Origin of the sequence: Pseudoxanthomonas sp. Root630 (assembly GCF_001427585.1) — a bacterium.
Lineage (GTDB): Bacteria > Pseudomonadota > Gammaproteobacteria > Xanthomonadales > Xanthomonadaceae > Pseudoxanthomonas_A.
The window spans coordinates 1-52,408 of record NZ_LMGY01000008.1; the positions used below are offsets into that span (position 1 = coordinate 1).

Sequence of the window (52,408 nt, forward strand, 5' to 3'; positions counted from 1 at the left end):
TGCGAGGCGACACCGGCGGCACCGATGGCCAGCTGGTTGGCCTGGCGGGCGGACTCGGCGTTCTGGCGCACGGTGGAGGTCAGTTCCTCCATCGAGGCGGCGGTTTCTTCCAGATTGGCGGCCTGCTGCTCGGTACGACGCGAGAGGTCGTTGTTGCCCGACGCGATCTCGCCCGCGGCGGTGTTGATGCTCAGGGCGGCCATCTGGATGCCGCCGACGATCTCCGTCAGCTGGGTGACCGTGGCATTGGCATCGTCGCGCATGGTGGCGAACACGCCGTGGAAGTCGCCTTCCATGCGGGCGGTCAGGTCGCCGCGGGCGATGGCCTGCAGCAGCGCGGAGACTTCAGCCAGGTTCCCGTCGGTGGTTTCCATCAGACGGTTCACGCCGGACACCATCTCGCGGAAGTCGTACTCGTACCTCTGTTCGTCGCCACGCTGCGAGAAATCGCCGATCGCCGCAGCGGACGCCAGTCGCTTGATGTCGCCGTTGATGGCGGACAGATTGGCCTTGCACATGTCCATGGCTTCGGTGATGACCACCTTCTCGCCGGGCAGGCGGTCCATGTCAATCGACAGGTCGCCGACGGCGTAGCGTCGCATGATCTCCACTGCGCGCATCTTCACGCCGATGTGCTGTGCGACCAGGGTGTTGGTGTCGCGCACCATGCGGCCATAATCGCCGGGAAACGTGCTGTCGTCGATGCGGAAGCTGATCTGGCCTTCGTCGTGGCGACGCGTCATCTCGGCGAGTGCGGCGATGACCGACTTGACCTGCGTCTGCATGCGTTGCATGGAGCCCAGCAGTTTGCCGGTCTCGCTGCGGTCATCGATGATGATCTCGCGATCAAGCTGACCACGCGCCACGGCGTCTGCGACGCTCGTGACCTCGGCCATCGGCCGCACGATCGAACGCGTGATGAGGACCGCGGCCGCGATGGCCAAGAGCATCGCCACCACCACCAGCACGCCGATGGCCTTGATGTTGGTGCTGTAGCCGGCCTCCTGGGCGGCGACCGCTTCGTCCAGCACCTTCATCTTCGTGTCCAGCATCCGCGCGACGGCATCGGCGGTGGCCTGGCGCAGGTCGCCGGCGGCACTGGCGGGCGTCAGATCGCCGACCTTGACCGACTCGATCAGCCGGCGGCTGTTATCGAAGTACAGCGCGGATTTCGCCATCATCTCCTGGTGCAGTGCCTGGTCCTGCTTGTCGGCAAGGCCGGCGCCATACGCCTTGGCAAGCTCGTCGAAGGCCTTGCCGCCCGCGATCAGTTCGCCCGTGTATTCGGCGACCTTCTCCGGGTCTTCGTAGCCGGCGACCAGGCCGCGCTCGCTGACGCGGTATTCAGCCAGCATCGTGGCCATGCGACCCAGGTCGCGGATGGCCGGGACTTCCTTCTTCGTGATGTCCAGCACCACGTCCTGCGCCGCGCCCATCCGCAGCGCGGAAAAAACGCCGGTGGCCACAATGAGCAGGACGAGGACGGCGAAGCCGATGGCCAAGCGTTTGCCGATGTTGAGGTGCTTGAACATGAAGATGGTCTCGATTGGGTTCAGCGGTTGGGGCGGGCGCATCAGGGCGAGGGCAAGTGCTGCCCGCAACTTCTTGGTGCGGCGTCTGCTTTGGAGTAACGGCGCTGGCGACCGCTTCTTTACAGCGGTCCGGACGAAAGGTAAGCGGACTTACGAAACTGTCGCCGGCGCCCCACGCGAACCGTGACCGGCGGCGCGGGGCAGGGCGGCGGAGCGGTCAGAACTGCAGCTGTGCGCGCAGTTCGAACACCGAAGGATCGGCAGAGAACGCACCGCGCGTGGCATCGGTCTTCACGTAGTTCGCCTGGAATTTGAAGTACTGCGTCAGGTACCAGTTCGCGCCCAGCGTCCAATCGGACTGGCGGCCGCCGGCGATGCCGTCGCTGTCCAGGTCGATGCGGCTGTAGCGTGCGAGCAGCTCGACCGCGCCGTACCTGCCCTTGGGCTTCGGATTGGCGACATTGCCGCCGCTGTAGCCGCGCGATTCGCCGGTGGCGAACCAACTGCCGAACACGTACGCACCGTCCGCCGAGTAGGACGGCAGGCCGAGGTCGCGCGTGGTTTCCTGATGCAGGTATTCGCCCTGCACGGACCAGGGGCCACGGATCCAGAGCGCTTCCAGGCCGGTGCGCTCGATGCGGTCCACGCGGGTCAGCGTGCCGGAATCCACCAGCCGCACCGCGGTCAGCGCGGCTTCCGGCTTGGCGCGCCAGCGCACGCTCGGGTAGACGGTCACACCGAGGCCGTTGACCTCGCTGTCGGGCCGTTCCTGTGAGGCGGCGAAGCCCAGGTGGAGCACGTCGCCGGCGGCCTTGCGCGGCGTCCACGCCAGGCGCACGGCGGCGGTCTCGCCCTTGTTGTTGCCCAGCAGGTCGGATTCGAAGAAGTAACCGGCGTTGACCAGGTAGCGATCACGCTCGAATGCCCAATCGATGCCGCTGCGACGGTTCTCGTAGAACGCCTGCGTGGGCAGCGAGGCTTCCAGGAAGCTGACCGCGCGCGTGGCGGTGTTGCCTTCGAAGCCCAGCGGCACCTTCATCTGGCCGATGCGTACCTTGCCGTAGTCGCGGCCGAACAGCGCCTTGGTTTCCACGCGCAGCGCCACGTCGTTCCAGCTCTTGGCCTGGAAATCGTAGGTCACGCCAAGGTCGTACACGCCCTTGCGGCGCAGGGTGAAACCCAACTCCTGCCGGCGCCAGGCATCGTCGTCTTCCAGCACGGCGCCGTTGTAGCCGTCGCCGGAGAATTGGTTGGCGTCGTACTGGAGATTGCCACCGAGGCTGAGTTCGGTGCCGTCCGCGAAGGTGACCTTCGGCGGCCAGGCAGCGGCTTTGGTGGTGCCGTCCGCGGCATGCGCGGGAGCGTGGGTGGCCGCGAGGGCCAGGGCGAGCAGGGAAAGTGCGTACTTCATGCGGATACCGGGAGTGTAAGGGCGTGCGCCGTCGTCGTCGCCAGAATTCGGCGACGGGGAAGGCCTCGCGGGAAAAGGGGGGTCAGGCGGCCTGCTGCATCCGGCGCGAGCGGACCAGGCCGCCCACGTCGACGATCAGGGCGACGCGGCCGTCACCGAGGATCGTCGCGCCGGAGATGCCGTCGATGCGGCGGTAGTTGTTCTCGAGGTTCTTGACCACCACCTGCTGCTGGCCGATCAGTTCATCGACTTCCAGTGCAAGTTTCTGGCCATCGGCCTCGACCACGACGACGAGCGGGTCTTCGGCGCGCGTGTCGCCGTAGCGGTAGTACTCGTTGAGCGCGACCATCGGCAGATACTCGCCGCGCACGCGCAGCACGCGGCCGTCGCCGGCGACGGTGCGCACGTCTTCGGCGACCGGCTGCAGTGCCTCGAGCACGTAGGTCAGCGGCAGGATCACGGTCTCGTCGCCGACCGACACGGCCATGCCGTCGAGGATGGCCAGCGTCAGCGGCAGGCGGATCACCACGCGGGTGCCCTGGCCGGCGGCGCTTTCGAGCTGCACTTCACCGCCGAGGGCCTGGATGTTGCGGCGGACCACGTCCATGCCCACGCCACGCCCGGACAGGTCGGTGACGGCGTCGGCGGTGGAGAAGCCCGGCTGGAAGATGAGGTCCCAGACCTGGGAATCGGTCGGGTTCTCCGGCACGGCGAGGCCACGTTCGGCCGCCTTGGCGAGGATGCGTTCGCGATTGAGGCCGCGGCCGTCGTCGCTGACTTCGATGACGATGTGGCCGCCCTGGTGCGAGGCCGCCAGGGTGATCGTGCCGGTCTCGTCCTTGCCGGCCTGTGCACGTGCGTCGGGCATTTCCAGCCCGTGGTCGATCGAGTTGCGGACCAGGTGCACCAGCGGGTCGGCGATGCGTTCGATCAGGCCCTTGTCGAGCTCGGTGCCTTCGCCGACGGTGCGCAGGCGCACCTGCTTGCCAAGGCGGGCGGACAGGTCGCGGACCAGGCGCGGGAAGCGACGGAACACCGCGTCCACGGGCAGCATGCGCACGCCGATGACGGCTTCCTGCAGGTCGCGCGTATTGCGTTCCAGCAGGTCCAGGCCGGCGAACAGGCGCTCGCACTGGGCGGGGTCGAGCACGCCCGAGACCTGCTTGAGCATGGCCTGGGTGATGACCAGTTCGCCGACCAGGTTGATCAGGCCGTCGATCTTGTCGACGCTGACGCGGATCGAGGTTTCGGCGGTGTCGTTGGCGGCGGCCTGTGCGGGCGCAGCGCCGGCCTGTGCGGGCGCGGCGGCGCCGACGACCAGCGCGGGCGCTGCCGCAGCGGCTTCGACGGCGGCCACCGGGATGGCATCGCGCTGCATCGGCTGGATGTCCAGCTCGCAGTCGTCGACGACCCACGCGAAGACGTCGTCCACCGCACTGCGCGGCACCTTGCCGATCAGGCCGAGGTCCCACGCCAGGTAGGCTTCGAGCGGATCGATCTGGTCGAAGCCGGGCAGGCGTTCCAGCCGGCAGGCGACGTCCAGCGGGCCGAGGTGTTCCAGTTCGCGGATGATCCGCAGCGGATCGTTGCCGCTCATGAACAGCGACGGTGCCGGGGTGAAGCCGATCTTCCAGCCTTCGGGCGTCTCGTCGGCCTTCGGCGCTGCGGTCGCGGCGACGGGAGCGTCATGACCGGTCAGCACGGCATTGAGGCGGTCCTTGATCGCCTGCACGGCGGCGGGATCGGCCGGCGTGCCGTGTTCGGCTTCGGCGAGCAGCGCGCGCAGCACATCCACCGAGGCGAGCATCGCGTCCACCGCCGGCGGGCTGACGGCGCGCTGGCCGGCGCGCAGCTCGTCGAGCAGCGTTTCCAGCACATGGGTCATGCCGGCGATCGCATCGAAACCGAAGGTGGCCGAGCCGCCCTTGATCGAATGCGCCGCGCGGAAGATGGAGTTGATCAGGTCGCCATCGCGGCTGCCCTGTTCCAGCGACAGCAGGCCTGCTTCCATGGCTTCCAGTCCTTCGCGGCTTTCCTCGAAGAACGTGGCGTGGAAGCGCTGCATGTCCATGTTCATTGCGATGGAGACCTGTGGCGGAAGACGGTGTAGGGGGAGGCGGGGCTATCAGCCCAGGACTTTCTGGACGGTGGCGACCAGTTGTTCCGGATTGAACGGCTTGACCAGCCAGCCGGTGGCACCGGCGGCCTTGCCTTCGGCCTTCTTGTCGGCGGCCGATTCGGTGGTCAGCATCAGCATCGGCGTGAACTTGTAGTCCGGCAGGCCGCGCAGCGCACGGATCAGCGAGATGCCGTCCATGTTCGGCATGTTGACGTCGGTGACGACGGCATTGAACCGCTGCCCCTGCGCACGTCCCAGTGCGACCTGGCCGTCTTCGGCTTCGTCCACGGAGAAACCCGCCGAGCTGAGGGCGAAGGCGACCATCTGTCGCATCGAGGCCGAATCGTCCACTACCAGAATGCGTGCGCTCATGCGGCGTTCTCCACTTGTTGCGTATTGATGTTGGTGTCGTCGGCGGCCGGCAGGCCCAGCTGGCGTCCCACGCCCAGCAGGCGTGCGGCGTCGCGGAAGCTCTGGCTGACCGCGCCGAAGTCGGTGGCCAGGCCCGCCTGCTGACGCTGCCGCACGAAGCTGCACAGCACTTGCAGGCTGGCCGTGTGGATGCGCTGCACGGTGCCGGCATCCAGCACCAGCGGCGCCGCGTCGGCGACGTGCAGGGCGAGATGCTGTTTGAGGTCGGTGGCGGCCTCGATACCGAGGTCGTCACCCAGGGGCACTGCGCTCATCGTGTCTCCGGAAGGGCGGCTCTAGAGGAGGTATCGGCGCGAGCCGATGGCTCTTTAGAGGTGCGCGTGAATGTGTGACGCGCGTCGGACTGTCGCGGGGTGCGGTGCATGGGTCAGGTCAGCAGCTGCGAGGCGTCCAGCAGGATCACCGCGCGTTCGTTGAGCCGCGCCACGCCGCGGAACAGCGGGTTGGCGATGCGGCCCACGCGGGCGTTGTCCGGGGATTCGATCTGGTGGTCGCTGAGGTTGGCCACGTCCTCCACCGCGCTGACGCGCAAGCCGAGGATCTCGCCATGTTCTTCGAGCACCACGATGCGGGTGGTCGCGTCGGATTCGATCGCACGGCGGCCGAGATACAGGCCTAGGTCGATCACCGGCACCACCTGGCCGCGCAGGTTCATCACGCCGAGCATGTGCGGCGCCGCACCGCGCAGCGGCAGCAGCGTGGCCGGCAGCACGACTTCCTGCACCTTGAGCAGTTCCAGCGCGTAGTGCTGCTGGTCGCAGCGCAGGCGCAGCCAGCGGGTCTTGCGTTCGGTCGCCCGGCGGCGTTGACCGCTGTCCACTGGCGTCTGCAGGTAGGGATGGGTGGGCAGGGGCGGCAGTGCCCGCGGCATGGCGGGCGGAGCAGGTACGACGGGCGCAGGCGCCTTTTCCGCAGCGGGCGCAGGTGGCGACGGGCGTGCCGTCGGCGCGGCGCCGCCATGCAACTCGTCGAGCAGCGCTTCGAACTCGTCGTCGGAGATCGCATCGCCGGCAGGCGCACGCGACGGCGCGATGGCCAGGGCGGGTGCCGGCGTCTGCACGGGCGCTGTTGCCGGTGCGGCGTGGGCCTGCGGCACGCCATCGCCATGCAACTGGTCGAGCAAGGCTTCGAATTCGTCGTCGGTGATCAGGTCGGCTTCTGCGCCGGCGCGGACGGGGGCCACGGCCAGGACGGGCGCAGGTGCGGGGGCATCAGGAACGATCACCGGCGCGTCGGGCACGGGTGCTTCAAGAATGCCCACTTCCGCCACGGGAGCGGGTGTGGGTTCGATGGCGGCGGCGACAACCGCAGGTGCTTCGACCGCGGGTGCCGGCGCGATGCCGACATCGCCGAGCAGATCCTGCAGGTAATCGTCGAGGACGGCCGGCGTGGTCATGCGGCCTGCTCCGTGGCGCGGGCTTCGGTCAGCAGCAGCCAGTCCAGCGCGCGGCGGTAGGCGGACAGGCCGCGGCCGGGATACTGCGCGGCCGGCGCGGAATGCGTCAGCGCTTCGACACTGCAGATGCGGGTGTCGTTGGGAATGGCATCGTTCCAGACCGCCTCGCCGTGGGTTTCCTGCATGGCCTTCAGCGTGTCGGCGCCGGTGCGCGTGCGCTTGTCGTGCAGCGTGGGCAGGATCGACACCGGCAGCGCGCGGCGGCGTGAGCGTTCGATCATCTCGGTGGTGCGGCACATGCCCTGCAGGCCGTGCAGCGCCAGCGGTTCTGTCTGGGTGGGGATGATCACGTGGTCGGCGGCCGCCAGCGCATTGACCATCAGCAGGCCGAGCGTGGGCGGACAGTCGAACAGCACGTAGTCGTACGCGGCGCCGGCGCGCGACAGCGCGTTCGACAGCGCCAGGCCCAGGCCGGCCTGGGTGGCGCTGCGGCGCTCCAGCGTGGCCAGCGGCGTCTGCGCGGCCACGAAGGCGAGGTTCTCGATCTCGGTGGCGCGCGCCAGGCGCGCCAGCTCCGGCGGATTCTCGTCGAACAGATCCAGCACGCCGGCCGGCTGCGGGTCGGCGGGCACGCCGAACGCCCGCGTCAGCGAGGCATGAGGATCCAGGTCCACCAGCAGCACGCGGTAACCGCGCATCGCCAGCCCGCGCCCGAGGGCGAGGGTGGTGGTCGTCTTGCCAACACCGCCTTTCTGGTTGGCGATCGCCCACACGCGCATCACTGGACTCCTTCATGGACCTGGGGCGCCGGCGGCGCTCCGGGCATGGGCGTCGCGGCGTGCGTCGGCAACGGCGGCAGCGAGATCACTGACGGCGGGGCGACGGCTTCCTGCTGGGCATGCAATTCCGGTGCCGGACCGCCGGGGCTGGCCAGGATGATCAGCAATACGCGGCGATTGGCGTTGCGGCCCTCGAGCGTGGCGTTGTCGGCGATGGGGCGGAACTCGCCGTAGCCGATCATCGCCAGGCGCTCCGGCGGGATTCCGTCGCGGACGAACAGATGCACCACGCTGGCCGCACGCGAGGACGAGAGTTCCCAATTGGAGGGGAACTGCGCGGTCCGGATCGGCCGGTCGTCGGTATAGCCCTCCACGCGGACCGAATTCGGCACGCCGGCCAGCACCGCGCCCAGCTTGCCGACCGTCTCCTGCGCCTGCGGGTCCAGGGTCGCCGACCCGGTCGCGAACAGGATGTCGCTGTTGATCTGCACTTCCAGCCAGAGCGTGGAGCGCTTGATGGTGACGAGCTTCTCGTCGATCAGCGGCGCCAGGGCGCGCTCGAGGTCGTCGGCGATGCGCTTGAGTTCACCCTGCGCGCTCTGCAGGCCCTTGGCGTCCAGCGGCAGGTTCATCTGCGAGGCCATCGCCGCCAGCAGGGTGACGTTGGGCGACGGCGAAGGCGCCGACGGTCCCTGCTTGGCGCCGGACTTGATCGGCGAAGGGCGGTCGAAGTCGGCGCCCTGCAACTGGTGGTTGCCCACCTGCACCGGATTGATCGTGCGCGGCGCACCGCCGAAGGCGGCGGTGAGCGCGTCGGCCATCACCCGGTACTTGCCTTCGTTGAGGGTGGAGATGGCGTACATCACCACGAAGAAGGCGAGCAGCAGGGTCATGAGGTCCGCGTACGGAATCGCCCAGGCCTCATGATTGGCGTGTTCCTCGTGCTTGTGCCGGCGTGCCATGGTCGCGCCGGCTCAGTGCAGGAAGCCGGCCAGCTTGGCCTCGATGTTGCGCGGGTTCTCGCCCTGCGCGATGGCGATCAGGCCTTCGATGATCATCTCCTGCTCGCGGCTGCGGCCACCGATGACGCTCTTGAGCTTGCTCGCGATGGGCAGGAAGAACAGGTTGGCCGACGCGATGCCGTAGATCGTCGCGGTGAACGCGGCGGCGATGCCATGGCCCAGCTTGCTGGGGTCGGCGAGGTTCTTCATCACCGCGATCAGGCCGAACACGGCGCCGATGATGCCCAGCGTGGGCGCATAGATGCCCATGGCCTCGAACACCTTCGCGGCGGCGAGGTCCTGGTGCTCCTGGCCGTTGAGGTCGATCTCCATCATGTGCCGGATCGATTCCGGCTCCACGCCGTCGACCAGCATCTGCAGGCCTTTCTTCAGGAAGGGGTCGTCCTGCTGGTTGACCAGCGGTTCCAGTCCCAGCAGGCCCTGCTTGCGGGCGATGTTGCTCCAGTCGACGATCTCGGCGATCAGCGCCTCGCCGTCGGTGCCCGGCGGGCGGATCACCCAGCGGACGATGGCGACGGCGCGCTTGAACACCGGCGGCGGCGTGTGCACCAGGATCGCGGCGAGGGTGCCCAGGATCACGATGACGAACGCGGCCGACGACCACAGCGACGACAGGCCCGCACCCTTGAGGATGCTGCCACCGACCAGCGCGACCAGCGCGAGCAGGAGTCCGATGAGGCTGAAGATGTCCATGTAGCGATCTATCGGCCCAATTCAGGTGGACTTGAGGTGTGCGTCCTGTAGGAGCGACGTAAGTCGCGACCGGGATCACACCCGGCTCTTTCTTGTGGGAGCGACGTAAGTCGCGAGCTCTTTCCTTCAGACAGCGAGATTCGCTCGCACCCCGCCTCGCGGTCATCGCGACTTACGTCGCTCCCACGGCAGCCCAGCTCCTACAGAGAGCTCAAGCCTCACGCCGTCGCGCGCAGGCCGTCCACGTCGAGGATCAGGGCCATGCGGCCGTCGCCGATCAGGGTGGCGCCGGCGTAGCCGGGCAGGCCGCGCACGGCGCGCGGCAGGGGTTTGATGACCACTTCTTCGCGGCCGCGCACCTGGTCGACGACCAGGCCGAAACGCTGGTCGCCCATCTGCAGCACCACGATGGTGAGCAGCGGTGCGGCGGTGGGTTCCACCTGCAGCCAGTCGCGCAGGTCGACCAGGGGCAGCGTGTGCGACTGGCGGTCGAGCACGGCGCGACCGTCGAACCAGCGCAGGCTGGCGGCGGGCGCGTGCAGCACTTCCATGACCCGTGCCAGCGGCAGCGCGTAGACCGGCTCGCCCGCCTGCACCAGCAGCGTGGGCAGGATGGCCAGCGTCAGCGGCACGCGGATGACGAAGCGGCTGCCGCGGCCCACGTCGGAATGGATGGTGATCTGGCCGCTGAGTTCGCGGATGCGCGACTGGACCACGTCCATGCCCACGCCACGGCCGGAGATGTCGGTGACCTCGGCCTTGGTCGAGAAGCCGGGCAGGAAGATCAGCTGCAGGCACTCGTCGTGCGACAGGCGCGCGGCGGCCTCGGGGTCGATCAGGCCCTTTTCCAACGCCTTGACGCGCAAGCGCTCGGGGTCGATGCCGGCACCATCGTCGCGGATCTCGATGGTGACGAAATCGCCTTCCTGCTGCGCCGACAGGCGCACGTGGCCCTGGCGCGGCTTGCCGCTGGCATCGCGCAGCGATGGCACTTCGATGCCGTGGTCGATGGCGTTGCGCACCAGGTGCACCAGCGGATCGGCCAGGGCCTCCACCAGGTTGCGGTCCAGCTCGGTATCGGCGCCGACCAGTTCCAGGTCGACTTCCTTCTGCAACTGGCGGGCGACGTCGCGCGCCACCTTGGGGAAACGCGAGAACACCTTGCCGACCGGCTGCATGCGCGTGCGCATCACCGCGTTCTGCAGGCGTGCGGTGGCGATGTCGAGGCTGCTGACCGCGCGGTCGAGTTCCTCGTCGCGGATGCGTGCACGCAGGGTTTTCAACCGGTTGCGCGAGAGCACCAGCTCGCCGACCAGGTTGACGATGGCGTCCAACCGCTTGGTATCCACGCGGATGGTCTGTTCCGCTTCGCCGCCGGCCTTCGCCGCCGGCTTGGCGGCCGGTGCGGGCTTGGGTGCGGGCTTGGGTGCGGCAGGGGCGGGACGCGTCGGCGCAGGGGCCGGGGCGGCCATCCGGGTCGGTGCGGCGTCGCCCTGCAACTGGTCGAGCAGGGCTTCGAATTCGTCGTCGGTGATGAGGTCGCCGGAGGCCGGCGTGGCGGCCATCGTCGCGGCGACAGGCGCGTGCGCCGCCGGTGCGCCGCCCTGCACGTCGAACTGGTCGATCAGCGATTGCGGCGCGTGCGGCGGTTCTTCGCCTGCGCCGATCGCGTCCAGCATCTGCTGCAGATAATCCAGCGACTGCTGCGCGGCGTCGAAATGATGGGGTTCCAGCGCGGCCTGGCCGGCGCGGACCAGGCCGAGGGTTTCTTCTGCCGCATGGCAGAGGTTGACCATGGCCTGGATGCCGAGGAAGCCGGCGCCGCCCTTGAGCGTGTGGAAGCCGCGGAATACGGCATTCAATTGTTCGCTGTCGGACGGGTCCTGCTCCAGCGTGACCAGCTGTTCGCCCAGGCGGTCGAGGATTTCCTGCGCTTCGATCAGGAAGTCGGCGGCGATTTCGGGCGTGACGGCGGACATGGACGGGCGGTTACCGGAAGCGGTCGATCAGCGGACGGGGTGGACCAGGCGCGGCGACGCGGCGCGACGCGCGGTCAGGCGCCGGGCGATCGCGTCGCAGGCCAGCAGCAGCCCGACGAACAGCAGGAGGAGCGGATGGCGATGGACGGAACGGTGGCGCATGGCAGGTCTCCGGTTCCGCAGCGCCCGGCGATGGGCTACAGGCCCAGGCCGGAGAGCAGGTCGTCGGCGTCGTCCTGCGAGAACGCGTTGCGGTCAAGACCAGCAACGGCCGGACCGGCGAGTTCTGAAGTCTCTTTTTTCTCCGGCGGTGGCAGGCCGAGCGCACCGAAGCCCTCGTGTACCCGGCGCACGATGCCGGCGACGCGGCGGATGATCTGGCCGGTGAGGTCCTGGTAGCTCTGCGCCAGCGCCATTTCGGACAGGCCCTTGCCGATGCTGTCCACCAGCGCGGTCTGTTCGGCCGACAGGGAGGTGCCCTTCAGCTGGGTGGCATAACCGCGGCACTGTTCGGCCAGGTCCAGGGTCTTGTGGCTGGCCTGTTCGGTCATTTCGACCACGTGGTCCAGCCGCGAGCAGGCGTCGTCCAGCTCACCGGCGTCGGTCGGCGGCAGTTCGCCCAGGGTCTGCGCCAGTTCGCGGGCGAGGCGGCCCAGGCCCTGCATCATCGGCTGCGTACGCCAGGCGGCGATGGTGTCCAGTTCGCGGCGCCAGCCGGCTTCGTCGCCCTGTTCCAGGGCGTCGAGCGCGTGCTGCAGCCGTTCCGCCAGCGCGGCGCGCGCGCCGGTGATGTCGGCAACGGCGTTCATCAGGCGGCCGCTCCCAGGCGTTCGAAGATCTTGCCGAGCTTCTCTTCCAGTGTCTGCGCGGTGAACGGCTTGATGATGTAGCCGTTCACGCCGTTCTGCGCGGCTTCGATGATCTGCTCGCGCTTGGCCTCGGCGGTGACCATCAGCACGGGCAGGGTCTTGAAGCGGTCGTCGGCGCGGATCGCCTTCAGCAGCTCGATGCCGGTCATGCCGGGCATGTTCCAGTCGGTGACCACGAATTCGAAGCTGCCCTGCGACAGCGCGGTCAGTGCGCTGTTGCCGTCTTCGGCCTCGGCCGTGTTGGTGTAGCCGAGGTCGTTGAGCAGGTTCTTGATGATGCGGCGCATGGTGGAGAAGTCGTCCACGATCAGGATGCGCATGTTCTTGTTGGCGGTCACATCGAACTCCAGTAAAGCGTGCCCGGTGAGGGGCAAGGGCAGGGCAGGGGCTGCACGCGGCGGCCTACCGGAGCTTTATCGGCAGGCCGCGGGGATTCTTCAGTCGTCGTTTTCCAGGCCCGCGTCGGCCTTCTCGAAGACCTGCAGGCGGCCGCGCAGGCGGACCATGGCCTGGCCGTGGATCTGGCAGACCCGCGACTCGCTCACGCCGAGCACGGCGCCGATCTCCTTCAGGTTGAGTTCCTTCTCGTAGTACATCGACAGCACCAGCTGCTCCCGCTCCGGCAGGTGGCCGATGGCCTTGACCAGTTGCTGGCGGAACTCGCTGCGCTCGAGGTTCTGCTGTGGCGACGGGCCGCCGGTGCGCGAGGTGTTCGGTTCGCCGTGGTCGTCGATGTGCGATTCCAGGCTCAGCACCTGGCCGCGCGCGGCGTCTTCCATCAGGCGCAGGTATTCCGGCAGCGGCATCTCCATCGCCGAGGCGACTTCGGTGGCGATGGCGGCGCGGCCGGTGCGCTGCTCGATCTCGCGGACGGTGGCGGCGGCCTGGCGCGCCCGGCGGTGCACCGAGCGTGGCACCCAGTCGCCGCGGCGGATCTCGTCGATCATCGAGCCGCGGATGCGGATCGACGCATAGGTTTCGAACGAGGCGCCCTGTTCGGCGTCGTAGCTGCGCGAGGCTTCGATCAGGCCGATCATGCCGGCCTGGATCAGGTCGTCGATCTCCACGCTGGCCGGCAGGCGCGCCGCCAGGTGGTGGGCGATGCGGCGCACGAGGTCGGCGTGCTGGGTGACGCAGTCGGTGGCGGCACTGCGCTGCACGGCGCGGTATTGGGCGGCGGCGGTGTTCATGCGGCCACCCCGCGCTGGATCAGGCGTTCGACGAAGAACTCCACGTTGCCGCGGGCGCCTTGCGGCGGCTGCCAGCGGGCGGCGACGCGGGCGATGTCGGTGATGGCGCGGGCCGACGGGCTGCCCGGGTAGGCCTTCACGACGGCCTGCTGGCGCTGCACGGCGCGGCGCAGCCAGTCGTCCTGCGGCACGGCACCCAGGTAATGCAGGGCGACGTCGCCGAGGAAGCGCTCGCAGACGCGGGCCAGCTTCTCGTACAGCTTCCGGCCCTCGTTGGGGTCGCGGACCATGTTGGCGATCACGTGCACGCGGTCCAGGCCGCGCTCGCGCGCCAGCACCTTGATGAGCGCATACGCGTCGGTGATCGAGGCCGGTTCGTCGCAGACCACCACGACGGTGTCCTGTGCGGCCTGGCAGAAGGTCAGCACGCTGTCGGTGATGCCGGCGGCGGTATCGACCACCATGACGTCGAGGGCGCGCTGCAGTTCGGAGAACACGTTGACCAGGCCCACGTGCTCGGCCGGCGTCAGTTCGGCCATGTGGCGGAAACCCGACGAGGCCGGCACCACCATCAGGCCTTCAGGGCCTTCCAGCAGCACGTCCTCGAGCTGGCAGCGGCCGGCGACGAGATCGGCGAGGGTGAACTTCGGCGACAGGCCGAGCAGCACGTCCACGTTGGCCAGGCCCAGGTCGGCGTCCATCAGCAGCGTGCGCTTGCCCATCTCGGCCAGCGAGATCGCCAGGTTCACGGACACGTTGGTCTTGCCCACGCCGCCCTTGCCGCCGGTGATGGCGATGACGCGCACCGGATGGAATGCGGACGGGATCGGCGGGGTGCTGCGCGGATTGGTCTGCAGCAGGTGGTCAGGCGACATGGGTGGCCTCGGTCGAGCAGGGTTCGTCGGCTTCGCGGCGCAGCTGGTCCAGCCGCAGCACGAGGTGGGCGCTGTTGGCGCGGTGGAGGTCGTCGGGCACGCGCTGGCCGTCGGTCACCCAGGCCATCGGCAACTGGTGGTCCACGACCACCGACAGCGCGCTGCCCAGGCGACCGGTTTCGTCCAGCTTGGTCAGCACCACGCCTTGCGGCTGCACGGTGCTGAAGCGGCGGACGACTTCGTCCAGGTCGGAGAAATGGGAGTTGGCCGGCAGGCAGAGCAGGGTCTGCACCTGGCCGGAGGCGCGCAGCCAGTTGAGCTGGCCGACCAGGTTGCGGTCGCGCTGGCCCAGGCCGGCGGTGTCGATCAGCACCAGCTTGTAGTCGCGCAGGCGTTCGAGCACCAGCGCCAGGCTCTGCGCGCTGTCGGCCTCGTGCACCGCGATGCCGAGCTGGCGACCGTAGCCATGCAACTGCTCGCGGCCGCCGACGCGCACGGTGTCGGTAGTGACCAGGGCGACGTCGCGCGCGTTGTGGCGCTGCGCGAAGCAGGCCGCCAGCTTGGCGATGGTGGTGGTCTTGCCGGCGCCGGTGGGGCCGACCAGGGCGATCACGCCACCGGCTTCCAGCGGGTCGATCTCGGTGACGGGCAGCTTCTTCGACAGCAGGCCCAGCATCAGGCCGCGGCCGCGATAGGCCTCGGTGTCGGCGGGGATCTGCAGGGCGATGTCGCGGGTGATGCCGGCATCGAAACCGTAGTCTTCCATCAGTTCCATCGCCTGCATGCGCACCGGCGAACCACGCAGGCGTTCGTCGGTGAGGCGATGCATCTCGCGTTCGATCATTTCGCGCATCGCGGCCAGTTCGCCGCGCATGTGCACCAGCTGCTCGTCGCTCTCGCGTGCGTCGGTGGCGTCGTCGGCCACCACGGTCAGCGTCGGCACGGTGATGGCCGACGGGGCGGGGATGGCGGTTGCCGCGATCGCGCGGGCGGCCGGCAGCGTGGCCACCTTCGGCGCGGGCGCCGGCTCCGGCAGCGCGACCGGCGGGGCGATCGACGGCAACAGGGTGTCCAGGTCCAGCGTGTCGTCGGCTTCCGCACGCGCGGCGCTGCGCGTACGCGGGGTAGCGACGGGCTCGGCGACGGATTCGTTGGCCGGCGCGAAGACGGGCGCCGGTTCGTTGGCGGGCGGTGCCGGCAGGCAGGCGGCCAGCTTGGCGGCGAAGGATTCGGGTTCGATCAGCTGCGGTGCGATCTCGCGCACCGGCTGGCTGGGCGTGAAGCGCGGCGGGGCTTCGTTGGCGGCGGCGGCCGGCGTGGCCGCCACCGGTGCTACCGGCGTGCGCGGCGTGGCGACCGTGGTGTCGGCGCGCGCCGGCACCTGTGCGGCCGGCGCGGACGCGTTCTGGCGGCGCGCGAAGTAGTTGGCGGCGGCTTCGGCGGGCGACAGGGCCGGTGCGTTCGCCCCGGGTGCCACGGCGTTCGCGTCCGTGTTCGTGTTCGTGGCGCGTGCCGGTGCGGCCGGATCGAGCAGCGGATGCAGCGGGGCGGCGGCGTTGGCCGGGCGCATCGCATCCAGCGTGTGCTTCACCAGCGCTTCGTCGTAATTGCTGGCGGCGACGATCTCCACGCCGTCCTCGGTGACGCGGTTGGACAGGATCACGGCATCCGGGCCGTGTTCCTGGCGGACCATGGCGAAGGCGGTGCGCATGTCGGGAGCGACGAAGCGTTTGATTTTCATGGCGTGCTATCCGGTTCTCTGTCGCGTCGGGTTCTGCTGCTCCCGGTCTCAGCTGATCGTGCCGACCAGCTTCAACCGCTTGTCCTCGGGAACCTCGCTGTAGGCCAGCACCGACAGCGTGGGGACGCTGTGGCGGACCAGGCGGGCGAGGGCGGCGCGGACCGTTCCCGGTACCAGCACCACCGCAGGCTCGCTGCGGGCTTCCTGCTTGGTCACCACGTCGGCGAGGCTCTGGTGCAGGCGTTCCGCCAGTCCCGGTTCCAGCGCCGCGCCGGTTCCCTGGGTGCTGTCCTGCAAGACGCGTTCCAGATTCGGCGCCAAGGTGTAGACGGGCAGCTCGGGGGCCATGCCGGAGATCTCCTGCACGATGAAGCGCCCCAGCGAGGTGCGTACGGCGGCGGTGAGCGCGGCCGGGTCGGTGTTCTGCGGCGCGAACTCCACCAGCGCCTCGACGATGCGGCGCAGCTGGCGGATCGGTACGCGCTCGACCAGCAGGTTCTGCAGCACGCGCACCACGGTCGCCAGCGGCAGCGCCTTGGGCGTGAGGTCCTCGACCAGCTTGGGTGCGCTGCGGCCGAGCTGCGACAGCAGTTGCTGCACTTCCTCGTGGCCGAGCAGTTCCGGGGCGTGCTCACGCACCAGGTGCGAGAGGTGGGTGGCCATCACGGTGGCGGGATCGACCACGGTGTAGCCCAGCGATTCGGCGGTGGCCTTCTGGTGCGCCTGGATCCACACCGCGTCCAGGCCGAAGGCCGGGTCCTTGCCGGGAATGCCGTCGATGGTGCCGAAGGCGCCGCCCGGGTCCAGGGCCAGCTCGCGGTCCGGATGGATCTCGGCGGTGGCGACCGGCACGCCGTGCACCAGCAGGCGGTAACCGTTGGACGGCAGCTCCAGGTTGTCGCGGATGTGCACCGGCGGGATCAGGAAGCCCAGGTCCTGGGTCAGCTTCCGGCGCACCGCCTTGATGCGGGACATCAGTTCGCCGCCCTGGTTCTTGTCGACCAGCGGGATCAGCCGGTAGCCGACTTCCAGGCCCAGTGGATCGACCGGGCGCAGTTCGTCCCAGGTCAGCTCGGCGTTGCGGTCGGGCGCGCCCGGCGCGGGCAGGGCGGCGACATCGCCGCCGCCGGCCTCGGGGCCGTCCTGGGTGCGCTTCCACATCTTCCAGGCCAGATAGCCGAGGATCGCCGCCAGCGTCAAAAAGGCGACGTTGGGCATGCCCGGCACCAGGCCGACCAGGCCCAGTACGCCGGCGGCCACCGCCAGCGCCTTGTGCTGGCCGAAGGCCTGGCCCATCACGGCCTGGCCCATGTCCTCCGAGCGCGAGGCGCGGGTGACCAGCATCGCCACGGCGGACGAGACCAGCAGGGCGGGCAGCTGCGCCACCAGGCCGTCGCCGATCGACAGCAGGGTGTAGGTGGACGCCGCATCCGCGGCCGCCATGTCGTGTTGGAACATGCCGACGGCGAAGCCGCCGACCAGGTTGATGAACAGGATGAGGATGCCGGCGATGGCGTCGCCGCGGATGAACTTGTTGGCACCGTCCATCGAGCCGTAGAAGTCGGCTTCCGCACGGACTTCCTCGCGCCGGGCCTTGGCTTCCTCGCGGGTCAGGATGCCGGCGTTGAGGTCGGCGTCGATGGCCATCTGCTTGCCGGGCATCGCGTCCAGGATGAAGCGCGCCGAGACTTCGGCGATGCGGCCGGCACCCTTGGTGATGACCACGAAATTGATGATGGTCAGGATGGCGAACACCACGATGCCGACCGCGTAGTTGCCGCCCACCACGAACTCGCCGAAGGCGGCGATGACCTTGCCGGCGGCCTCGTGGCCGTCCTGGCCGTTGAGCAGGATCACGCGGGTGGAGGCCACGTTCAGCGCCAGGCGCAGCATCGTGGTCATCAGCAGGACGATCGGGAAGATCGTGAAATCCAGCGGCCGCTTCACGTAGATCACGGCCAGCAGCACCACCAGCGAGATGGCGATGTTGAAGCTGAAGAGCGCGTCCAGCACGGCGGGAGCCAGCGGCACGACGACCATCGCCAGCAGCGCCAGCACCACCAGGGGCGCGCCCAGGCCGTTCTTCAGCATGTCCAGCCAGCGCAGGCTGCTGGATGCCGGCTGCGCGCTCATGCCTTGCCTCCATGCTCATCCACGTCCACGGCGGGCATGTCCGGGTGCGGGGCATCGCCCACGCGCCAGGCGCGCAGCTGGTACACGTAGGACAGGATCTGGGCGACGGCGGCGTACAGTCTCACGGGGATCTCCCGGCCAAGCTGCCCTTCGCGATACAAGGCGCGTGCCAAAGGCGGCGCGGAGACGATGGCGATGCGGTGGGCGTCGGCCACTTCGCGGATGCGCAGGGCCAGTTCGTCCACGCCCTTGGCCACCACCCGGGGGGCGCCCATCTGGCCGGCCTCGTACTTCAGTGCGACCGCGTAATGGGTCGGGTTGACGACGATCACGTCGGCGGTCGGGACGTCTTCCATCATCCGGCGCTGCGACATCTGGTGCTGCATCTGGCGGATGCGGCCCTTCACTTCCGGGCTGCCCTCGCTTTCCTTCATCTCCTTGCGCAGCTCTTCGCGCGTCATCTTCAGCTTCCGCAGCCAGTTCCATTTCTGGTACGGCGCGTCGAGGGCGGCCAGCAGGATCAGGCCGCCGGTGGTTGCCAGCAGCAGGGTGCTGGTGAAGCCCAGCCCGCTGCGCACCGCCTGTTCCAGCGGCATCGTCAGCAGTTCGCGCAGGGGATTCAGGCCCAGCTTCAGGCAGATCGCCGCGGCGCCGCCGATCAGGGCCACGCGCAGCAGCGACTTCAGCAGTTCCGCCACGCTCTCGGCGCCGTACAAGCGCTTGAGGCCGGCGGCCGGGCTGAGCCGCTTGAAATCGGGCATCAGCGCCTTCTGCGAGAACTGGAAACCGCTCATCGCGATCGGCGCGACCAGGCCGGCCAGGACGCAGATGCCGGCCACGGGCGCCACCACGGCCAGCAGCTTCAGCAGCAGCAGGCCGACGTGGCCGAACAGCTGGTCCGGCTGGCGCATCAACGCCGGGTCGGGGGTCAGCGCGATCTTCATCCAGCCCAGCGTGTTGCGGGCGAGCGCGGGCCCCATGGCGGTGATCGCCAGCACGCCCGCCCCGAACACCGCCGCCGTCGCCAGCTCGCGCGAGCGCGGGATGTTGCCCTGTTCACGGGCTTCGCGGCGGCGTTTTTCGGTGGGAAGTTCTGTGCGTTCGCCGCTTTCGTCCTGCTCAGACATGGCGTGTTTCCGACGGGGTCGGAGCGCTTCGTGCAAGACCCGTTCCAGTCGGCCGGCGGGCGGCGACGTGGAATTGTCTAACGGCGCGTCGCGCGGCTAGCATGTGCCCATGCTGTTCCGCGCCCTCCGCCGCCGCTTCCTGCTTCGCCTGCCGGCGCTGGCGCTGCTGTTGCTGGCGGTGCTGGCCAATCCGGTGCTGGCCTCGCTGGGCGACCTGCACGAGCTGGGCAGCGGCGGCGAGCACCTGCATGCGGTCAGCGAGCACGACGACGCGGGCCCCGCCCACGGACATGCCGATGGCGACGACGGCGAGGGCGACCTGCTGCATGCGCTGATGCATGCGAGCCATTGCTGCGGCCACCTGACCGCCATCGTGCCGGCACCGCTGGCGTTGCCCGGCATGCCGCCCGCGTCCCCGGCGCCCATCGCCGACACCGTGCCCATGCCGTCGCCGCGACCGGCTTCGCTGCTGCGTCCTCCGATCCTCGCGTGATGCCCGTGCCGGGCTGACGTTCCGTCGCCCGGCGTCCATCACCGACTTTCCGGAGATTTCCCATGTGGTTGCGACTGGCGGCATTGGCCGCCTTCGCGATCGCGCCGTGCGTGCACGCGCAGGCGCCATCGCCCGCTGTTCCCCTTGATGTCCTCACCCTCGACGACGCCATCGCCCGCGTCGCCCGTCTCCATCCCGACCTGCGCGTGTTCGATGCCCGCCGTGGCGCGCTGCAGGCGGACCATGACGCCGCGTCGCTGCGGCCTGCCCTGCGCGCGGGGCTGGAGATCGAAAACGCCCTCGGCAGTGGTGAGGCGCGCGCCCTCCGCCAGGCCGAGGCCACCCTGACCCTGGCGGGCGTGCTGGAGCGCGGCGGCAAATTGGATGCGCGCCGCACGCTGGCCCAGGCCCGCATCGATGCGCTCGCCCTGCAGCGCGAGACGCAGCGGCTGGATCTGCTGGCGGACGTCGCGCGCCGGTACCTGGCCGTCGCGGCAGCACGTGCACAGAAAACCATCGCCGCGCAGGACATCGCGCAGCGTCGGCGGACCGTCGCCGGCGCACGCCAGCGGCTGCAGGCCGGGGCCTCGCCAGAGTCGGTCGTGTTGACGGCGCAAGCCGCCCTCGCGCGCGCCGAACTCGCGCTGGCGCGTGCGGAGCAGCAGGACGTCGCCGCGCGCCAGCACCTGGCGGCGTTGTGGGGCGAACGCGCACCGCGTTTCGACATCGCGCCCGCCGATCCGCTCGCGTTGCCCGACATCGCAGGCGCCGCCGAGCTGGCGACGTTGCTCGACGGCACGCCGGAACTGGCCCAGTTCGCCGACGAACGCCGCGTGCGCGAAGCGCGCGTGCGTCTTGCGCGCACCGCGGCAACACCAGATCTGGATTGGCAGGTGGGCGTGCGGCGCATGCAGGACAGCGGCGACATGGCGCTGGTCGGCGGTGTGTCGCTGCCGCTGGGCAGCGTGCGCCGGGCCGACCCCGGGATCCGCGCGGCCGAGGCCGAGCTCGCGGCGCTGGAGATCGAACGCGAGTCCCGCGATATCGCGCTGTATTCGACCCTGGCCGATGCACACGGCCGCTATCGCGTGGCGCAGCTCGACGTGCAGCGCACGCGCACGGACGTGCTCCCGCGCCTGTTGCGTGCCGAGCAGGCGGCCGAGCGTGCTTACCGCGGCGGCGCGATCAGTTACCTCGAATGGGCACAGCTGCAATCCGAAACCACGGCGACGCGTCGCCAGCAACTGGACGCCGCGCTCGACGCGCAGGCGGCCCTGATCGAAATCCAGCGGCTCACCGGGCAGGCGTTCGTCGCCGCCCCCGCCGCCTCACCGGAAGGAACGACCCCATGACCCTGCGACCCCTGATCGGCGCGCTTGCGCTTTCCCTGTTGCTGGTCGCCTGTGGCGGCAAGGACGATCACGCCGAAGACGGCCACGGCCACGAAGGCGAGGAACACGGCGCGGAGGAAGCCGCGCGCGGCGAACACGGCGGCCGCTTGCTGGTGCAGGACGGCGTCACCGTCGAACTCGCCATCGCCGAGACCGGCACGCCACCCACGTACCAGGCCTGGCTCTACCGCGAGGGCAAGCCCTTGCCGGCGACGGCGGGCACGGTCGACGTCCGGCTCGTCCGCCTGGGCAACGTGCGCGAAACGCATACGCTCGTGCCGCAGGCCGATGGCAGCCTGTTGGCGAAGAGCGTGGTCGGCGAACCGCATTCCTTCGATGTCGAGGTGGTCGCGACGGTGGAAGGCAAACCACTGCGCTGGACCTACGACAGCTACGAAGGCCGCACCACCATCGCCGCGAAGATCGCCCAGGACTCCGGCATCCGCGTCGCGCCCGCGCAGGCCGGCGTGATCGCCGATGAGCACGAGGTGCAGGGCCTGCTGACGCCGGTGGAGGGCCGCGTGGCCAACATCGCGGCGCGCTTCCCGGGGCCGATCCGCCGCCTCGCGGTGAATGTCGGCGACCGCGTGCAGGCCGGGCAGGCGCTGGCAACGGTCGAGAGCAATCTCAGCCTGACGACGTACACGGTCACCACGCCGATCTCCGGCGTGGTGCTGGCGCGCAACGCCACGGTGGGTGGCGTGGCCGGCGAGGGCGCCACGTTGTTCGAAGTGGCCGACCTGTCGTCGCTGTGGGTGGATCTGCACATCTTCGGCGCGGATGCCCAGCACATCGTGCCGGGCGTGCCGGTGACGGTGACGCGGCTCAGCGACGGCGCGACCGCGCAAACCACGCTGGAGCGCGTGCTGCCCGGCACGGCCACCGCCAGCCAGAGCACGGTGGCGCGCGCGACGCTGGCGAACGCCGATGGCCTCTGGCGGCCCGGCTCGGCGGTGAAGGCGCGGATCACGGTGGAACAGCAGCCCGCCGCGCTCGTGGTGCCGGTAGCGGCCTTGCAGACGTTCCGCGACTGGGACGTCGTGTTCGTGCGCGTCGGAGACACGTATGAAGTACGCCCGGTCGAACTGGGCAAGCGCGATGCCGAGCGCGTCGAGGTGCTGTCCGGCCTGAAGGCGGGCGACCAGGTCGTGGTGGAGCAGAGCTACCTGGTGAAGGCCGACATCGAGAAGTCGGGGGCCTCGCATGACCACTGACCCGACACGTTTCGAACCGCAGGGGATGCTGGAACGCATCCTGCGCTTCGCCATCGCGCACCGGTGGCTGATGATGGCGCTGACATTGGCATTGATCGCCGTCGGTGCGTGGAGCTTCACCAAGTTGCCGATCGACGTCACGCCGGATATCACCAACGTCCAGGTCCAGGTGAATACGGCCGCACCCGGCTACTCGCCGCTGGAGGCCGAGCAACGGGTGACGTTCACGCTGGAAACCGCGCTCGCGGGCTTGCCGGGGCTGGACTACACGCGCTCGATATCCCGCTACGGCCTGTCGCAGGTGACGGTGGTGTTCAAGGATGGCACCGACCAGTACTTCGCCCGCCAACAGGTGAGCGAGCGCATCCAGCAAGTGAAATCGCAGCTGCCGGAAGGGCTGGAACCGGAGATGGGCCCCATCGCCACCGGCATGGGCGAAATCTTCATGTACACCGTGGAGGCGGAGGACGCGGCACGCAAACCGGATGGCACGCCGTACACCGCCACCGACCTGCGCACGTTGCAGGACTGGGTGGTGCGCCCGCAGTTGCGCAACGTGCCAGGCGTGACCGAGGTGAACACCATCGGCGGCTTCGCGCGCCAGATCCACATCACGCCGGATCCCGCACGGCTGGTCGCGCTGGGCTTCACCCTCCACGACGTGGTCACGGCGGTCGCCACCAACAACCAGAATGTCGGCGCGGGTTACATCGAGCGCAATGGCCAGCAGTTCCTCGTGCGTGCGCCCGGCCAGGTCGCCGACCTGGATGGCATCCGCGACATCGTGCTCGACCGGCGCGACGGCGTGCCGATCCGCGTGCGCGACGTGGCGCAGGTGGGCGAGGGCCCCGAGCTGCGTACCGGCGCGGCGACGCTGGATGGAAAGGAAGTGGTGCTCGGCACCACGTTCATGCTGATCGGCGCCAACAGCCGCGAGGTCGCGCAGGCCGCGGCCGCCAGACTGGCCGACGCCAACAAGAGCTTGCCCAAGGGCGTGCATGCCGAACCGGTCTACGACCGCACGTCGTTGGTGGATCGCACGATCCGGACGGTGGCGAAGAACCTCGTGGAGGGCGCGATCCTGGTGGTCGTGGTCCTGTTCCTGCTGTTGGGCAACATCCGTGCTGCGCTGATCACGGCGGCGGTGATTCCGCTGGCGATGCTCTTCACCCTCACCGGCATGGTCCGTGGTGGCGTGTCGGGCAATCTGATGAGCCTGGGGGCATTGGACTTCGGGCTGATCGTCGATGGCGCGGTGATCATCATCGAGAACTGCCTGCGCCGGTTCGGAGACCTCCAGCATGCGCTGGGGCGCGAGCTCGACGACGAGGAGCGGCTGGACGCCACCGCATCGGCGACGGCCGAGGTGATCCGCCCGAGCCTGTTCGGTCTGGGCATCATCACGGCGGTCTACTTGCCGATCTTTGCGCTTACCGGGGTCGAGGGAAAGATGTTCCACCCGATGGCGATCACCGTCGTGCTCGCATTGACCGGCGCGATGGTGCTGTCGCTGACGTTCGTGCCGGCGGCCATCGCGATGTTCCTGCGTGGACGCGTACAGGAAAAGGAAACCCGGTTGATGCAATGGGCCCGCCGCGGCTACGCACCGGTGTTGCACTGGGTGCTGGAACGTCGCCTCCTGGTCGCGGGTGGCGCGTTCGCGCTGGTTCTCTTGTGCGGATTCCTGGCGACGCGATTGGGTTCCGAATTCGTTCCCAGCCTGGATGAAGGCGACATCGCGATGCATGCGATGCGCATCCCCGGCACCAGCCTGGACCAGGCCGTGCGCATGCAATCCACGCTGGAGGCGCGGATCAAGCAGTTTCCCGAGGTGCATCGTGTGTTCGGCAAGCTGGGCACCGCCGAGGTGGCGACCGATCCGATGCCGCCCTCGGTGGCCGACACGTTCATCATGCTCAAGCCGCGCAGCCAGTGGCCCGACCCGCGAAAGCCCAAGGCGGAACTGGTCGCCGAGATCGAAGCGGCGGTGCAGGAGATTCCGGGGAACAACTACGAGTTCACCCAGCCCATCCAGATGCGCATGAACGAATTGATCTCGGGCGTGCGGGCGGACGTGGCCATCAAGGTGTACGGCGACGATCTGGATGCGCTCGTCGCGTTGGGCGAACAGGTGGAGGCGGTGGCGAAGACGGTGGATGGCGCGGCCGACGTGCGCCTGGAGCAGGCGACGGGCCTTCCGTTGCTGACCATCACGCCCGATCGTCAGGCGCTGATCCGCTACGGCCTCAATCCAAGCGATGTGCAGGACACGGTGGCCACCGCCATCGGCGGTGAAGTGGCGGGGCAGCTGTTCGAGGGCGACCGTCGCTTCGACATCGTCGTGCGCCTGCCCGAGGCGATGAGGCAGGACCCTGCAGCGCTGCACGACCTGCCCATTCCGCTGGGGGGGGCCGGCAGCGAGGACGAATCCAAGCGCGCGGCAAGCTGGGGTTCCGGTGCTCCGGATACCGTGCCGCTGCGTGAGGTGGCGAAGATCGAGACCACGCTCGGGCCGAACCAGGTCAACCGGGAGAACGGCAAGCGCCGCGTGGTGATTACCGCCAATGTACGTGGTCGTGACCTGGGTGGCTTCGTCTCCGAGCTTCAGCAGAGGATCGATGCCGAGGTCGAGGTGCCTGCCGGCTATTGGGTGGACTATGGCGGCACGTTCGAACAGCTGATCTCGGCCAGCCAGCGCCTGTCGCTGGTGGTGCCGGTGACCCTGGTGCTGATCTTTGCGCTGCTGTTCTGGGCCTTCGGCTCGGCGAGGGACGCTGCGATCGTCTTCACCGGCGTTCCGATGGCGCTGACCGGCGGCGTGGTGGCGCTGGCGTTGCGCGGCATCCCGTTGTCGATCTCGGCGGGCGTGGGCTTCATCGCGCTCTCGGGGGTCGCGGTGCTCAATGGCCTGGTGATGATCGCCTTCATCCGCAAGTTGCGTGAGCAGGGCGACCGGTTGGACGATGCGGTCGTGGATGGCGCATTGGGGCGCTTGCGCCCGGTGCTGATGACCGCGCTGGTGGCGTCGCTGGGCTTCCTGCCGATGGCGCTCAATGTGGGGGCCGGTTCGGAAGTGCAGCGTCCGCTGGCCACCGTGGTGATCGGCGGCATCGTATCGTCGACATTGTTGACGCTGGTGGTCCTGCCGGTGCTGTACCGGTGGTGGCATCGTCGCGACGAAGCACGAAGCTGACGTCGCCTAGAACAGGTCGTCCGCGATGACGTAGTTGTCGCGGCCGGCCGACTTGGCGCGGTACAGCGCGGCATCCGCGCGCGAGAACCAGTCGTGCCACGTCTTCTCCTGGTCGCGCAGTAGGGCTGCGCCCAGTGAGATCGTGATGCGTCCGCCCGGCCCGCGCAGGCCGCCGCGCACCGCCTTGCGCAGGCGTTCCGTCGCCGCCTCGAGGTCCGTGCTGGAGTCGACTTCGAGCAGGACGACGAATTCTTCGCCGCCGAAGCGGAACACCTGGTCGTTGCGCCGCATCTCGAACCGCAGGATCGAGGCGAGGTCGGCGATGGCGGCATCGCCGGCGGCGTGGCCGTAGAGGTCGTTGACCTCCTTGAACTTGTCCAGGTCCAGCACCACCAGCCCGAAGCCGTGCGCCGTGCGCTGGAAGGTCTCGACGGCGTCGGCCAGTACCCGTTCCATGCTGCGCCGGTTCGGCAGGCCGGTCAGCGCATCGAGCGCCGCCAGCCGTTCGAGTCGCGCGCGGTCGTCCTGCGTCCGCGAAGCGAAGAGGTGTGAGAAGCCGGTGACCAGCAGGGCACTGATCAGTACCGAGACCGCGTGGACGCGGTCGTGGAAGAAGCCCGGTATCGCCTGCATGCCGGCGATCAGCGCGAGGTTGCACGCCACCGCCAGCCAGCGGTGCGCGATGAAGAAGTTGGTCAGCAGGACCAGGTAGGTCCAACTCAGTGCGGTGTGCCCGCTCATCACGCACGCGGTTAGCGTGGCCAGCGAATTGAGCACGGCCAAGGCGTTGCCCGCGCGGCGGCTGTCGCCCGTGCGCCATGCGTAGACGAGGGGCACGCACACGGTCGCGACGATCGCCAGGTCGAGCCATGCCATGATGCGCTGGCCCGCGAACCACCGGTACGCGCCGAACGACGCGATCGTCACGGCCGTGATCGAGCCCAGCAGGACGATGATGTCCAGGCGGAAGTCGCGGCGTTTCGGCTTCATCTCGAGGGCCGGATGCGGACGATGGGAGTCGGTGGATTCGTCGCTCAACGGGAACAGGATCGGTCGTCTGCGCCACCCCGGCGCCCGCGCAGTGTAGGCGGTCGCCGGAAGGCGGGAGTGATGACGGTCACGGTTGCAGAGCCCGCGCCAAGGGCACCGTTCGGGCTTGTCACAGAATGGCCGCATCCTCATTGCGCGTTCAGTGGATCGCGCCAAGACTCTCGCCACCGCTTGAGAGGAGACCGGACATGAAGGCACTGAAGACCGCCGTGATGGTGGCGTCGCTGGGTTTCGCCATGGCATCCGCCATCCCGGCCCACGCGCAGACCGTGGGCTACAACATCCGCACCGGCGACGTCTGGGTGGATACGCGCCTGGGCGAGATCAACGATTACGGACGCCGTTACCGCGATCCGTTCGTCTCGGAGATGACCGGCTACTACGGGGCGCCGCGTTCGCTCGTGCTGGACCTGCTCGATCGCCGCGGCTGGGCGCCCGGCGACGTGTACTTCGCCTGCTCCATCGCACGCGCTTTGGGCATTCCGTGCCTGGACGTGGTGCAACGCTATGAGCGCAATCCCGGCATGGGCTGGGGCAACCTTGCCAAGCAGATGGGCATCAAGCCAGGCTCGCGCGAGTTCCATGCACTGAAGAACGGTGCGGTCGGCACCTACGACCGCTGGGGCTATCCGATCCGCATCGACCAGCGCGTCAGCGTGGACTGGTCCAAGCATGGCCCAGGTCATGGCAAGGGTGGCAACAGCGGCAAGCCGTCACAAGCGGGTCCCGCCAAGCAGGACCACGAAGGCCACGGACAGGGCAACAGTGGCAAGGGGCCTGGCAACAGCAACAAGGGCAACGGCAACAAGGGCAATGGAAAAGGCAACGGGCGCGACTGAGTCCTGCCACTGCTGAAACGCAGAACGGCCTCCTGACGGGGGCCGTTCCTGTTTGCGCGCGCCACATTCCTGTCGCGTGGCCCGCGCGTTGCGGCCTCAGGCGGTCAGCGCTTCCAGTGTCTTGAACACCTGCGGCACGGCCATCGCCGGCGTGCCGCCGTTGACCGACACGGCGCGCAGGCCGTGCTGATAGCTCTGCCAGACCATGTCGTCCGCATGCTGGATGTCCACGCCACGGAACTCGCCGGCGGCCATGCCGCGGCTGAGTTCGTTCCGGACGGGTTCGCGCATGCGGCGCAGCGCGGAATTCATCTCCGCCTCGACCGCCGGCGACCAGCGCGCGGAGACGCTCCACAGCGCGGGGAAGGCGATGAAGTTGGCGGCATCCTCGCGCGCCATCCAGAAGTAGAAATCCAGGATGCGTTGCGCGTGCGTCGACCCTTGCGGGCGTTCCACCATCGGCGCCCGCCGCGCGGTGTAGTCGCGGATCAGCAGGGTGGCGATGATGTCGGCCTTGGTCTCGAAATGCAGGATGACGCCGCGGGCGCTGAGTCCGGTCTCTTCACCCAGGTCCATCAGCGTGGTCTGGTCGAACCCCTTGGTGAAGAACAGGCGGCGTGCGGCGGCCAGCACGGCTTCCCGCGTCTCCTGGCTGGTGCGTCGCTTGTGTGTAGGGTTGGAACTCACAGGCATCCTCCGGTTTTGCGTGGGAAGGCGCTCCGGCACCGGCGTGGGCATGAGCCCATTCCGTTCGCTGGCGTATGTAGCCCCTCCCTCTGTCGCATTCTGCCCGCATTCATGCATTTATTGGAACAGGTTGCGCATATCCGCCGTGAAACGCGCACGCGCATGCTGAAAATCGCGTACCCGGACACGTTTTAACGCGGTAACCAAGATTTCGCTAGCCGCTGATTTGCCGCGCTGCGTCAAAAGACAGGTCGAAGACGCGCTGCACCGGCGGGCCGAGTTCCCCGGCCAGCAGGGCCAGCAGGAACAGGCCCAGCAGCAGTGCCGTCGGCAGGCCCAGCTGGATCGGGTTGAGCGCCGGTGCGGCGCGGCCGAGCACACCGAAGGCCAGGTTGACCGCGAGCATCGCCACCATCACCGGCAGGGCGAGCCCCACGGCCGCGCGCAGGATATGGGTGAACAGCATCGGCGCCACTTCCAGCATCTGCTGCACATCGGGCAGCGCGGTGCCGATCGGCAGTGAGCGATAGCTGTCGACCAGCAGCGACACCATCGCGAGGTGGCCGTTGAGGGTGAAGAAGATCAGCCCGAAGGCGAGGTAGAACCATTGGCCCACCACGCCGGAATTCACGCCGCGCAACGGGTCGGACATCTGTGCGAACGCCAGGCCGGTGCCTTGCGAGATCAGTTCGCCGGCGAGCGCGCCGGCTTCGAAGGCCAGGCGCAGCATGAAGCCCATGCTGGCGCCGACCGCGAGTTCGCGCGCGACGTTGAGGACGGTGGAGGCATCGAAGGCGATGCGGTCCGGCGTGCCCGGCAGCAGTGGCGCGAGCGCCATCGCCAGTGCGCCGGCGATGATCACGCGCACGCGCACCGAGACGGCGCGCGTACCGATCAGCGGCGCGGCCATCAGCAGCGCGCCGGTGCGCAGCATCGTCCACAGGATGGCGTTGACCATGCCGAAGGCCTGCTGGCCGTCGATCACCATCTGGGTGGCGGCATCCATCGCGTCGCGACCGTCGTCAGCCGATCAGGTGCGGCAGGCGCTGGAACAGGGCCGTCGTGTACTCCACCAGCACGCCGAGCAGATAGCTGCCGGTGGCGAACAGGGCGGCGGTCAGTGCGATGGCCTTGGCGACGAAGGCGATGGTCGGCTCGTTGAGCTGCGTGGCCGCCTGGATCACGCCGACGACGACGCCGACGATCAGCACGACCAGCAGCAGCGGACCACCGACCCACAGCGCGACTTCCAGGCCGCCGCGCAGTTCGGTGAGGGCGAGTTCGGGGCTCATGCCGGTCTCCTCAGACGCCGTTGAAGCTGGCGGCCAGCGAACCGACGATCAGCACCCAACCGTCGACCAGCACGAACAGCAGGATCTTGAACGGCGCGGACACCAGCATCGGCGAGAGCATCATCATGCCCATCGACATCAGCACGCTGGCGACGACCAGGTCGATGATCACGAACGGGATGAAGATCAGGAAGCCGATCTCGAACGCGGTCTTCAATTCGCTGGTGATGAACGAGGCGACGACGATGGGGAAAGGCACGTCCGCCGGGCTGGCGTAGGCGCCGTGGCCTGCCAGGCCGGCGAAGGTCATCAGATCGGTTTCGCGCACCTGCGCCAACATGAAGTCGCGCAGCGGTCCGGTGGTCAGTGTCCACGCGCTCGAGAAATCGATCTGGCCGTTGAGGTAGGGCGCCATGCCCTGGGCCCAGGCCTTTTCGCCCACCGGCATCATCACCAGCATGGTCAGGAACAGCGCCAGGCCCACCAGCACCTGGTTGGACGGCGTCTGGCCGGTGCCGAGTGCCTGCCGCAGCAGGCCGAGCACGATGATGATGCGGGTGAACGCGGTCATCGCCAGCAGGGCGGACGGGATCAGCGTGATCGCCGTCATCAGCAGCAGCGTCTGCAGCGGCAGGCTGACGGTGTTGTCGCCGACCTGGCCGACGGTGACCTTCGGCAGGGCGGGCAGTGCCGGGGCCGTCGGCGCGGTGGGCGTGGCCGGCGCCGCGGTGGCGGCAGGCGCTTGCGCGGCGGGTGCGGCCTGGGCCAGCGCCAGCACCGGCGCGCACAGCCAGAGCAGGCAGATCAGGGAAAGGACGAAACGGCGCATCTCAGGTCTCTTTGCGCAGGCGCTTGGCCAGCAGCTCGGCGAAGTTGGGCATCGTCGGCGCGGGGGCGACGACCAGCGGTTCGGGCAGGGTGTGCAGCGCGGTGATGCCGCCGGCGCTGACGCCGATCAGCAGGTGTTCCTTGCCGACTTCGATCACCAGCACGCGCTCCTTGGCGCCGACCGACAGCATCGACACCACGCGCAGCTGTTCACTCGGGCGTATGCCCAGGCCCGCGCCGGGCAGGCGCTTGAGCAGCCAGGCCATGCCGAGGATCAGGCCCAGCACCAGGATCAGGCCGACCAGCGCACCGCCGATGCCGGGCGTGGAAGGCGCGTGCTGGCCGATCTTCTGGGCGGGAGCCGCCGCGGCGGCGAGGAGGGCGAGGGTGTGCATCGTCGGGCTCAGCGCAGGCGGCGGATGCGTTCGCTGGGGCTGACCACGTCGGTCAGGCGCACACCGAAGCGGTCGTTCACCACCACCACTTCGCCATGCGCGATCAGCGTGCCGTTGACGAACACGTCCAGCGGTTCGCCGGCACCGCGTTCCAGCTCCACCACGGAGCCCTGGTTGAGCTGCAGCAGGTTGCGGATGGGCATGCGGGTGCGGCCGACTTCCAGCGACAGGGTCACCGGTACGTCGAGGATGACGTCCAGGCTCATGTCGGGTTCGGCGGCGTGGGCCTCGGCCGAAGCGTCGTCGAGGGTCGCGAGGTCTTCGTTCTCGGGAATCATGGTGTGGCGTCCTGGAAGGCAAACGGGGTAAGGGCCTGGCGTGAAATCTGCGGTGCCTTGCCGCTGCCGGGCGGGTGCTTGGCGACGATCTTCACGGCGTTCTGGCCGTTGGAGATGCCGAATTCGCCGGTGAACACCGGTACCTGCTCGACGCAGACCGGCACGGAGCGGGGCAGGTCGATCGGCAGGATGTCGCCGACCTTCAACTGGGTGAGTTGGCGCAGGTTGATGCGCTTTTCGGCCAGCACGCTGGAGACGGTGACTTCTGCCTGGCGCAACTGCTGGTGCATCGTCTCGCGGAAACTGTCGTCGTCATGGACGCGGTCGGACTGGATGCCGGCGTCGAGCAGTTCGCGGATCGGCTCGAGCATCGAGTACGGCAGGGTGACGTGCAGGTCGCCGCCGCCGCCGTCGAGTTCGACATGGAAGCGGCTGACCACCACGTACTCGCGCGGGCTGACGATGTTGGCGAAGTGCGGATTGACTTCGCTGGTGATGTATTCGAAGTCCACCGGCATCACCGGCGCCCAGGCGTCGATCAGGTCGGTGAAGGTCTGCTTGAGCAGCAGCTGGATCACCCGCATCTCGGTCTGGGTGAACTCCCGCCCTTCGATCTTGGCGGGATAGCGGCCGTCGCCGCCGAAGAAGTTGTCCACCATGGTGAACACCAGCTTCGGTTCGAACACGATCAGGCCCACGCCGCGCAGCGGCTTGAACTTGATCAGGTTGAGGTTGGTCGGCACATAGAGCGAGTGCAGGTAGTCGCCGAACTTGATCGTCTCGATGCCGCGCACCGACAGTTCCGCCGAGCGGCGCAGCAGGTTGAACAAACCGATGCGCCAGGTGCGCACGAAGCGCTCGTTGATCATCTCCAGCGTCGGCAGCCGGCCGCGGACGATGCGGTCCTGGCTGGCGAAATCGTAGGTGCGCGCGACCGCGGGGTCGTGCGGCGGTTCCTCGGTTTCGATCGCGCCGGAATCGACGCCGTTGAGCAGGGCGTCGATCTCGTCTTGCGACAGCAGGTCACTGGTCATGGCGGCGGGCTTCCGTCACTGCATCACGAAACTGGTGAACAACAACGACTCGGCGGACGGCTTGCCGGTCTCGGCGACCAGCAGGGCCTTCACCTCGCCGAGCGCGGCGCTCTGCAGGCGCTCCTTGCCCTCGCGCGACATCAGCCCGGCGGCGTCCTGCTGGGCGAACAGCATCAACAGGCGTGCGCGGATGGCCGGGGCATGCAGCTCGATGGCCTTCAGCGACTCGGGGTCGCGGGTCATCAGTTGCACTTCCACCTGCAGGTAGCGCGCGCCACCGGTCTCGCCAACGAGGTTCACGACGAACGGCGGTTCCAGCGCGAAGTACTGGGCGGGCGCGGGCACGGTGCCGGGGCTGGCGGCCTTGGGGCCTTCCGGCTTTTCTTCCTTCGCACCGTGGCTGGTGAAGTACCAGGCGCCGCCACCGGCTGCGCCCGCGGCGATAAGCGCGACCAGGCCGATGGTCAGCAGCGACTTGCCGCCCTTGGGCTTTTCAGCCTTGTCGGTCTTGGATTTGCTGGCGTTCTTGTCGGCTGCCACGGCGGTGGATCTCCTGAGGGGTCTCCCCAGGGGATGCAAGCGGTGTGCCGTAGCGTGGAGGCGACGCCGACGGGGTTTTGACGGGACGGCTTTCTGTAGGAGCGACGTCAGTCGCGACCGCACGCCATGTGGGCCAGGAGCTTTTGCCTCGGCAGGGTGCCGATCGTCGCCGGGGCTACTGGCGAAGAAGACCCGCGGTCGCGACTGACGTCGCTCCTACAGGAGAAGCGACCCCGTCAGGCGTAGGCGTCCACCAGGCCACGCGCGGTCATGCGGACGGTGCGGGGCGTCTCGACGGTGGGTTCGGCGCTGTCTCCACGATCTTCGCCGGTAAGGGAGCTGCCGCTCTGCGACGGCGGGGCATGCTGGTGGCCCACGTCGGCGTGCGCGAGCTGGAAGCCGTGCTGGCCCAGCATGTCGCGCAGGCGCGGCAGGCTGGATTCGAGCGCCTGGCGGACCTCGGCCTGCGCGCTGGAGAAGTCGGCGTGCACGCGGTCGCCGTCCAGGCGCAGGCGGATCTCGACCGTGCCCAGGTCGTTCGGCGTGACCTTGATGTGGGCGTGGCCGATCTTCTGGTCGGCCATCCAGCGGACCGCATCGCCGATGTCTTCGTCGAAGTGGCCGCCCTGCAGGTCGGCGGACGGCGCCTCCATCGCGTTGACCGTCTCCGTGCGGGACAGGCCGAGGGAAGCGTTGGACGCACCGACGCCCGCCAGCAGGTTGCCGGTCGACGTGGTGCCGTCGGTGTCTTCGCCACGGAAGGCGTCGACGATGTCGCGGCCGAGCGTGACCACCTCGGGCAGGGCCGCCGCGACCTGACCCGTGGCCAGGTGGGTGGCGAAGGAGAGCAGGTTCTGCAGCGGCGCCTTGGCGGGCGCATCGGCGGCCGGCGTGACGGGCGCGCCCGCATCGGCGGCGGATGCGCCGAGCAAGCCCTCGACGGGCAGCGCAACGCGCGCGGTGCCCTGGCCCAGCACCGCATCGGTCACGGGAGTGAACGTCGCTGGCGTGGCGCTGCCGGATGCCGACGCGGCAGCATCCACCATGACCGCCGTGCCGGGGGGCGGCGTGGACGCCGGTGTCGCCGGTACTGCATCGAGCAGGGCCAGCAGCGCGGTCGGCGCGGCGTCTTCTTGTTTGATGTCGTCGTCGGATGACGCGGTGTCCGCCGCATCGTCCCGGCGACGGAGCGCGCGCGCCTCGCTGCTGGCGACCTCGCGCGGTTCCGTATCGCGCGCGGCCGGCTTGCGCACGGGCGCGTCATCGCGCGCCGCAGGGCGGCGGACCATGTCGTCGAACGCGGGCCTGGAGGCGTCCTTCGCACTGTCCTGCGAGGAAGGCTTGCCGGCCCCTGGCGACGCGGAGGCGCCGCCGGCCGATGCGAGCGTGGCCATCGGCGAGGGCATCAGGCGTCGCCTTCCTGGGTGGCGGTCGCGGCCAGCCGCGCGCGACGTGCGCCCAGGTCGTCCATTTCGCGCTGGTCGCGGCGGTCGACGATCTGTCTTTCCTGCACCCGGTAGCTGGCGGCCAGTTGTTCCAGCACCTGTTTGTCGCGGCTGGCCAGCAGCAGGCGGTCGCGTTCGATGTCCACGTTCGCGCGGCTGCGGTCGACGGTCTGGAGCTGTTGTTTCAGCGCCTGGTCGATGCGGTCGAGGAACGCGCGCCGGTTGGCCAGCTGGGCCGGGCTGGTGGCGGCCATCTGGCTGTTGGCGTACTCCTCGGCGTACTGCCGCAGTTCCTCCAGCCTGGATTCCTGCAGGGTCAGCGTCTGTTGGCGTTCGGCCAGGTCACGGGCGACGGAATCCTCGTGTTCCTGGGCGCGGCGCAACAGGGGGTCGATTCGGCGGGACTGCATCATGACAGGGGTCCTTGGCGTTACTGCAGACCGTCGGGCAGCGGCATGCCGGCGGCGATGTTGCGTTGGATCAGGGCTTCCAGGGCGGCGCGGCTGCTCGGCAGGTCGGCCGAGTGCGCGACATCCTGGCCGAGGAACTCGACGATCTCCGGCCAGCGCTCCAGCGCTTCGTCCACGGTCGGATCGTTGCCGCGCTGGTAGGCGCCGATGGCGATCAGGTCGCGGTTGCTGGTGTAGGCCGACAGCAGTCGCTTGAGCTTGCGGATGCGGTCGCGCCAGGTTTCGTCGGCGATCTCGGTGACCACGCGGCTGACCGAGGATTCCACGTCGATCGCCGGGTACAGGCCGCTGTCGGCGACGCGGCGCGAGAGCAGGATGTGGCCGTCCAGGATCGCGCGCGCGGCGTCGGCGATCGGGTCCTGCGGATCGTCGCCTTCGGTCAGCACGGTGTAGAACGCGGTGATCGAACCGCGCCCCTTGGCGCCATTGCCGGCGCGTTCGACCAGGGCGGGCAAGCGCGCGAACACGGAAGGCGGATAGCCGCGCGTGGTCGGCGGCTCGCCGACCGACAGGCCGATCTCGCGCTGCGCCTGGGCGAAGCGGGTCAGCGAATCCATCAGCAGCAGCACGTTCAGGCCCTGGTCGCGGAACCACTCGGCGATGGCGGTCGCGCGATAGGCGCCCTGCAGGCGCGCCAGCGGCGGACGGTCGGCGGGACTGGCGACGACGACGGCGCGCGCCAGCCCGGATGGGCCCAGCGTGGTTTCGACGAAATCACGCACTTCGCGGCCGCGTTCGCCGATCAGGCCGACCACGATCACGTCGGCGGCGGTGTACTTGGTCATCATGCCCAGCAGCGTCGACTTGCCGACGCCGGAGCCGGCGAACAAACCGACGCGCTGGCCACGGCCGATCGGCAGCAGTGCATTGATCGCGCGGACGCCCACATCGAGCGGCTGGGTGATCGGCTCGCGGGAAAGCGGGTTGATCGCCACGCCGGAGAGGCTGACGCTGCCTTCGGCGCGGATCGGGCCGCGACCGTCGAGCGGCACGCCATCGCTGTCGATGACGCGTCCCAGCAGGCCTTCGCCGACTTCCACGCCGCCGCGGCGGCGCGAGGGCACCACGCGCGCATTCGGCAGCAGGCCGTGCAGTTCGGCGCTGGGCATCAGGTAGGTACGCTCGCCGGAGAAGCCGACGACTTCGGCGTCCACCCAGCCGCCGTCGACGACCTCGATCTTGCAGGTCGCGCCCATGGGCGCTTCGCAACCGATGGCTTCCAGGGTCAGGCCGACGGCGCGGCGCAGGATGCCTTCGCGGATCAGGCCGCGGCCGCCGAGTTCGGGATTGATCTGCGACAGCCGCGCCGACAGGCGCAGGTCGCGCGCGGTCAGCCATTCCAGCGGCTGGGCGCTCATGCACGGGCTCCGCGGTTGAGCACGGTTTCCAGTGCGCCGCGCAGACGCGCTTCGAGCGTACCGTCGATACGCACGCTCTCGGCGTGCACGCGCAGGTCGCCGCGGCTGAGGCTGGTATCGGCCGTCAGGCGGGTATGGGGTGTCATCGCCAGCACCGGCGTGAGCGCGGCGATGTCGTCCGGGTGCAGGCGCAGTTCGACTTCGCGCTGCGCGCCGCCGACGGCATCCAGCGCACTGGTCGCCAGTTCCTGCAGCAGCACCGGATCGGTCTGGTAGGCGCGGCCGACGAGGGCGCCGGCGATGCGCACGGCGAGTTCGGACAGTGCGGCGACGACTTCGTTTTCGAGACGGTCCAGCGGGCGCGAGAAATTGTCGAGGATGCCTTCCATCTGCGCCGCGAGCCGACGTACTTCGGCCTGACCGTGGGAAAAACCTTCCGCATGGCCTTCGGCCAGGCCGCGCTCCAGTCCTTCGCGATAGGCCGCGTCCTGGATGGCCTGGATCTCCTCCAGCGTCGGCGGCACCGGGGGTGGCGCCTCCTGTGCGGCGGCGGCGGCCTGCAGCACCACGTCGAGCGGGGCCGGCATCCAGCGGATGGGCGAGGGCGCGCTCATACCATTTCCTCGGCGCCGGCCATCAGCGAGATGACGCCCTGGTCAGCCAGGCGGCGCACGATTGCGAGGATTTCCTTCTGCGCGCCTTCCACGTCGGCCAAGCGCACCGGGCCGCGCGCGTCCATGTCTTCCAGCAGGATCTGCGCCGCGCGCTGGGACATGTTGCGGGTGATCTTTTCCTTCACCTTGGCATCGGCGCCGCGCAGCGCCAGGCCCAGGCGGTCGTTCGGGACTTCGCGCAGCAGCGCCTGCAACTCGCGGTCGCCCAGGTCGGCCAGGTTGTCGAAGACGAACATCAGGTCCTGGATGCGCGCACCGAGGTCGGCGTCGACCTGGGTGATGTTGCCCAGGATGGCCTGGTCCTGGCCCGAATCCATGAAGTTGAGGATGTTCGCGGCGACCTTCACGCCGCCGATGCTGGACGCTTTCAGGTTCTGGTTGCCGGCGAACTGGCGCTCCATGATTTCGTTGAGCTCGTTCAGCGCGTTCGGCGGAATGCCGTCCAGCGTGGCGATGCGCAGCAGCACGTCGGTGCGGGTGCGTTCGGGCAGCAGCTTGAGCGTGTCGGCGGCCTGGTCGCTGTCCAGGTGGGCGAGCACGATGGCGATGATCTGCGGATGCTCGTTGCGCACCAGATCGGAGATCGCGCGCGGGTCCATCCACTTCAGCGTGTCCAGGCCGGTGGTGTTGCGGCCCAGGAGGATGCGGTCGATCAGGCTGCCGGCCTTGTCGGCGCCCAGCGCCTGCACCAGCACGTTGCGCACGTAGTCGTCGGCGCCCATGCCGAGCGAGGTCTGCTTGTCGAGCGCCTCGCCGAAGGTGGACATCACCTGCATCACCTGCTCGCGGCTGACGCCGGAGATGGTGGCCATGGCGATGCCGAGCTTCTGCACTTCCTTGGCGTTCATGTGCTTGAGCACTTCGGCGGCGTCCTGCTCGCCGAGCGAGAGCAGCAGCACGGCCGCGCGCTGCACGCCGGTCAGGGCGTTGTCCTGTGCGTTATTCATCGCTGGCCACCCAGTCCTTGACCACTTGCGCGACCTGCTTGGAGTCGGTCTTCACCGCTTCGCGCGCCTGGCGCAGGCGGTCTTCGTAGGCATCGGAGGGCAGGGCGCGCATCGGCGGCAGTTCGTCGTGCGACAGGGCGGCGACGGCGCGCGCATCGGTGTCCTCGTCGTCCACCACGGTCACGTCGATGCCGTCGTCGTCGTTGCGCTGGGCCTTCTTCGCCTTCGGGTCGATGATCTGGCGCATGGCCGGGCGCAGCACGCCGAACAGCAGCAGGATCACCACCAGCGCGCCGATGCCGTAGCGGGCGACGTCGCGCAGCATCGGGTTGTGCAGCCAGGGGCTCTCCCAGAACGGGACTTCCTCGGCCTTGTCGGTTTCGCGCACGAACGGCGCGTTCATCACCGAGACCGAATCGCCGCGCGCGGCATCGAAGCCCACGGCTTCCTTCACCAGCGCCTCGATGCGGCCGAGCGTGGCGGCATCCAGCGCGGTCATGACGACCTTGCCGTTCTCGCCGGTGCGCGGCACGTGGTCGACCAGCACGGCGGCGGTGACGCGGCGGACGCGTCCGGCCGGCTGGCGGGTGTGCTGCAGCGTGCGGTCCATCTCGAAATTGCGGGTCGCGCTGCTCGCGGTTTCCGTCGGCGCGGCCGGGTTGGGCGCGGCCGCCGCGTTCGGGCCGGGCGGCGTGTTGCTGGTCGCGCCGGGTACGCCTTCGGGGCCGGCGGCGGCGACGGTGTTCTGGCTGACCTGCTCGCTGCGGATCTTGGCCGGATCGTTGGCGAAGGTCTCGCGGGCTTCCTCGGTGACCGAGAAATCCATGTCCACCGCGACCTCGGCATTGATGCGGCCCGGGCCGGTCAGCGGCTCCAGCAGTTCGCGGATGCGCTCGTTGAAGGAGGTTTCCAGCTTGCGCACGCGCTCGAACTGGGCGGCGTTGAGCGCAGCCTCGCTGTTCGGGTCGCTGATGGTCAGCATGCGGCCACCCTGATCGACCACGGTGACGCGCTCGGGCGCCAGGTCCGGGATCGACGACGAGACGAGATGGACGATGGCGTCCACCTGGTTGCGTTCCAGCATGGTGCCGGAACGCAGGTCCAGCACGACGGATGCGCTGGCGACTTCGCGTTGGCGGGTGAAGGCGGACGGCTTGGGGATGGCCAGGTGCACGCGGGCATCGCGCACCGGGCGCAGCGTGGTGATCGTGCGGACCAGTTCGGTTTCCAGCGCGTGCTGGTAGCGCGCGTTCTCGACGAACTGGCTGACGCCGAAGCCCGGGTCGCGCTCCATCATCTCGAAGCCCAGGCGGCCGCTTTCGGCCAGGCCGGCGCCGGCCAGCTTCAGGCGGGCGTCGTGCAGGTTTTCCTCCGGCACGGAGATGGCGCCGGTGGCCTGGTCGAGCTGGAACGGGATCTGCGCCGCGCGCAGCATGTCGGTGGCTTCGGCGGTGGCCTTGGGGTCCAGGCCGGTGTACAGCGGGGTGTAGGCCGGCTTCTGCGACCAGAAGAACACGAACAGGCCCAGCGCGACCGCGCCGGCGATGAGCAGCAACGTGCCCATCTGCTTGAACACGCGCGCGTCCCCGATCTTGGTCAACGCTGCGCCTGCCTTGTCGGCGGTCAGCGATTCCTTCAGGGCTTCCTTGGACAGCGTGAGGGCCATGGCGATGGGTCGGTTCGTTGAAGGGGAAGGTCAGGAGCGGTGGGTTACAGCGGCATGTTCAGGACGTCCTGGTACGCCTGCACCAGACGGTTGCGGACTTCGACCGTGGCGCGGAACGCGACCTGCGACTGCTGTGCGGCCACCATCACCCGGGCCAGGTCTGCGCGCGGATCGCCCAGCTCGAACGCCTGTGCCAGCGCGCCGGAGGTCTTCTGGGCGTTGTTCACGCCTTCCAGCGCGTTCTGCAGGGTCTCGCCGAAACTCGGCGCCTTGACGCCGGGTTGTTCGAAGCCGACCCCGTTGGGCGTGAAGGCCCCGGGGTTGGGCATCGGCTCGACGGCGCGGGTGCCCAGCTGGTGCTGGTAGCTGCGGATCTGCGAGAGGATGGAGGTGACGTCGGACATGGGCGGGCGCTTCGGTCGTCGGTGTGTCTTGCCGTATCAGCTGCAAGACCTGTGCCGGAGCCGCTGCCCGCCGCCAGTCAGTTTTCCGTCGCCAGGGCGACGTCTTCGCGCTCGACGCCGTACTTGCGAAGCTTTTCCACCAGCGTGGTGCGGCGCAGGCCCAGCAGTTGCGCGGCATGGGCGACCACGCCGCCGGCGCGGTCCAGCGCATCGCGGATCAGGTTCAGTTCGATCTGGGCGATGTGTTCGCGCAGGTCGATGCCGGCTTCCGGCAGGCGCTCCGCGGTCGGCGCCACGGCGGCGACCGGGGCCACGACGGGCGCGGCAGGGACGGTGGCGGAGGCCGGCGCCGCAGCGGCCGGCACGGCCTCCGGCTCGGGCAGGTGCTCGGGCTGGTAGCGCTTGGGCAGGTCGTGCACGCGGACCAGGCCACCCGGATGCAGCACGGCCAGGCGCTCGACCAGGTTGGTCAGCTCGCGCACGTTGCCGGGCCAGTTGTACTGGCGCAGCGCCTGCAGGGTGTCGTGGGCGAACTGCACCTCGCCACGACCGGTGCGTGCCAGCTGGGCCGCGATGGTGGCCACCAGCGACGGCAGGTCGTCGGCGCGCTCGCGCAGCGCCGGCATTTCGATCGGGAACACGTTGAGGCGGTAGAACAGGTCTTCGCGGAAGTGGCCGTCGGCGATGCGCTGTTCCAGGTTGCGGTGGGTCGCGGCGATCACGCGCACGTTGCAACGGATGGTCTGGTTGCCGCCGACGCGCTCGAAACTCCGCTCCTGCAGCACGCGAAGCAACTTGACCTGCATCGGCAGGCTCATGTCGCCGATTTCGTCCAGCAGCAGGGTGCCGCCTTCGGCCATCTCGAAGCGGCCCTTGCGCGCGCTCAGCGCGCCGGTGAAGGCGCCCTTCTCATGGCCGAACAGTTCGCTCTCCAGCAGCTCGGCCGGGATCGCGCCGCAGTTGATGGCCACGAACGGCCCATCGCGGCGCGGCGACTGGTCGTGGATGGCGCGGGCGACGACTTCCTTACCGGTACCGGATTCGCCCAGCACCAGGACGGTGGTGTCGAACGCGGCGACCTGGTCGATCATCCGGCGCAGGCGGGTCACGGCCGGGCTGTTGCCGGTGGGGCCGCTGGTGCTGACCTGCTGGGCCTGGTGTTCGGTGTCCAGCCGCTTGAGGCTGGCGCGGCGCAGGCAGGCTTCCAGCTGCGCGTGGCGGATGGGGCTTTCCAGCGTCCAGACGCCGGCTTCGTGCAGGCCGTGCGCGGCGGCGAAGGCGGCGGTGTCGCCCTGCAGCAGCAGCACGGGCGGCGGCAGCTGCGCCTTGCCCAGCCAGCCGAAGAAGGCATCGGCGGCTTTCTGGTCGTCGATCGAGCCGACCACGACGGCCAGCCAGTCGTGCGGGCGTTGCCGCTGCACATCCACGTCGCCGGCACTGACGATCCAGCGCGGTGTGAGGTCCATGAACTCGAGCAGGCCGGCCAGGCGTTCAGCGCGGGCGGCGTCGGTGTCGATGACGAGGATGCGGGATTCACTCATGGCGGCGCTCTTTGAATCGTTCGAGGATGGGCAAGACTTCCTGGATGTAGGAAAGCTTGCTGACGAAATCGTCGGCGCCGGCCCGCATGGCGTGTTCGCGGTGTTCGGCATCGTCGAAGTGGCTGGCGATCACCACGAAGGGGGGCGCGTCCTGGGTCTTGATCAGGCGCGTGGCCTGCAGGCCGCCCATCTCCGGCATGGCCAGGTCCATCAGCACCACGTCCGGACGCAGGGTCTCGGAGCGTTCGATGGCTTCCAGGCCGTTGCTGGCGCGGCCCACGACATCCAGCCACTCCACCTTGCGCAGGTGGCGCAGGGCGGCGTTGATGAATCCTTCGTGGTCGTCCACCAGCAGTACGGTGATCTTGCTCATTGCGGTCGTGCTCCGTTATCCGGCCTTGGCCAAGACGGATACGGTAGCGCGTCGGCGTTCCCGGGCGGGAGCGATATCGAGCTGTTCCCGGTACTTCGCCACAGTTCGGCGGGCAATGTGAATGCCCTGGCGGGCCAGCAGGCCGGCGATCGCTTCGTCGGCCAGCGGCTTGCCGGCCGGCTCGGAGTCGATCAGGCGGCGCACCATGGCGCGCACGGCCGGGCCGGACACGTTGGCGCCTTCCAGGCGCACGGCGAAGAAGTGCTTCAGCTCGAACGTGCCGCGCGGGGTCTGCATGTACTTGCCGGTGGTGATGCGCGAGATCGTGGATTCGTGCATGCCGATCTCGTCGGCGATCTCCTTCAGGGTCAACGGGGCCATCGCCTCGTCGCCCTGGGTCAGGAAGCCGGCCTGGCGCTCGACGATGGCGCGCGCGGTGCGCAGCAGGGTGTCGTAGCGGATCGACAGGCCGCGGGTCAGCCAGCGGGCTTCCTGCAGCATTTCACGCAGCTTGCCGGCGCCGGGCGAGGCCTCGGCCTGCTCCAGGGCGCGCTCCTGCATCGCGTTCACGCGGATGCGCGGGGTGCTGGCCGGGTTCAGGGCCACGCGCCAGGCGCAGTCGGCGTGCCAGGCGACCACGTCGGGGATGATGTAACCGGACGGCGCCGGTGCCAGCGAGGCGCCCGGGCGGGCGTCCAGCGACAACACCAGGCGCACGCCTTCCATCACCTGGTCGGTGTCGAGGTCCAGCAGGCGGGCGAGGGCGTCGTATTCATGGGCGGCCAGCAGGGCCAGGCCCTCGGCGACGATGCGTGCGGCCACGCGGCGGGCCGGGACGCGGCCTTCCAGGCAGTCCAGCTGCACCAGCAGGCATTCGCGCACGTCGGCGGCGCACAGGCCGGGGAATTCGCCGCGCAGCAGGCGGTCGCGCAGGCCGAGCACGATGTCCGTGCGCAGATCGAAGCGGGCCGAGGCCAGCAGCGCCAGCGTATCGGGCGCCTGGTCCAGGTACCCGCCGTCATTGGTGTGCTCCAGCCAGAACGCGACCACTTCCAGGGCGCGCTCGTCCAGTTCCAGTGCCAGGCGGTCCAGCACGCGCACGTGCGGGTCGGTGGATTCGCCAGCGGCCACGCGCTGCATGCGGTCGTCGTCGCCGTCCTGCCAGCCGGCGCCCGGCACGTCCCACAGGTTGGATTCCGGCAGTTCGTCGAACGCGGCGGTGTCGGTGGCGGCGACGTCCTGCGCGGGCATGTCTTCGGTGTCGCTGGACGCGCCCGCGTCGTGGGTCTCCTCGATCTCCAGCAGGGGATTGAGCTCCAGCGCGCGGCGCACTTCCATTTCCAGCTGCAGGCCATCGAGCTGCAGCAGGCGGATGGACTGCAGCAACTGCGGCGTCAGGTGGAGCTGTTGGCCCAACTGGGTGGAAAGTCCCGTCTTCATCCCCGTAGTCCCCGATTCGATGGCGTGCCAGGGCGGCTTCACATCGTGTGAATACTTTCCGCCTCGGGTGACGGAAAAAAAATCGGGGGGTTTCTGATTGTGCTGCGGGCACACCCGACCGGCCGTCAGGGTTTCCCCTACAGCGTCGGTTTAATGTCGAAGGTGGATGCCCGACGGGGGGCTGCGATCACGGGATTCCGTCACGGAAGCGGTGTCGCCCCCGGGGTACTGCAAGGCTCAGGCCAACTCGTTCTGGTGGCGCGCGGCCAGCAGCAGCAGGTCATTGGCGCGACGGCAGCCGAGCGATTCCATCATGCGCGCACGGTGCGTCTCCACCGTCTTGACGCTGATGCCGAGCTGCGCGGCGATTTCCTTGCTGCTCATGCCGCTGCCCAGTTGGCGCAGGATCTCGCGCTGGCGTGGCGACAGCGCCGCGATGCCCGTGGGTCGCTGCGGATTGAGCATCGGCGCCAGCATCTTCGAAGACACCTGCGGGCTCAGGAATACCTGGCCACTGGCCGCGGCGCGCAGGGCCAGCTCGAGCTCCATCGGTGCGGCTTCCTTGACGACGAAGCCCGCGCAACCGCGATCGAGCGCGACACGCACCTGCGTGGGATCGTTGTGCATCGACATCATCACCACGCGCACCTGCGGCAGCGATTCATGCAGCAGCGGCAACAAGTCGAGACCGCTGCGATCGGGCAGCGAGAGGTCGAGCAGGATCACGTCGGGACGGTGGATGGCCGCCATGTCGAGCGCCTGCTGGGCGTTGCAGGCTTCGGCCACGACGTCCACGTCGGGCAAGGCTTGCAGCAGCCGGCTGATGCCGGCCCGGACCAGGGTGTGGTCGTCGACGATGAGTACACGCACGGGGAGGAGCCAGTCGTTGCCGCTTTGCAGGTCGGATCACGATAACGGCCGCGTCCTGCCACGCCAATTCAGAATCGCGACGAAGACGTGAAAGTACGACATAAGTCACACTTGAATGCCTGCCGCCCGCGATGAAGTCGGGCATGACGCAATCGGGGTGTGTGACGGCCGCACCTTCCGCGTGCAGGTTCACAGGCGAATGCGCGAAACGCGTTTACCTGCGCGGAGCCAACTGCGATTGACGCGCCTCGGCGACCTGCCGGCGATGCAGCCGGAAGAGATGGCGGTCCATGGCTTCGGCGAGGCCACCGTTCAGGCCTTCGAACTGCAACCACAGATGGTGTGCGTGCGTGCCTTCCACCTGCGCCAGCACGCGTGCCGGCAATTCGATGTGATCGCTCAGCCAGGCGGCCGGTTGCAGCGTCACCACCCCATCGCTGCCGTCGGCAGCGCCGAGCGGCGAGACGATGTCCAGGCGCAGGCCGCGATGGGACCAGCGCAACGCCGTGACGGGGAGCGTGTCGTCGTGACTGCGCGCCAGGCGACCGAGCAAGGACAGCACCAGGTCGAGCTTGGCCTCGATCCGTTGCTGGCTGGGCGTGGCTTCCTTGCGGTCGTCGGGGTCTTCACCGCGGACGTCCTCGGCGACCGCGAGCCCCTGCAACAGGGCTTCGGCGGGTGCCTGCATCACGGCGCGGGCGCCGAGGGTGAAGCGGGCGGGCAGCACGACGTCGCAGGTGAGCGCACCGTCGAACAGCGTGTGTTCGGCCGGATGCTCCACCAGGACGACGGGCGCGGCCATGGCCTAACCTCCGACGACGGAGAGGTACGCGCGCGCGGCGCGGTCTGCGCGTTGCGTGGACTGCATGCGGATGCGTGCCTGTTCGCGCGCAGCCTGCATGTCCTGCTGGAGTTCGAGCTGCGCGCGCAGGAGCGTCGCCAGTGCGTCGTAGCCGGCGTTGCGCCCGCCATCGGCGTGCAGGAACGCGCGCACGTCGCGGTCGTGACGGTTGAGCAGGGCTTCCACGCCGTCCAGTTCATCGGCATGCAGCGCGACGCGCATCGCATCCAACTGATCGAACAGATCGGCGAGGACCGGCGTGTCGTTCATCGCGCCGCTGCCATCGCCGGCTGTTGGCGCTGTTCCGAAGGGATCGCGTTCCAGGCCGATTCGATCTCGCCCAGCAACTCCAGCGATTCGCGCAGGGCGGAGGCGTCGTTGTGCAGGTTGGCTTCGATCAGCCGGGTCTGCACGTAGTCGTACAGGGCCGACAAGCTGCCGGCGATCTCGCCGCCGGCTTCATGGTCGAGCGAGCCGTTGAGGTGGCCGATGATCGCGCTGACCTCGCCGATGGCCTTGCCCTTGCGCGCCAGTTCGCCGCGTTCCACGCAGGCTTCCGCCAGGCGCAGGCGCTCGCACGCACCGGACAGCAGCAACGCGACCAGGCGGTGCGGGTCCGCCTCCATCACGGCACTGCTGAGGCCGGTATTGCGGTACTGCGCGGCATAGGATTGAAGTGACATTCCATTTCTCCTGGGGTCCCCGGCGCCGCACGGGCGAGCCGGCACGGACCCGGCGGGTGCTTATCCGGTCTGGCTGGTCAGCGTGGCCAACTGTTGGGCGAGGGCGGTGCTGGTGGTGTTCATCTGCGAAATCATGCTGTCCAGCGCGACGAACTGCGCCTTGTAGCGGTTGCCCACGGCTTCCATGCGGGCATCCAGCGCGGTGCGTTGGGTGGCGACGTCCTTGATCTGCGCATTCAGGCCGTTGCTGCGCAACGTGAAGGCGCCATCGCTACCCACATAACTGCCCACCGCCTTCTGCAACGTGCCCGCGAACGCGGTGTCGCCGGTGAATGCGGTGCGGATCTTCTCCGGATCGGAGGTCAGCGCGGCGGCGAACTTGCTGCTGTCGAAGACCAGCGTGCCGTCGGACGAGGGGTAGCCCTTCGTCTGCAGGCCCAGGGTCTTCGCATCGAGCCCCTGCGCGGCCAGGTCGCCGAGCAGGTTGCCCATCAGGTTGCGGAGCTGGCCCGAGGCGCTGCGCATCTGCGCGTCGCCGGTCAGGGCCGAGGGTTCGTTGTTCTCGGCGTCGTACTTCGTGGTGGCGTTGATGGCGCTGATCGCCGTGTTGTACGCCGTCACGAAGTCCTGGATCAGCTTGCCGGCGGCCGCCGTGTCGGTGGACACGGTGACGGTGCTGGTGCCTTCCGTTTTCAGGTCCAGGGTGAGACCGGGCACGGCCTCGGTGATCTTGTTGGTGGTGGCGGTGACGGTGAGGCCGTCGATCGTCACTTCGGCGTCGGCCGCCGGCACGCGCTCCTGCAGGCTGGTGACCAGGTTCTGCAGGTCGCTGCCGCCGGAGGAGAACGCCAGGGTGAGGCCGTTGGCCGCGCCGGTCTTGTCGGAGGAGACCGACAGGTACTGGCCGTCGTTCGAGGTCAGCACCGCGGCCTGCACGCCCTTGCTGCGCGCGGCGTCGTTGATGGCGCTGCGCACGTCCTGCAGGGTGGCGCCCTCGGCGACGTCGATGGCGAGCGACTCGCCGCCGACCGTCAGCGTCAATTGGCCGGCACCGAAGGTGGTCCCGGCGGCAACCGGGGTATTGGTGATCCACTTGTTGGCGGTGGCCAGCGAGACCACTTCCACGTTGTAGATGCCGTTGGGCGTGCCGCTGGCGACGCTGGCGCCGACCACGGTGTCCGTGCCCGACTTGACGGTGCGCACCTCGAACGCGGTGGCCGACTTCAGCGCCTTGAGCGCCGTGTCCAGCGAGCTGAACGCGGAACTGACGGTACCGATGGCGGACAGCTTGAACTTGGCCTGCGTCTCGATGCGGTTCAGGCGGTTGTCGGCCGGCTTGCGGTCGGCCGCGACCAACTGTTCGACCATGCCGGTGATGTCCAGCCCCGAACCGATGCCGCCGTAACCGAGCGAATAGTCTGCCATTGCCGTTTCTCCTGTCGCGCCCTTTCCGCAAAAGGGTGGCCGGGCGGGCCGTCATCCGTTGGTGGATGCGGCCCGCCCGTACAGTTCCAGTAACGGCCTGCGGGCGCCGTTCTTTAGCCCGCATTTCTCCGTCTCCCACCGCTGCCGTGGGTCCGGCGGCTGGTGAGAAATGCAGGCTCCCGGGGTGATGCAGGGTTTGTGCCAGAGGAGCGGGGAACGGGGAGCAGGGAACGGGGAATGACGCGATGCTGCACCTGCAAGGTCCGTGGACATCCGACCACCGGCAAGAAAGCGTTCCCCGTTCCCCGTTCCCCACAAAAAAACCCCTCCGTTGCCGGAGGGGTTGGGGTACTGCCAAACGGAGGGAGACGAATCCGTCCGTGGACGACAGAGAACTAGGAGGAAGACGGGTCTTGCGGGCTGCGCGTCAGCGCAGCAGGGACAACACGTTCTGGGGCACCTGGTTGGCCTGGGCCAGCATGGCCGTGCCGGCCTGCTGCAGGATCTGGGTGCGGGTCAGTTCGGCGGTTTCCTTGGCGAAGTCCGTGTCGCGGAGGTGAAGCGGTTCTGCACCGCACCCAGGTCGGCGCGGGCCGAGTTCACGGCCGTCAGCGCCTTGTCGACGATGGTCACCGCGCGCGACGCGTTGAGGAAGGTGGTCACGTCCAGGTCGGACAGGCCCTTGACCTCACCGGCGCCGGGTGCGCCGCCGGTGACGCCGACGCCCGAGGTGATACCCGCGGCGCCGCTGGTGCCGTACACCACGGTGATGCCGGCCGCCGCGCCGCTGCCGTTCAAGGCGTCGCCGACGGTGTAGTACGAGCCGGTCGTCCCTGTCGATTCGGCATAGATGCCGGTTTCGCCCAGCTTGGCGTTGATCGCGCCCATGATCCTGGCGGTGACCTGGGCGCCGGTATCGCCGGTCTTCACGTCGACGTCGTCGATTGCGATGGTCTTGCCCATCGGGTTGGTCACCGAGATGCCCGTGATCTTGCCGTCGGCAGTGGCCGTGCCCGTGGCGACGCCGACGCCGCTGGTGGAACCGAACTGGACCTTCCCCAGCGCGGTCGACTTGGCATCCACCACCTTGTCGATGGCGATCGCCTGGCCGGCATTGGCGCCGACCTGGAACAGCTGGCTGGAGAACGAGCCGTCCAGCAGTTTGGTGCCGTTGAAATCCGACTGCTTGGCCACGCGATCGATCTCGGCGGTCAGCTGCTTGACCTCGGCGTTCAGCGCGGCGCGGTCGGAGGAGGAATTGGTCGCGTTGGACGATTGCACGGCCAGTTCGCGGATGCGTTGCAGGTTGTTGCCGATCTCGGTCAGCGAACCTTCGGCGACCTGGGCCAGCGAAATGCCGTCGTTGGCGTTGCGCACGGCGACATCGAGACCGCGGATCTGGGTGCTGAAGCGTTCGGAGATGGCCAGGCCGGCGGCGTCGTCCTTCGCGCTGTTGATGCGCAGGCCGGACGAGAGACGCTGGATGGTGGTGGCGAGCGAGGCGCCGCTGGTGCTCAGGTTGCGCTGGGCATTCAACGACATCGTATTGGTGTTGATGACCTGTGCCATGGCGCGGACCCGGGAAAAGGAAGGAAGCAGTCACACCGGAAGGAACGCCCGGCGCCCGCCACCAAGCCGGTGGAGGGCGGATGGATGGCAAGGCCATCCATCCCGGCGCCAATCGGAGGGAGACGAATCCATCCGGGACGCCCGCGTCGGGCAACGATTCCTGTGAAGCGGTTTAGCGGAGCAGGGACAGCACGTTCTGGGGCACCTGGTTGGCCTGGGCCAGCATGGCCGTACCGGCCTGCTGCAGGATCTGGGTGCGGGTCAGTTCGGCGGTTTCCTTGGCGAAGTCCGTGTCGCGGATGCGGCTGCGCGATGCGGCCAGGTTTTCCGAGCTGGTCTGCAGGTTGGCGACCACCGAGGTGAAGCGGTTCTGCACCGCACCCAGGTCGGCGCGGGCCGAGTTGACCGAGGTCAGCGCCTTGTCGACGATTTCCAGCGCCTGCTGCGCGCCCTTGACCGTGGAGATGTCCAGGTTGGAGGCGTACTGCTTGGTGGTGGCGACGGTGCTGGCGGTGACGTCGGCCGGGGCGGTGCCGCCGGTCCAGGTGCCGGTCTCGATGGCGATGCCCTTGAAGGCGCCGTTGGTGCCCACGCTGTCCTTGACCGAGGTCAGGCTGACCGCGCCCGCCGCGCCGAGTTCGGCATACACGCCGCTCTCGCCGATCTTGGCGTTGATGGCCGTGACCAGCGCCTTGGCGGCGGCGTCGCGGGTACCCGTGGCCGTGCCCTGCGCAGCGACTTCGACGGTATCGATGGTGACCGTGGAGCCGTCGGCGTTGGTCAGGGCCAGGCCTTCGATCTTCAGGCCGGTGACGCCGTCGGCCGGCGATGCGGTGGTGAAGGTGGCGGTGGCGAACATCGCGCCGCCCAGCGCATTGGCCTTGGCATCGACGACCTTGTCGATGGCGATGGCCTGGCCGGCATTGGCACCGACCTGGAACAGCTGGCTGGAGAACGAGCCGTCCAGCAGCTTGGTGCCGTTGAAGTCGGCCTGCTTGGCGACGCGGTCGATTTCGGCGGTCAGCTGCTTGACTTCGGCGTTCAGCGCGGCGCGGTCGGACGAAGAGTTCGTCGCGTTGGCCGACTGCACCGACAGCTCACGGATGCGCTGCAGGTTGTTGCCGATTTCGGTCAGCGAACCTTCGGCGACCTGGGCCAGCGAGATGCCGTCGTTCGCGTTGCGGACGGCGACGTCGAGGCCGCGGATCTGGGTRCTGAAGCGTTCGGAGATGGCCAGACCGGCGGCGTCGTCCTTGGCGCTGTTGATGCGCAGACCCGACGACAGACGCTGGATGGTGGTGGCCAGAGAAGNCGGATGCGCTGCAGGTTGTTGCCGATTTCGGTCAGCGAACCTTCGGCGACCTGGGCCAGCGAGATGCCGTCGTTCGCGTTGCGGACGGCGACGTCGAGGCCGCGGATCTGGGTACTGAAGCGTTCGGAGATGGCCAGACCGGCGGCGTCGTCCTTGGCGCTGTTGATGCGCAGACCCGACGACAGACGCTGGATGGTGGTGGCCAGAGAAGCGCCGCTGGTGCTCAGGTTGCGCTGAGCGTTGNGGCGTCGTCCTTGGCGCTGTTGATGCGCAGACCCGACGACAGACGCTGGATGGTGGTGGCCAGAGAAGCGCCGCTGGTGCTCAGGTTGCGCTGAGCGTTCAACGACATGGTGTTGGTATTGATGACCTGTGCCATGGGAAAGTCCTGGAGTGGAACGAGGAAGGAATGCCTGGCCGGGGCGGGCGGGAGAGACGCCCGCTCCGGTGCCTAGCGCCGCGTCAGCGGAGCAGGCTCAGCACGTTCTGCGGCACCTGGTTGGCCTGGGCCAGCATGGCCGTGCCGGCCTGCTGCAGGATCTGGGTGCGGGTCAGTTCGGCGGTTTCCTTGGCGAAGTCCGTGTCGCGGATGCGGCTNGGCACCTGGTTGGCCTGGGCCAGCATGGCCGTGCCGGCCTGCTGCAGGATCTGGGTGCGGGTCAGTTCGGCGGTTTCCTTGGCGAAGTCCGTGTCGCGGATGCGGCTACGCGATGCGGCCAGGTTTTCCGAGCTGGTCTGCAGGTTGGCGACCACCGAGGTGAAGCGGTTCTGCACCGCACCCAGGTCGGCACGGGCCGAGTTGACCGAGGTCAGCGCGGCGTCGACGATTTCCAGCGCCTTCTGTGCGCCCTCGACCGACGTGATGTCGAGGTCCTTGACGAAGGACGCCGTGGTGGTCGCGGCAGCCGTGGTGGTCGCGGCCGTCAGCCCCGAGCCCGTGACCGTGCCACCGACGACCAGGTCCTTGCCGGCCTTCACCGAGTTCAGCGTCACCTGGTCGGCGGTCACCGAGGCGTACACGCCGGTTTCGCCCATCTTCGCGTTGATCGCCGTGGCCAGTCCCTTGGCGATGTCCTCACCCGTGGTGCCGGTGGTGTAGGCGACGGTATCGATCGCCACCGTGTTGATCGTCAGGCCGGCGATGCTGCCGTTGGCGGCGGCATCGGCGATGGCCGTACCGGTGACGTCCGCGGCGAACTTCACGTTGCCCAGCGACTGCGAGCGCGAATCGACGACCTTGTCGATGGCGATGGCCTGGCCGGCGTTGGCGCCCACCTGGAACAGCTGGCTGGAGAACGAGCCGTCCAGCAGCTTGGTGCCGTTGAAGTCGGACTGCTTGGCGACGCGGTCGATTTCGGCCGACAGCTGCTTGACTTCCGCGTTCAGCGCGGCGCGGTCGGACGAAGAGTTCGTCGCGTTGGCCGACTGCACCGACAGCTCACGGATGCGCTGCAGGTTGTTGCCGATCTCGGTCAGCGAACCTTCGGCGACCTGGGCCAGCGAGATGCCGTCGTTCGCGTTGCGGACGGCGACGTCGAGGCCGCGGATCTGGGTGGAGAAGCGCTCGGAGATGGCCAGACCGGCGGCGTCGTCCTTGGCGCTGTTGATGCGCAGGCCGGACGAAAGCCGCTGGATCGTGGTCGCCAGCGAGGCGCCGCTGGTGCTCAGATTGCGCTGAGCGTTCAACGACATCGTGTTGGTGTTGATTACCTGTGCCATGAGTTCGACTCCTTAGGCGTTTTCTGCACGGGGGATGATGTGGCCAACGATTCCCCGCCGTGCCGCCGGGGACGCTAGGTTCAGCCTTGCAACAAGCTCAGTACGTTCTGCGGCACCTGGTTGGCCTGGGCCAGCATGGCCGTGCCGGCCTGCTGCAGGATCTGGGTGCGGGTCAGTTCGGCGGTTTCCTTGGCGAAGTCGTTTTCCGAGCTGGTCTGCAGGTTGGCGACCACCGAGGTGAAGCGGTTCTGGATCGCGCCCAGGTCGGCGCGGGCGCCGTTGACCGAGGTCAGTGCCTTGTCCACCACTTCCAGGGCGCGCTGCGCGCCGGAGAAGGTGGTGATGTCCAGGCCCTGGACGAAGCTGTTGGCGGTGGCCAGATCGCCGCCGTTGGTGCTGGTTTCGGTCAGGCCGAGGTTGGCGGCCGTCGAGACCGTGGCGCCGGTGACGACCGGGCCGCCGAAGGCCAGTGCGAATTCCTGCCCGCCCTTGATCGAGGTCAGGTTGATGACGCCGGCCTTGACCTCGGCATAGACGCCGGTTTCGCCCAGCTTGGCGTTCAGTGCGGCCGCCGCACCCTGGGTGATCGACTGGCCGGCCTTCACGTCGAAGGCGCCGATGTCGATCGTGGTGGCGCTGCCGCCGGTCGGGGTGACCGTGACCTGCAGCTGCGAGTAGGTCGTATCGGCGGTCGCGGCGTCGGCGCCCAGCGCCGTGCCGGTGTAGACGTTGGCGAAGGTCACGCCGCCCAGCGTCTGGGCGCGGGCGTCGACCACCTTGTCGATGGCGATGGCCTGGCCGGCGTTGGCGCCGACCTGGAACAGCTGGCTGGTGAAGGAGCCGTCCAGCAGCTTGGTGCCGTTGAAGTCGGCCTGCTTGGCGACGCGGTCGATTTCGGCGGTCAGCTGCTTGACTTCGGCGTTCAGCGCCGCGCGGTCGGAAGCGGAGTTGCTGGCGTTGGACGACTGCACGGCCAGTTCGCGGATGCGCTGCAGGTTGTTGCCGATTTCGGTCAGCGAACCTTCGGCGACCTGGGCCAGCGAGATGCCGTCGTTCGCGTTGCGGACGGCGACGTCGAG

45 protein-coding genes and 8 pseudogenes are annotated in these 52,408 nt (G+C 68.7%); 5 read left to right on the plus strand and 48 right to left on the minus strand.

The genetic code is table 11. From position 1 onward, the window contains the following. The 18 genes and pseudogenes from ASD72_RS05565 to flhB all read right to left on the minus strand — a co-directional run. Positions 1–1,574 (minus strand): MCP four helix bundle domain-containing protein (locus ASD72_RS05565; RefSeq protein ID WP_056878959.1); only part of this gene is annotated, 1,574 nt, incomplete at its 3' end. Positions 1,575–1,749: 175 nt separating this feature from the next. Next, a complete protein-coding gene (locus ASD72_RS05570; RefSeq protein WP_056878960.1) occupies positions 1,750–2,943 on the minus strand; it encodes a porin in 1,194 nt (397 codons plus the stop codon). A gap of 82 nt (positions 2,944–3,025) precedes the next feature. Then, positions 3,026–5,020 carry a chemotaxis protein CheA gene (locus tag ASD72_RS05575; RefSeq protein WP_056878961.1) on the minus strand — a complete coding sequence of 665 codons (1,995 nt, stop codon included), beginning with the start codon at positions 5,018–5,020 and terminating at the stop codon, positions 3,026–3,028. A gap of 48 nt (positions 5,021–5,068) precedes the next feature. Further along, positions 5,069–5,434 carry a response regulator gene (locus ASD72_RS05580; protein WP_056878962.1) on the minus strand — a complete coding sequence of 122 codons (366 nt, stop codon included), beginning with the start codon at positions 5,432–5,434 and terminating at the stop codon, positions 5,069–5,071. After that, positions 5,431–5,748 carry an STAS domain-containing protein gene (locus tag ASD72_RS05585; protein ID WP_056878963.1) on the minus strand — a complete coding sequence of 106 codons (318 nt, stop codon included), beginning with the start codon at positions 5,746–5,748 and terminating at the stop codon, positions 5,431–5,433. The genes ASD72_RS05580 and ASD72_RS05585 overlap by 4 nt, the downstream gene beginning before the upstream one ends. Positions 5,749–5,861: 113 nt before the next feature. After that, positions 5,862–6,890, minus strand: coding sequence for a chemotaxis protein CheW (locus ASD72_RS05590; RefSeq protein WP_056878964.1), 1,029 nt, complete (start codon positions 6,888–6,890; stop codon positions 5,862–5,864). Continuing rightward, a complete protein-coding gene (locus ASD72_RS05595; protein ID WP_056878965.1) occupies positions 6,887–7,669 on the minus strand; it encodes a ParA family protein in 783 nt (260 codons plus the stop codon). The genes ASD72_RS05590 and ASD72_RS05595 overlap by 4 nt, the downstream gene beginning before the upstream one ends. Positions 7,670–7,782: 113 nt before the next feature. Next, positions 7,783–8,631 (minus strand): annotated as a pseudogene (motD, locus tag ASD72_RS05600) (flagellar motor protein MotD); the annotation flags it as partial. Positions 8,632–8,643: 12 nt separating this feature from the next. Further along, complete coding sequence (locus ASD72_RS05605; RefSeq protein ID WP_056878966.1) at positions 8,644–9,384, minus strand: flagellar motor protein; 741 nt, start codon at positions 9,382–9,384, stop codon at positions 8,644–8,646. A 218-nt stretch (positions 9,385–9,602) separates the two neighbouring features. Next, the gene (locus ASD72_RS05610) at positions 9,603–11,363 is read right to left on the minus strand and encodes a chemotaxis protein CheA (protein ID WP_056878967.1); all 1,761 of its coding nucleotides are present in this window, start codon (positions 11,361–11,363) and stop codon (positions 9,603–9,605) included. Positions 11,364–11,390: 27 nt separating this feature from the next. Then, the gene (locus ASD72_RS21630; protein ID WP_255357636.1) at positions 11,391–11,525 is read right to left on the minus strand and encodes a hypothetical protein; all 135 of its coding nucleotides are present in this window, start codon (positions 11,523–11,525) and stop codon (positions 11,391–11,393) included. 35 nt (positions 11,526–11,560) lie between these two features. After that, complete coding sequence (locus ASD72_RS05615) at positions 11,561–12,172, minus strand: protein phosphatase CheZ (RefSeq protein ID WP_056878968.1); 612 nt, start codon at positions 12,170–12,172, stop codon at positions 11,561–11,563. Then, on the minus strand, positions 12,172–12,552 hold the full coding sequence (gene cheY, locus ASD72_RS05620) for a chemotaxis response regulator CheY (RefSeq protein WP_056879027.1): 381 nt from the start codon (positions 12,550–12,552) through the stop codon (positions 12,172–12,174). The genes ASD72_RS05615 and cheY overlap by 1 nt, the downstream gene beginning before the upstream one ends. 117 nt (positions 12,553–12,669) lie before the next feature. Continuing rightward, the gene (locus tag ASD72_RS05625; protein ID WP_056878969.1) at positions 12,670–13,422 is read right to left on the minus strand and encodes an RNA polymerase sigma factor FliA; all 753 of its coding nucleotides are present in this window, start codon (positions 13,420–13,422) and stop codon (positions 12,670–12,672) included. Further along, a pseudogene (locus ASD72_RS05630) lies at positions 13,419–14,231 on the minus strand (MinD/ParA family protein); the annotation flags it as partial. The gene ASD72_RS05625 and the pseudogene ASD72_RS05630, both read right to left, overlap by 4 nt. Before the next feature lie 55 nt (positions 14,232–14,286). Further along, positions 14,287–16,038 (minus strand): flagellar biosynthesis protein FlhF, encoded by a 1,752-nt coding sequence (gene flhF / locus ASD72_RS05635; RefSeq protein WP_056878970.1) that lies wholly within the window; start codon positions 16,036–16,038, stop codon positions 14,287–14,289. A gap of 48 nt (positions 16,039–16,086) precedes the next feature. Continuing rightward, complete coding sequence (flhA, locus tag ASD72_RS05640; protein WP_056878971.1) at positions 16,087–18,171, minus strand: flagellar biosynthesis protein FlhA; 2,085 nt, start codon at positions 18,169–18,171, stop codon at positions 16,087–16,089. Then, the gene (gene flhB, locus ASD72_RS05645; RefSeq protein ID WP_056878972.1) at positions 18,168–19,298 is read right to left on the minus strand and encodes a flagellar biosynthesis protein FlhB; all 1,131 of its coding nucleotides are present in this window, start codon (positions 19,296–19,298) and stop codon (positions 18,168–18,170) included. The genes flhA and flhB overlap by 4 nt, the downstream gene beginning before the upstream one ends. 109 nt (positions 19,299–19,407) lie before the next feature. Between flhB and ASD72_RS05650 the strand changes: the two genes are divergently transcribed. The 4 genes from ASD72_RS05650 (at position 19,408) to ASD72_RS05665 (ending at position 25,589) form a co-directional block, all read left to right on the plus strand. Then, on the plus strand, positions 19,408–19,791 hold the full coding sequence (locus ASD72_RS05650; RefSeq protein WP_056878973.1) for a hypothetical protein: 384 nt from the start codon (positions 19,408–19,410) through the stop codon (positions 19,789–19,791). Positions 19,792–19,853: 62 nt separating this feature from the next. Next, entirely contained in the window at positions 19,854–21,143 is a 1,290-nt protein-coding gene (locus ASD72_RS05655) for a TolC family protein (RefSeq protein WP_056878974.1), read from the plus strand. After that, positions 21,140–22,396: an efflux RND transporter periplasmic adaptor subunit gene (locus ASD72_RS05660; protein ID WP_056878975.1), complete on the plus strand. Its 1,257-nt coding sequence runs from the start codon at positions 21,140–21,142 to the stop codon at positions 22,394–22,396. Before ASD72_RS05655 ends, ASD72_RS05660 begins: the two co-directional genes overlap by 4 nt. A gap of 25 nt (positions 22,397–22,421) precedes the next feature. Next, on the plus strand, positions 22,422–25,589 hold the full coding sequence (locus tag ASD72_RS05665) for a CusA/CzcA family heavy metal efflux RND transporter (RefSeq protein ID WP_056878976.1): 3,168 nt from the start codon (positions 22,422–22,424) through the stop codon (positions 25,587–25,589). A gap of 6 nt (positions 25,590–25,595) precedes the next feature. Here ASD72_RS05665 and ASD72_RS05670 read toward each other — a convergent pair whose 3' ends face one another. Beyond that, entirely contained in the window at positions 25,596–26,579 is a 984-nt protein-coding gene (locus ASD72_RS05670; RefSeq protein WP_056879029.1) for a GGDEF domain-containing protein, read from the minus strand. 248 nt (positions 26,580–26,827) lie between these two features. On the opposite strand from ASD72_RS05670, the gene ASD72_RS05675 reads away from it, so the two are divergent. After that, positions 26,828–27,478 (plus strand): hypothetical protein, encoded by a 651-nt coding sequence (locus ASD72_RS05675; RefSeq protein ID WP_056878977.1) that lies wholly within the window; start codon positions 26,828–26,830, stop codon positions 27,476–27,478. 96 nt (positions 27,479–27,574) lie between these two features. Here ASD72_RS05675 and ASD72_RS05680 read toward each other — a convergent pair whose 3' ends face one another. The 29 genes and pseudogenes from ASD72_RS05680 to ASD72_RS05815 form a co-directional block, all read right to left on the minus strand. Beyond that, entirely contained in the window at positions 27,575–28,165 is a 591-nt protein-coding gene (locus ASD72_RS05680) for a TetR/AcrR family transcriptional regulator (RefSeq protein ID WP_162250348.1), read from the minus strand. 214 nt (positions 28,166–28,379) lie between these two features. Continuing rightward, positions 28,380–29,171, minus strand: coding sequence for a flagellar biosynthetic protein FliR (gene fliR, locus ASD72_RS05685; RefSeq protein WP_056878979.1), 792 nt, complete (start codon positions 29,169–29,171; stop codon positions 28,380–28,382). Between the two features lie 16 nt (positions 29,172–29,187). Then, positions 29,188–29,457 carry a flagellar biosynthetic protein FliQ gene (locus ASD72_RS05690; RefSeq protein ID WP_056878980.1) on the minus strand — a complete coding sequence of 90 codons (270 nt, stop codon included), beginning with the start codon at positions 29,455–29,457 and terminating at the stop codon, positions 29,188–29,190. A gap of 10 nt (positions 29,458–29,467) precedes the next feature. Next, entirely contained in the window at positions 29,468–30,286 is an 819-nt protein-coding gene (gene fliP, locus ASD72_RS05695; RefSeq protein ID WP_056878981.1) for a flagellar type III secretion system pore protein FliP, read from the minus strand. Position 30,287: 1 nt separating this feature from the next. Next, positions 30,288–30,680, minus strand: a complete 393-nt coding sequence (gene fliO / locus ASD72_RS05700; protein ID WP_056878982.1) for a flagellar biosynthetic protein FliO — start codon at positions 30,678–30,680, stop codon at positions 30,288–30,290. An 8-nt stretch (positions 30,681–30,688) separates the two neighbouring features. Then, positions 30,689–30,949, minus strand: a pseudogene (gene fliN, locus ASD72_RS05705) (flagellar motor switch protein FliN); the annotation flags it as partial. Between the two features lie 65 nt (positions 30,950–31,014). Then, on the minus strand, positions 31,015–32,052 hold the full coding sequence (gene fliM, locus ASD72_RS05710; RefSeq protein WP_056878984.1) for a flagellar motor switch protein FliM: 1,038 nt from the start codon (positions 32,050–32,052) through the stop codon (positions 31,015–31,017). 15 nt (positions 32,053–32,067) lie between these two features. Then, entirely contained in the window at positions 32,068–32,592 is a 525-nt protein-coding gene (locus ASD72_RS05715; protein WP_155944490.1) for a flagellar basal body-associated FliL family protein, read from the minus strand. Between the two features lie 236 nt (positions 32,593–32,828). Continuing rightward, positions 32,829–33,998 (minus strand): flagellar hook-length control protein FliK, encoded by a 1,170-nt coding sequence (locus ASD72_RS05720; protein WP_081420169.1) that lies wholly within the window; start codon positions 33,996–33,998, stop codon positions 32,829–32,831. Beyond that, complete coding sequence (gene fliJ / locus ASD72_RS05725) at positions 33,998–34,450, minus strand: flagellar export protein FliJ (protein ID WP_056878986.1); 453 nt, start codon at positions 34,448–34,450, stop codon at positions 33,998–34,000. The genes ASD72_RS05720 and fliJ overlap by 1 nt, the downstream gene beginning before the upstream one ends. A gap of 17 nt (positions 34,451–34,467) precedes the next feature. Continuing rightward, complete coding sequence (gene fliI / locus ASD72_RS05730) at positions 34,468–35,865, minus strand: flagellar protein export ATPase FliI (RefSeq protein WP_056878987.1); 1,398 nt, start codon at positions 35,863–35,865, stop codon at positions 34,468–34,470. Beyond that, a pseudogene (locus ASD72_RS05735) lies at positions 35,862–36,392 on the minus strand (FliH/SctL family protein); the annotation flags it as partial. The pseudogene ASD72_RS05735 and the gene fliI, both read right to left, overlap by 4 nt. Before the next feature lie 83 nt (positions 36,393–36,475). Continuing rightward, on the minus strand, positions 36,476–37,462 hold the full coding sequence (gene fliG, locus ASD72_RS05740; protein WP_056879031.1) for a flagellar motor switch protein FliG: 987 nt from the start codon (positions 37,460–37,462) through the stop codon (positions 36,476–36,478). 16 nt (positions 37,463–37,478) lie between these two features. Beyond that, a complete protein-coding gene (gene fliF / locus ASD72_RS05745; protein ID WP_056878989.1) occupies positions 37,479–39,152 on the minus strand; it encodes a flagellar basal-body MS-ring/collar protein FliF in 1,674 nt (557 codons plus the stop codon). Between the two features lie 44 nt (positions 39,153–39,196). Next, the gene (fliE, locus tag ASD72_RS05750; protein ID WP_056878990.1) at positions 39,197–39,556 is read right to left on the minus strand and encodes a flagellar hook-basal body complex protein FliE; all 360 of its coding nucleotides are present in this window, start codon (positions 39,554–39,556) and stop codon (positions 39,197–39,199) included. Between the two features lie 77 nt (positions 39,557–39,633). Then, positions 39,634–41,097: a sigma-54 dependent transcriptional regulator gene (locus ASD72_RS05755; RefSeq protein WP_056878991.1), complete on the minus strand. Its 1,464-nt coding sequence runs from the start codon at positions 41,095–41,097 to the stop codon at positions 39,634–39,636. Further along, positions 41,090–41,470 carry a response regulator transcription factor gene (locus ASD72_RS05760; RefSeq protein ID WP_056878992.1) on the minus strand — a complete coding sequence of 127 codons (381 nt, stop codon included), beginning with the start codon at positions 41,468–41,470 and terminating at the stop codon, positions 41,090–41,092. Before ASD72_RS05760 ends, ASD72_RS05755 begins: the two co-directional genes overlap by 8 nt. Positions 41,471–41,485: 15 nt before the next feature. Then, the gene (gene rpoN, locus ASD72_RS05765) at positions 41,486–42,910 is read right to left on the minus strand and encodes an RNA polymerase factor sigma-54 (RefSeq protein WP_056878993.1); all 1,425 of its coding nucleotides are present in this window, start codon (positions 42,908–42,910) and stop codon (positions 41,486–41,488) included. A 237-nt stretch (positions 42,911–43,147) separates the two neighbouring features. After that, the gene (locus tag ASD72_RS05770) at positions 43,148–43,780 is read right to left on the minus strand and encodes a response regulator transcription factor (RefSeq protein ID WP_056878994.1); all 633 of its coding nucleotides are present in this window, start codon (positions 43,778–43,780) and stop codon (positions 43,148–43,150) included. Positions 43,781–43,994: 214 nt separating this feature from the next. Next, positions 43,995–44,582 carry a PilZ domain-containing protein gene (locus ASD72_RS05775; RefSeq protein WP_056878995.1) on the minus strand — a complete coding sequence of 196 codons (588 nt, stop codon included), beginning with the start codon at positions 44,580–44,582 and terminating at the stop codon, positions 43,995–43,997. A 3-nt stretch (positions 44,583–44,585) separates the two neighbouring features. After that, positions 44,586–44,891, minus strand: a complete 306-nt coding sequence (locus ASD72_RS05780; RefSeq protein WP_056878996.1) for a hypothetical protein — start codon at positions 44,889–44,891, stop codon at positions 44,586–44,588. Beyond that, entirely contained in the window at positions 44,888–45,304 is a 417-nt protein-coding gene (gene fliS / locus ASD72_RS05785; protein WP_056878997.1) for a flagellar export chaperone FliS, read from the minus strand. The genes ASD72_RS05780 and fliS overlap by 4 nt, the downstream gene beginning before the upstream one ends. A gap of 60 nt (positions 45,305–45,364) precedes the next feature. Further along, positions 45,365–46,729, minus strand: coding sequence for a flagellar filament capping protein FliD (gene fliD, locus ASD72_RS05790; protein ID WP_056878998.1), 1,365 nt, complete (start codon positions 46,727–46,729; stop codon positions 45,365–45,367). Positions 46,730–47,156: 427 nt separating this feature from the next. After that, a pseudogene (locus ASD72_RS05795) lies at positions 47,157–48,298 on the minus strand (flagellin). Between the two features lie 172 nt (positions 48,299–48,470). Continuing rightward, positions 48,471–49,609, minus strand: a 1,139-nt coding sequence (locus ASD72_RS05800; RefSeq protein ID WP_155944492.1) for a flagellin, incomplete at its 5' end; no start/stop codon positions are given. 1 nt (position 49,610) lies between these two features. Beyond that, positions 49,611–49,837 (minus strand): annotated as a pseudogene (locus ASD72_RS20860) (flagellin); the annotation flags it as partial. A 17-nt stretch (positions 49,838–49,854) separates the two neighbouring features. Then, a pseudogene (locus ASD72_RS20865) lies at positions 49,855–49,989 on the minus strand (flagellin); the annotation flags it as partial. Between the two features lie 219 nt (positions 49,990–50,208). Further along, positions 50,209–51,329, minus strand: a pseudogene (locus ASD72_RS05810) (flagellin); the annotation flags it as partial. A gap of 80 nt (positions 51,330–51,409) precedes the next feature. Next, positions 51,410–52,408: flagellin (locus ASD72_RS05815; RefSeq protein WP_235577947.1), on the minus strand; the 999-nt coding region annotated here is incomplete at its 5' end.

What these genes read in the sequence shown, in the direction of transcription:
- ASD72_RS05570 (WP_056878960.1), bottom strand. Translation starts at nt 2,943, where the DNA reads ATGAAGTACGCACTTTCCCTGCTCGCCCTGGCCCTCGCGGCCACCCAC.
- ASD72_RS05575 (WP_056878961.1), bottom strand. Translation starts at nt 5,020, where the DNA reads ATGAACATGGACATGCAGCGCTTCCACGCCACGTTCTTCGAGGAAAGC.
- ASD72_RS05580 (WP_056878962.1), bottom strand. Translation starts at nt 5,434, where the DNA reads ATGAGCGCACGCATTCTGGTAGTGGACGATTCGGCCTCGATGCGACAG.
- ASD72_RS05585 (WP_056878963.1), bottom strand. Translation starts at nt 5,748, where the DNA reads ATGAGCGCAGTGCCCCTGGGTGACGACCTCGGTATCGAGGCCGCCACC.
- ASD72_RS05590 (WP_056878964.1), bottom strand. Translation starts at nt 6,890, where the DNA reads ATGACCACGCCGGCCGTCCTCGACGATTACCTGCAGGATCTGCTCGGC.
- ASD72_RS05595 (WP_056878965.1), bottom strand. Translation starts at nt 7,669, where the DNA reads ATGCGCGTGTGGGCGATCGCCAACCAGAAAGGCGGTGTTGGCAAGACG.
- ASD72_RS05605 (WP_056878966.1), bottom strand. Translation starts at nt 9,384, where the DNA reads ATGGACATCTTCAGCCTCATCGGACTCCTGCTCGCGCTGGTCGCGCTG.
- ASD72_RS05610 (WP_056878967.1), bottom strand. Translation starts at nt 11,363, where the DNA reads ATGTCCGCCGTCACGCCCGAAATCGCCGCCGACTTCCTGATCGAAGCG.
- ASD72_RS21630 (WP_255357636.1), bottom strand. Translation starts at nt 11,525, where the DNA reads ATGCGCCACCGTTCCGTCCATCGCCATCCGCTCCTCCTGCTGTTCGTC.
- ASD72_RS05615 (WP_056878968.1), bottom strand. Translation starts at nt 12,172, where the DNA reads ATGAACGCCGTTGCCGACATCACCGGCGCGCGCGCCGCGCTGGCGGAA.
- cheY (WP_056879027.1), bottom strand. Translation starts at nt 12,552, where the DNA reads ATGCGCATCCTGATCGTGGACGACTTCTCCACCATGCGCCGCATCATC.
- ASD72_RS05625 (WP_056878969.1), bottom strand. Translation starts at nt 13,422, where the DNA reads ATGAACACCGCCGCCGCCCAATACCGCGCCGTGCAGCGCAGTGCCGCC.
- flhF (WP_056878970.1), bottom strand. Translation starts at nt 16,038, where the DNA reads ATGAAAATCAAACGCTTCGTCGCTCCCGACATGCGCACCGCCTTCGCC.
- flhA (WP_056878971.1), bottom strand. Translation starts at nt 18,171, where the DNA reads ATGAGCGCGCAGCCGGCATCCAGCAGCCTGCGCTGGCTGGACATGCTG.
- flhB (WP_056878972.1), bottom strand. Translation starts at nt 19,298, where the DNA reads ATGTCTGAGCAGGACGAAAGCGGCGAACGCACAGAACTTCCCACCGAA.
- ASD72_RS05650 (WP_056878973.1), top strand. Translation starts at nt 19,408, where the DNA reads ATGCTGTTCCGCGCCCTCCGCCGCCGCTTCCTGCTTCGCCTGCCGGCG.
- ASD72_RS05655 (WP_056878974.1), top strand. Translation starts at nt 19,854, where the DNA reads ATGTGGTTGCGACTGGCGGCATTGGCCGCCTTCGCGATCGCGCCGTGC.
- ASD72_RS05660 (WP_056878975.1), top strand. Translation starts at nt 21,140, where the DNA reads ATGACCCTGCGACCCCTGATCGGCGCGCTTGCGCTTTCCCTGTTGCTG.
- ASD72_RS05665 (WP_056878976.1), top strand. Translation starts at nt 22,422, where the DNA reads ATGCTGGAACGCATCCTGCGCTTCGCCATCGCGCACCGGTGGCTGATG.
- ASD72_RS05670 (WP_056879029.1), bottom strand. Translation starts at nt 26,579, where the DNA reads ATGAAGCCGAAACGCCGCGACTTCCGCCTGGACATCATCGTCCTGCTG.
- ASD72_RS05675 (WP_056878977.1), top strand. Translation starts at nt 26,828, where the DNA reads ATGAAGGCACTGAAGACCGCCGTGATGGTGGCGTCGCTGGGTTTCGCC.
- fliR (WP_056878979.1), bottom strand. Translation starts at nt 29,171, where the DNA reads ATGGATGCCGCCACCCAGATGGTGATCGACGGCCAGCAGGCCTTCGGC.
- ASD72_RS05690 (WP_056878980.1), bottom strand. Translation starts at nt 29,457, where the DNA reads ATGAGCCCCGAACTCGCCCTCACCGAACTGCGCGGCGGCCTGGAAGTC.
- fliP (WP_056878981.1), bottom strand. Translation starts at nt 30,286, where the DNA reads ATGCGCCGTTTCGTCCTTTCCCTGATCTGCCTGCTCTGGCTGTGCGCG.
- fliO (WP_056878982.1), bottom strand. Translation starts at nt 30,680, where the DNA reads ATGCACACCCTCGCCCTCCTCGCCGCCGCGGCGGCTCCCGCCCAGAAG.
- fliM (WP_056878984.1), bottom strand. Translation starts at nt 32,052, where the DNA reads ATGACCAGTGACCTGCTGTCGCAAGACGAGATCGACGCCCTGCTCAAC.
- ASD72_RS05720 (WP_081420169.1), bottom strand. Translation starts at nt 33,998, where the DNA reads ATGCCCTCGCCGATGGCCACGCTCGCATCGGCCGGCGGCGCCTCCGCG.
- fliJ (WP_056878986.1), bottom strand. Translation starts at nt 34,450, where the DNA reads ATGATGCAGTCCCGCCGAATCGACCCCCTGTTGCGCCGCGCCCAGGAA.
- fliI (WP_056878987.1), bottom strand. Translation starts at nt 35,865, where the DNA reads ATGAGCGCCCAGCCGCTGGAATGGCTGACCGCGCGCGACCTGCGCCTG.
- fliF (WP_056878989.1), bottom strand. Translation starts at nt 39,152, where the DNA reads ATGGCCCTCACGCTGTCCAAGGAAGCCCTGAAGGAATCGCTGACCGCC.
- fliE (WP_056878990.1), bottom strand. Translation starts at nt 39,556, where the DNA reads ATGTCCGACGTCACCTCCATCCTCTCGCAGATCCGCAGCTACCAGCAC.
- ASD72_RS05755 (WP_056878991.1), bottom strand. Translation starts at nt 41,097, where the DNA reads ATGAGTGAATCCCGCATCCTCGTCATCGACACCGACGCCGCCCGCGCT.
- ASD72_RS05760 (WP_056878992.1), bottom strand. Translation starts at nt 41,470, where the DNA reads ATGAGCAAGATCACCGTACTGCTGGTGGACGACCACGAAGGATTCATC.
- rpoN (WP_056878993.1), bottom strand. Translation starts at nt 42,910, where the DNA reads ATGAAGACGGGACTTTCCACCCAGTTGGGCCAACAGCTCCACCTGACG.
- ASD72_RS05775 (WP_056878995.1), bottom strand. Translation starts at nt 44,582, where the DNA reads ATGGCCGCGCCCGTCGTCCTGGTGGAGCATCCGGCCGAACACACGCTG.
- ASD72_RS05780 (WP_056878996.1), bottom strand. Translation starts at nt 44,891, where the DNA reads ATGAACGACACGCCGGTCCTCGCCGATCTGTTCGATCAGTTGGATGCG.
- fliS (WP_056878997.1), bottom strand. Translation starts at nt 45,304, where the DNA reads ATGTCACTTCAATCCTATGCCGCGCAGTACCGCAATACCGGCCTCAGC.
- fliD (WP_056878998.1), bottom strand. Translation starts at nt 46,729, where the DNA reads ATGGCAGACTATTCGCTCGGTTACGGCGGCATCGGTTCGGGGCTGGAC.